This window comes from Leptothrix ochracea (assembly GCF_041083635.1).
In the GTDB taxonomy this organism is placed as follows: domain Bacteria; phylum Pseudomonadota; class Gammaproteobacteria; order Burkholderiales; family Burkholderiaceae_C; genus Sphaerotilus; species Sphaerotilus ochraceus.
In genome coordinates this window covers 1-55790 of sequence record NZ_JBFPHB010000016.1, presented here as the reverse complement: position 1 = coordinate 55790, position 55790 = coordinate 1, and the positions used below count along the sequence as shown (strand labels likewise).

Below are 55790 nucleotides of genomic sequence, written 5' to 3'. Positions count from 1 at the left end.
GGTTTGGGGGCCAAAGACCACATCGACGTAGGGCGCACGGTCAATGATGGCCGCGCCTTCTTGGCTGGCCACGCAGCCGCCCACACCGATCATCACGCCCTTGGCTTTGAGGTGCTTGATGCGCCCAAGGTCTGAGAAGACCTTCTCTTGCGCCTTCTCGCGCACCGAGCAGGTGTTGAAGAGGATCAGATCGGCCTCTTCAGGGTTGTCGGTCGGGGTGTAGCCCTCGGTGGCGGCCATGACATCGGACATCTTGTCCGAGTCGTATTCGTTCATCTGGCAGCCAAACGTGCGGATGAACACCTTCTTCGTCGAGGGGGTGGTCGTTGTCATCAAAAAACTCAGGGTTTGAGCCAGACTTGGGCAACAGGATCAAAGACCAGCGCAGCCGCTTCGGCCGGCGTGGTGGGCCACGGGCGCTGGGCTTCGTCGGGGCGCAGCAGCCAGACTTCGCTGAGCTGGGCCAAAGCATCCACGCTGTAGTTCACGATGAACTTTGGCCCCACCAGCGCGCCGCTCATGACCAGCATGTTTTGGAGCCCATGGATACGGGCACCGGGCGAGAGTCGGGCGGGGTTGCCGTTGATCAAAACATCGGGCGGCTGCACGACTTGCAACTCACCGCGCAGCGACTGCGCCGGGAAGCTGCGCTGCACCAAATCTTGGGCATGCACAGGGGCTTGAAGGAGGGCCAGGAAGAGCAGGGTCCAACCGGCAAGATGGGCAACACAGCGGGGCATGGTTTCAATCCAGGGGCTGCGAGAGTGCTTGTCAAAGCAAACGGCCCGAGAGGTTGAGTCTCGGGCCGATCTATTTTGGTGGCGCTTCAGGGATTCGAACCCCGGACCTGCGGATTATGATTCCGTCGCTCTAACCGGCTGAGCTAAAGCGCCAAGAGACCGACATTATAGCCACAATTTCTTTCTTGTCATCCATTATTTTCAAAGCTACTGTGGCGTTCCTGTCACGTTGACTGAAAGCTACCCGCCTCATGGAATTCACCACCCTTCAGCATTTCATCAGCGACACGCTGATCAATCTGCTCATCAAAATCGCCGCCGCTTTGGCGTTCTGGGTCATCGGCCGCTGGCTGATCGCGCGGGTGAGTGACTTGGTGCACGCCGGCATGAGCCGCAACCACGTCGATCCCACCCTGACCAAGTACCTAGGCTCGATCGTCACCGTGGCGCTGAACATCGCCTTGGTGCTGGGCATTCTGGGCTACTTCGGCATCCAGACCACCTCGTTCGCCGCCTTGATCGCCGGTGCCGGTGTGGCCATCGGGGCCGCTTGGAGCGGTTTGCTGGGCAACTTTGCCGCTGGCGCTTTCATGCTGGTGCTGCGCCCCTTCAAGGTGGGCGATTTCGTCTCGATTGGCGGCATCACCGGCACGGTGAAAGAGCTGGGCTTGTTCGGCACCACCATCGTCACCCCCGACAACGTGCTGACTCTGGTCGGCAACAACAAGATCTTTGGCGACACGATCCAGAACTTCAACGCCCTGCCCTATCGCCGCGTCGATCGTCTGGCCCAACTGGCCGGTGGTGTCGATCCGCTGGATGCGATGGCGCGCCTGAAAGCCGCCGTGGCCAAGATCCCGAACATCGCGCGTGAAGCCGATGTGGTGCTGATCGACCTGAAGGCCGAAGGTCCGCTGATCGCTGTGCGGCCCTACACCGCCAACGAGCACTACTGGCAAGTTTGGTGCGACACCAACTTGGCCATCGTCAAAGTCTGCGCCGAGGCCGGCTGGCCGACCCCGGGGCTGTTGCAGTACGAAAAGCAACTCTGAGCGATCCACGCTCAGCGCCGCTGTGTCATCAACACATCAGCGGCGGATGTCGAGCAACTCGACCTCGAAATCAAGCGTCGCGTTGGGCGGGATCACCCCGCCCGCGCCCGCCGCACCGTAAGCGATGTTGGGCGGGCAGGTCAGCTTGGCCTTGCCGCCCACCTTCATGCGCTGCACCCCTTCGGTCCAGCACTTGATGACGCGGTTGAGCGGGAACTCAGCCGGTTGACCCCGCTTGTACGAGCTGTCGAACTCACGCCCGTCTTGGAACGTGCCCCGGTAATGCACCTTGACCACATCGGTGGCCGCCGGGCTGACGCCCGTGCCGTCCTTCAACGATTGAAAGATCAAACCGCTGGGCGTGGTGACCTTGTTGACAGCGGCTGAAGCGGCCACGGCAGGGGCCGAAGCGGTCGCAGCCGCTGCCATCACAGAAGCACTGGCCGGCACCGCATCGGCGGCCATGGCGGCGCCATTCAAAACAAACGCAGCAACGAGAAACAACGGGGCTTTCAATTTCACGGGAGAACTCCTCAAGGGGTTGGACGGTTTCAAGTTGAAATCGGCCGGCATCATCCCCCGTGAAGGCCCTTGACGTCAAACCAAGCGGGCCAGACCTTCAATGATGCGTTGCCCAAAAGCACGGGCGGTGGCCAAGTCCCCGGCGGGGATTTCCTCGACGCCGGCATCCGAGGGCGAAACCGTCATCAGGCCACTGAAAGAGCCCACAAAGTTGAGGTCATCGCGCACCGCCGCCTTGCTGTTGCTCGGCATCATGCCGGTGCCGATCCAGAGCATGCTGTGCTGCTGGCTGAGCGTGAAGAGGTAATGCAGGGTCGAGAGCTTGTCGCCGTTCATCGTGGCCGAGTTGGTGAAACCGGCGGCGAGCTTGTTCTTCCAGACTTGGGTGAACCACGGCTTGGACGAGGCATCGGCAAACTTCTTGAACTGCCACGAAGGGCCGCCCATGTAGGTGGGTGAGCCGAAAACGATGGCATCCGCCTCGGCGAGCTGCTCCCAGCCGCCTTCAGGCAAGTTGCCTTCAGCGTTGATAGCCAAGAGCACCCCGCCACTGCCTTCAGCCACAGCTTGAGCGATACGGGCGGTGTGGCCGTAGCCACTGTGGAAAACGATGACGATCTTCTTGCTCACGACAGGACTCCAGAAAGGGAGGAACGATATCGTGAACTCTAAAGACACTTAGCCCATCGACCGTGGCACAGCCTTGATGGCAAGGTTCAAGAAGATTCAACCTGCGGTGGGGGTGGAGGCCGCGTAACGGGCGCTCAACGCATCCAAACTCACCGGACCGGGCGTCTGAGCGTCGCCTTGATCCAGATCGTCCATCACGGCCCAAGCGCCGCTGAAATCGCTGTTGGCAAAGTAGATGCTGCGCGTGATGAGTGCCGGCACCCCCGCCGCGCGGGCCGCCTTCAGGCCCGGCGCCGAGTCTTCCATCGCCAAGGCTTCGTAAGGCTCAACGCCCACATCGGCCAAAGCACGCAGATAGACCTCGGGATCGGGCTTTTTGTGCTCGACATCTTCACCGCAGACCACCCCCGCAAAGTAGCGCTGCCAATCCTCGCCCAACATGCCGCGCAGCAGCGCGTTGACATTGCTGCGGCTGGTGGTGGTGGCGATGGCTTGGCGCAGGCCTTGCTGATGGGCTTGTTCGATCAGGCGCTTGACGCCTGGGCGGGCCTGGATCCCGCCTTGACGCACCAATTGCGCGTAGAGCTCGTTCTTGCGCCGATGCAGCGCCAGCGCCAGACGCTCGCGCTCGACGGGCTCCCGAGGGGCCTCGGGGCGAGTCTCGAAATCGTGCAGCATGCGCTCGCGCCCGCCAGTGATATGGAGCAGCTGGCCGTAGGCTTCGACATCCCAACGCCACGACAGGCTGAACTCCTTGAACGCCATGTTGAACGCTGCGCGGTGACCGTCACGCTCGGTTTCAGCGAGTGTGCCGTCCACATCCCAAAGCAGTGCGCGCAGCGTCATGAGGCGTCCTTATCTCTTAGCGGTTCTCAGCAGGACTCAGCGGTACTTCTTGACCATGTCGTCCAGCGCGATCGGCTTGAGCTTGGCGGCTTGACCTTCGCAACCGAAGGCCTTGAAGCGCGCTTCGACGATGCCGCGTGCTGCCTTGGTGGCGGCTTGCAGCGCCTTGCGCGGATCGAACTCGCTGGGCTGTTGGGCGAAGGCTTGACGCATGGCACCGGTCATGGCCAAACGGATGTCGGTGTCGATGTTGACCTTGCGCACGCCGTTCTTGATGCCGCGCACGATTTCTTCCACCGGCACGCCGTAGGTTTCCTTCAGGTCACCGCCGTACTGGCGAATGATCGCCAGCCACTCTTGCGGCACGCTGCTGGAGCCGTGCATCACCAAGTGGGTGTTGGGCACCGCAGCGTGGATCTCGGCGATACGGTCGATGGCCAAGATGTCGCCGGTGGGCTGACGGGTGAACTTGTAAGCGCCGTGGCTGGTGCCGATGGCGATGGCCAAGGCATCAACGCCGGTCTTGGCGACGAAATCCTTGGCTTCTTCCGGGTTGGTCAGCATCTGGTCGTGGCTGAGCTTGCCTTCAGCGCCGACGCCGTCTTCTTCGCCCGCTTCGCCGGTTTCGAGCGAACCCAGGCAGCCAAGTTCGCCTTCGACCGACACGCCCACAGCGTGAGCGATACGGCAGACGTCAGCGGTCACGGCCACGTTGTATTCGTAGCTGGCCGGGGTCTTGGCGTCTTCCATCAGCGAGCCGTCCATCATCACGCTGGAGAAACCCGAGCGGATGGCTTGCACGCACACCGGAGCCGAAGCGCCGTGATCTTGGTGCAGCACCACGGGGATGTCCGGGTGGCTTTCGATGGCGGCCAGCACCATGTGACGCAGGTAGGCTTCGCCAGCGTACTTGCGAGCACCCGCTGAGGCTTGCAGGATCACCGGGCTCATGGTCGCCTGGGCGGCTTGCATGATGGCGTGGATCTGTTCGAGGTTGTTGACGTTGAACGCCGGCACGCCGTAGTCGTTTTCAGCGGCGTGGTCGAGCAATTGACGCAGGGAAATCAGGGCCATGGGTTTGTCTCCTCGTATGGATGTAAATCGTGAAAAACGTGATCAACCAGCAGCGCGCTTGGTCAGGATCTCAAAGGCGGGCAAGGTCTTGCCTTCGAGCACTTCCAAGAAAGCGCCGCCGCCGGTCGAGATGTAGCCAACGTCTTTGTCGATGCCGTACTTGGCAATCGCGGCCAAGGTGTCACCCCCGCCAGCGATGCTGAAGGCCGAGCTTTCGGCGACCGCACGAGCGACAGTTTCCGTGCCATTGGCAAAGGCGTCGAACTCGAACACGCCCACCGGGCCGTTCCAGACGATGGTGCCGGCAGCCTTGAGCTTGGCCGCCAAGATGGCAGCGGTCTTGGGCCCGATGTCCAGAATCAGATCGTCGTCAGCCACGTCGGTGGCCGCCTTGACGGTCGCTTCCGCGTCCGGGGCAAAACGCTTGGCGCAAACCACATCGACGGGAATCGGCACTTCGGCGCCCCGGGCGGCCATCGCTTCGATCACGGCCTTGGCTTCGCCCACCAAATCAGCTTCAGCCAGCGACTTACCGATCTTCAGACCGGCTGCCAGCATGAAGGTGTTGGCGATGCCACCCCCGACGATCAGGCCGTCCACATTGGCCGACAAGGCCTTGAGGATGGTCAGCTTGGTCGAGACCTTGGAGCCCGCCACGATGGCGACCAGCGGACGCTTCGGGTTGGCCAAAGCCTTGGAGATCGCGTCGATTTCAGCGGCCAAGAGGGGGCCGGCGCAAGCGATGGGGGCGAACTGGGCGATGCCGTAGGTCGAAGCTTCCGCGCGGTGCGAGGTGCCGAAGGCGTCGTGGACAAAGATGTCGCACAAAGCGGCCATCTTCTTCGCCAGTGCTTCGTTGTTCTTCTTCTCGCCCTTGTTCAGACGGCAGTTTTCCAGCATCACCAGCTGACCGGCAGCGACGTCAACGCCGTCGGTCCAGTTGGCGACCACCGGGATCTCGCGACCCATCAGTTCGCCCATGCGCTTGGCCACGGGCGCCAGCGAATCAGCGGGCTTGAATTCACCTTCGGTCGGACGACCCAAGTGCGAAGTCACCATCACCGCCGCACCCGCCTTGAGGGCCAATTCGATGCAGGGGATGGAGGCGCGAATACGGGTGTCTTCGGTGATGTTGCCCGCGTCGTCTTGGGGCACGTTCAGGTCGGCGCGGATGAACACACGCTTGCCGGCCACTTGGCCTTGTTCGACCAATTCCTGGAGACGAAGAATTTTCATGATCGGATACCGAAAAATTCGAAAGAAAAAGAGGGACTCAGGAACAAAAGCCGGGCCGCTCAGGCCGCCAGAACCACGTCCGCCACCTCGTCGAGGCGCTCAAACATGCGATCTGGGTTGCAAAGCGCCACGGGCTCACCCGCGTTGTAGCCGTAGGGCACGGTCCACGCCAAGACACCAGCGTTGCGCGCCGCGTCCACATCGGTGCGTGAATCACCCACGTGGATCATGCGTTCGACCGGCACACCCAAGGTGTCGGAGGCGTAGCGCAGCACCGAGGCGTGCGGCTTCTTGTGCGCCAAGGTGTCACCGGCGATCAAGAGATCAAACCAAGCGTCAATACCCGCCGCTTGCAGCACGCGCTCGGCGTAGCGCCCTTCTTTGTTGGTGACGCAAGCGAGCTTGACGCCCGCCGCACGCAACCGAGTCAGCGCATCGACACAGCCGGGATACGGCTGGCCGGTGGTGCCGACGGTCTGGGCGTAATGGGCGTCCAGACGCGCCAGCACGTCTTCGACGCGCAAGCTTGCTTCAAGTTCGGGGCGTTCGCTGATCAAGCGCAAACGCAGCTTGATCATCAACTCGTGCAAACCGTTGCCGATCAGCGCGGTGATCTCTTCCAGCGAGCGAACCGGCAACCCCAAATCCATCAGGGTGCGGTTCACCGCCTCGGCGATTTCCCCATTGGTCTCGACCAGCGTGCCGTCGAGATCGAAAGTGAGCGCGTCGAAGCTTCGCATGACTTAGGCCGCTGCCGGCAGTTGCGCCACGACCATCTTGGCCAGGTTCTCAGCCGTGAAGCCGAAGTGCTCGAACACCAGCGGAGCCGGTGCCGACTCGCCGTAGGTGTCGATGCCCAGCGACGCCGAGCAACCGTACTGGCCCCAGAAGCGGCTGACGCCAGCTTCCACCGAGACGCGCGGCAAGCTGCCCCCCAAAACGCTGTTGCGATAGGCCGCGTCTTGACGGTCAAAGACCGAGGTCGAGGGGATCGAAACCACCCGCACCGGCACGCCTTGGCCGTCGAGGACCTTCTGCGCTGCCATCGCCAGACCCACTTCGGAGCCCGTGGCCAGAATCACGGCGCGGGCGCCTTCGCGGTCCGACAACACGTAGCCGCCTTGGCGGATCTGGGCCACTTGGGCGTCGCTGCGCGTTTGCGGCGGCAGGTTTTGGCGCGAGAGCAGCAAGGCGCTGGGGCGATTGCGCTGTTCGATCGAGTGCACCCAAGCGATGGCGGTTTCAGCCGCATCGCCCGGACGCCAAACGTCCAGACCCGGGATCAGACGCAGCGTGGCAGCGTGTTCCACCGGCTGGTGGGTCGGGCCGTCTTCGCCCAGACCGATGGAGTCGTGGGTGAAGACATGGATGACGCGTTGCTTCATCAGCGCCGACATGCGGATGGCGTTACGGCTGTAGTCCGAGAAGGTCAGGAAGGTACCGCCGTAGGGGATGAAACCACCGTGCAGGGCCACACCGTTCATGATCGCGGCCATGCCGAATTCACGCACACCGTAGTGGATGTGACGGCCACCGGCTTGGTCGTTGAGCATCGTGCTGGCGACGATGGCACCGCAGTTCGGGAAGTCAGTCAGGTTCGAGCCGGTCAAGTCCGCCGAGCCGCCGAGCATTTCAGGAATGCGTGGCGCCAAGGTGGCGAGGGCCTTTTGCGAGGCCTTGCGGCTGGCGATGTTTTCGGTCGAGTGACCGAATTCAGCCATGGCAGCGGCCAAGGTTTCGGCGTAGTTGGTCGGCAGATCACCCTTGATGCGGCGCTCGAATTCAGCGGCCAGCTCGGGGTACTCGGCGCGATAAGCCTCGAAACGGGTTTGCCATTCAGCGCTGGCCGCCGCACCCTTGGCGCGGCAATCCCACAAAGCAGCCACGTCGGCCGGGATTTCGAACGGACCATAAGGCCAGCCGATGGCTTCGCGGGTCAGGGCGATTTCAGCGTTGCCGAGCGGCTCGCCGTGCGCCTTGGAGGTGTTGGCGCGGTTGGGCGAACCCTTACCGATGTGCGTGCGGCAGCAAATCAGCGTGGGCTTCAAGCTGCTGCGCGCCAAGGCGATGGCCGCCGAGACGGCAGCCGCGTTGTGGCCGTCCACCGCCGGGATCACGTTCCAGCCGTAGGCGCGGAAACGCGCCGGGGTGTCATCGGCAAACCAGCCTTCCACCGGACCGTCGATGGAGATGCCGTTGTCGTCGTACAGAGCGATGAGCTTGTTCAAGCCCCACACACCCGCCAGCGAAGCGACTTCGTGGCTGATGCCTTCCATCATGCAACCGTCACCCAAGAAGGTGTAGGTGTAGTGGTCCACGATGTCATGGCCGGGACGATTGAATTCGCGCGCCAGCAGCTCTTCGGCCAAGGCAAAGCCCACGGCGTTGGAGATGCCTTGACCCAGCGGGCCGGTGGTGGTTTCCACGCCCGGGGTCAAACCCACTTCCGGGTGACCGGCAGTGCGGCTGCCCATTTGGCGGAAGTTCTTCAAGTCGTCGATCGTCAGGTCGTAGCCCGTCAGATGCAACAACGCGTAGATCAACATCGAGCCGTGGCCGTTCGACAACACGAAGCGGTCGCGGTCGGCCCAGTGCGGATGGCTCGGGTCGTGCTTGAGGTGCTGCGACCACAGCGCCACCGCCATTTCAGCCATGCCCATCGGGGCGCCCGGGTGACCGGAATTGGCCTTTTGCACGCCGTCCATGGCCAGCGCACGGATGGCATTGGCCATCAACTTGGAATTCTTCATCAAAAAATACTCCTGCAAATTCAGACAACTCGAACTCGGAAATCAATCGATCAGCAGCCGAAAACGGCGCCTCAGGATCTCAAGACGTCAAGATATCAGGACATCTGAGCACGACGGATGTCCATCATGCGTTGGATCATGGGCGTCAGGATCAGCTGCATAGCGATGTCCATCTTGCCGCCCGGCACCACGATGGTGTTGGCGCGGCTCATGAACGAGTCGTGAATCATCGACAGCAGGTACGGGAAGTCAATCCCCTTGGGGTTCTTGAAGCGAATCACCGTCATGCTTTCGCCAGCGGTGGGGATGTCACGGGCGATGAAGGGGTTCGAGGTATCGACCACCGGCACGCGCTGGAAGTTGATGTCGGTTTCGCCGAACTGCGGGCAGATGTAGTGCACGTAGTCGTGCATGCGGCGCAAGATGGTGTCCGACACAGCTTCGGTCGAGTAGCCACGCTCTTTGGTGTCGCGGTGCAGCTTCTGGATCCATTCCAAGTTGATGATCGGCACCACGCCAATCTTCAAGTCGGCGTGACGCACCAAGTCCACGTCAGCCGTCTTGACGCAGCCATGCAGGCCTTCATAGAACAGCAGATCGGTATCGGGCTTGGTATCGACCCACGGCGTGAAGGTGCCGGGTTCTTGGTTGTAAGGCTTGGCTTCTTGATCGTTGTGCAGATAAAAGCGGGTCTTGCAGCGGCCGGTCGAGCCGTAGGAGCGGAACTGATCTTCCAAGATGGCCCATTCGTTGCTTTCCGGACCGAAGTGACTCAGCGACTTGCCGGTCTTTTCAGCTTCAGCCACTTGGACCTTCATGTCCTTGCGTCCATAGCGATGGAACGCATCCCCTTCGATGACCGCCGGGGTCACACCGTCACGACGGAAGATGTTGTCGAAGACGCGCTTGACCGTGGATGTACCAGCGCCGCTGGAACCAGTGACCGCGATGATCGGATGTTTCTTGGACATGGGGACCTCAGGAATTGCTTGGAAAAGGAAACAAAGGGGAGACGCGCCCGGCCACGCAGTGCGCAGCACACCCGAGCCGTCACAAAGCTCGGGCTCGGGTCAAGGCAAAGCCAGTTCAGGGATGCGGCTGGACGAACAGCGAACGATGGCGGAACAGCTGATGCGAGACGTTTTCGCTCGGATCCGTGTAGTAACCGACAATTCGTTCCACTTCATCGCTGGAGCCAATGATCACCGGCACACGTTGGTGCAAGGTATCGGGCACCACGTCGAGCAAATCCATGGTGCCAGTCACCGCCTTGGCACCGGCTTGCTCCATCAGATAGGCCATGGGCGACGCTTCGTACATCAGGCGCAGACGGCCCGGCTTGCGCGGCTCTTTGGTGTCACGCGGATAGAGGAACACCCCGCCACGGGTCATGATGCGATGCACTTCAGCCACCATGCTGGCCACCCAGCGCATGTTGAAGTTGCGCGCACGCGGACCGGTGTCGCCAGCCACGCACTCCGAGACATAACGCTGGATGGGCTTTTCCCAGAAGCGTTGGTTCGAGGTGTTGATGGCGAATTCGCTGGTCGTGGTGCGGATCTGCACGCCTGAGCGGGTATGCAGCCAGTTGCTGGAGACCGGATCAAGGGTGAAGAACTCAATACCGTTACCGGTACTCAGCACCAGCACCGTGGCTGGGCCGTAAAGCGCGTAGCCCGCAGCAACTTGACGACGACCCGGCTGCATGAAAGCGGCTTCGGTCGGCTCAGCACCGGCAAACATGTGCGGCAGCACCGAGAAAATCGTGCCCACCGAGATGTTGGCGTCGATGTTGGACGACCCGTCGAGCGGATCGAACACCGCCAAGTAGCGCCCTGTCGTGGCGTGGTTGGGCGACACCGTGGGGTGCTCCAACTCTTCGCTGGCCCAGCCGGCCACCGCCGAACACTGTGCCAAGGCTTCCGCCATGCATTCGTCCGAGTAGACGTCCAGCTTTTGCTGGTTTTCACCCTGAACATTGACCTCGCCGACCGCACCGTGGGTGCTTTGACCGCCTTCGCCAGCAATGGCCCCGCGCGAACAAGCGCGCGAGATCTTGACGCAGGCTTGGGCCAAGTGGCGCAGCACGTCGGCAACAGCCGGTTGCTGAGCCGCCAGCCACGCTTCCAGATCGGTGTGGTTCATGTTGTCTGTCTCCTCGTTCTCTTCAAAAATTCGATTCAGCCCAAGACGCGGGCACCCATGTCAGCGCGCCAATTCAGCACGCATGGCGTCGATCACAACCTTGTAGTCCTTCTGACCGTAGATCGCGCTGCCTGCCACAAAGGTGTCAGCACCGGCGTCAGCCACGCGGCGGATGTTGTCCACCTTCACACCGCCGTCCACTTCCAAGCGGATGTCACGGCCCGACGCGTCGATGATTTTGCGAGCGGCTTCGGTCTTGCGCAGGGCGCTGTCGATGAAGCTCTGACCGCCAAAACCGGGGTTGACGCTCATGATCAACACGACATCGACCTTGTCGATCACCCATTCCAGCACATCCAGCGGCGTGGCCGGGTTGAACACCAGCCCGGCCTTGCAGCCGCCAGCGCGAATGATTTGCAGCGTGCGATCCACGTGGGCCGAGGCCTCCGGGTGGAAGGTGATCACGTCAGCGCCAGCTTCGATGAAGCCTTGGGCCAGGGCATCGACCGGCGCCACCATCAGATGCACGTCCAGCGTGGCCGGCGTGCCATCGGGCTTGACGCAATGCGGCTTGATCGCCTTGGCCACGCCCGGGCCGATGGTCAGGTTCGGCACGTAATGGTTGTCCATCACGTCAAAGTGAATCCAGTCCGCCCCCGCCGCCAGCACCGTACGAACTTCTTCACCCAGACGGGCAAAGTCAGCAGAAAGAATGCTCGGGGCAATGCGGTACATAGGGTCAACCTTAGATTCAGCCAAGATGGGATGTCGAACTGTAGAACCAGTGTCATTTAAGGTAAATTCACGAATAGTTGGCTTTCGATTCAAATTCACTGAAGCATTACTCCTATGGCGTCGTTGATGAAGAACGTGACTTTTCGGCAACTGCGCACCTTTGTTGAAGTGGCGCGACACCTCAGCTTCGCCCGCGCTGCCGAAGCTTTGCACCTTACGCCGCCGGCAGTGACGATGCAAATCAAGGAACTGGAAACGGCCATTGATCTGCCGGTGTTTGATCGTCAGGGCCGCAAGATCACCTTGACCACAGCGGGCGAGTATTTTCTCGTCCACGCCAAGCGCATGCTGGCCATGCTCAAGGACGCCGACAACGCCATGGCCCGGTTTCGGCGCCTCGAAACCGGCCTGCTGACCATCGGCATGGTCAGCACCGCCAAATACTTTGTGCCACGGCTGTTGGCGCGCTTTCGCGTCGAGCATCCAGGGGTGGATGTGCAAATGCAAGTCGGCAACCGCGAGCAACTCGTGGCCCTGCTGCACAACGGCGAGGTCGATCTGGCCATCATGGGCCGCCCGCCCAAGGAACTGGCCACCCGCACCGAGCCCTTTGCCGCGCACCCGCTGGTCTTCATCGCCCCCCCCGATCACCCGGTCATGCAGATCGGCCATCCACCCTTGGCAGCCTTGGAGCCCTATCCCTTCATCGTGCGCGAACCCGCTTCAGGCACCCGGGCCGCGCTGGAACGCTTCTATCAGGAGCAGCGCCGCGACCTGCGCATCGGTATGGAGATGCCCAGCAACGAAACCATCAAGCAAGCGGTGATGGCCGGCATGGGCCTGAGTTTTCTGTCGCTGCACACCTTGGGACTGGAGCTGCAAAGCGGTTTGATTTCGCTGGTGCATGTCGAGGGCAGCCCGATCATGCGCACGTGGAATGTGGTGCATTTGCAATCGAAGAATCTTTCTCCGGCCGCCGAAGCCCTGCGCTACTTCATACTGGAAGAAGGCGAAGGCTATCTGGCCGAACATGATCGGCGCTGGTTATTGCCGCTGAGTTGAGTCCTCGCCTTTCGGCGCTTCGGAGAGACATGTCCATGCTTGTTTTGTTGACCCCTGGGCCACGCATGCGGCAAACCCTGAGCGTGCTCGGCCTCATCAGCGCCTTGGGGCTGCTGAGCGGCCTGACCGGCTGCGTGAATCTTCAGGCCATCAGCGACTACTCGGCTTCGGCCGGGGCCGTCCTTGAGAACAAAGCCCCGCTGGTGCGCTGGCATGAGTCGGAAACCCGGCTGCTAGCACAACGGCTTGAGGGTGATCCGTGCAGCATCGGCCGCAGCAGTCGTCCACCGCAAGCCGAATACGACGCCGCCTTCAAGCAAGCCGCCGCCGTCCATGACACCTTGGGCCAATACTTCGGCGCTTTGGGTGAACTGGCTTCGAACCACAGCCCCAAACCGGCGCAAACGCTCGATCGTTCGCTCGACAACGTCAAGCACCTGGGCGTGAATGTCAGCCCGGCCGAGGAAGCCGCCCTGCACAGCATGGGAGCCTTGCTCGGTCGAGCCTTGGAAGGCTATCGCCAAGAAAAAATCCGGGATTTGATGGCGCAAACCCACGCCGATGTGGATCGGCTCATCGGGCTGCTGCAAAAACTCGGCGCGCTGTATCGCGATGAAGTCAACGGCGAGCGCATTCAAGCGGTGCAGTTCTTGCGTTGCGCCATGGCCCCAGGAGGTGATCTGAGCGACAAATTCTGGGGTCGGCGAGAAATCCTGCGGGTGCAGCGCAGTTACCAATCCGAGCTGGCCAGCCTAGACACCTACGCGGCGAGCTTGGTCAAGATTCGTCAAGACCACGAAGCCATCCGGCAGGCCTTGGCCATGGATGACCCCCAGGCCCTGAAAGACACCCTGCACGCCTTGGCAGAAACCCGCAAGGAGCTGGACGCAGCCAGCAGCGCCCTGCACGCCCTGTGCCCCGCCACGCCGGCCATCGCGCCCATCACACCACTCACACCCCAGACACCGTCCCCACCATGAACCCAGATCCTGATGCCTTGAAACAACTCGCCCAGCACTGGGATGACTTGGCCGAACAAGTTCCGGTGGATGCCGCCCGTACCCCCCAAGAAGCACAGAGCCTGATGGCTCAGGTGCAAGCCTTGGGCAGCGCCGCCTCGAAGCTGCGCTTGGCGGCCATCGAAGAACTTTTGGGCGAATCCAGCGTGCCTTTGAGCGACATCATCGACGCCACCGCCAGCGCTCACGGCTTCATCAAGACGGTCCAAGACCTCGACAAAGCCATCATGGTGTTGGGTGATGTCGTCGCCTTGGCGCAGGCAGTGGCCAGTGGCAATGCCCCGCTCATTGGACCGGCCATGGCCCACCTGATGCAGGATGCCCGCACGGCATAGGCGGCACCCAAGACACCACCGCCCCCACGGAAGGATGGGGGTGACAGGCCTTGAGCAAGCCCTCAAACGCCGTCACGGACAACGGCGGGCTGACCAAAAAGCCCTGAAACTCGTCGCAACCTTGGGTACGCAGCCAGTCGAGCTGCTCGACGGTTTCCACCCCTTCCGCCACGACCCGCAAACCCAGCGCCCGGGATAGGGTCACGATCAGCCCGGTGATCGGTCGTGCTTGGCTGTGCTCATCGACAAAACTGCGGTCAATCTTGAGCACCGTGATCGGGTAGTGGCGCAAGTAGGCCAAGTTGGAATAGCCCGTGCCGAAGTCGTCGATCGAGATCCCAAAGCCCATGTCGCGCAAAGCGTTGAGCACCTGCACAGTGTGTTCATCGTGCCCAAGCAGCACCGATTCGGTGATCTCCAGCTCCATCTCCTGCGGATTGCAACCGGTCTCACGCACGATGGTTTGGATGCCTTGCAGCAAGGCGGGATCGGCAAACTGGCAGGGTGACAAATTCACCGACACGTTCAGCGCCCAGCCGCGCTGACGCCAATGCAGTTGCTGACGGGCGGCTTGCTCCAGCACCCAAGCCCCCAACTTGCTGATCTGCCCACTGTCTTCGCAGGCTGGAATGAACTCCCCCGGATCGACCAGCCCCCGTTCGGGGTGCCGCCAGCGCACCAAGGCTTCCGCACCCATCAGCCTGCCGGTGGCCACGTCGAGCCGGGGTTGATAGAACACCTCAAACTCTTGTTGCTGCAAGGCCTGACGCAACTCGTTTTCCAGCGCCAAACGGGTCTGGACCGCGGTATTCAAGGCCGGCATGAAAAAGGCCACCCGGTGGCGTCCTTGATCCTTGGCCAGATACATCGCCAAATCGGCATGACGCATCAGCGCGTCCATGTCTTCACCGTCACGCGGGAACAAGCACACCCCAATCGACGGCGTGACCCGCACCGTCGCTTCGTCAAGCTGAACCGTCCCGGAAAGGGCACTCAGCAGCCGCTCACTCAGGACTTCAGCCTCGGTCGCCATGTCCGGGGCCGAGACCAGCACCAAAAACTCATCCCCACCAAGGCGAGCCACCAGACCTTCGCTGCGCACCTCGACGCGCAGCCGCTCCGCCACCCGCATCAAAAGCGCATCCCCCGCAGCGTGACCCAAGGAGTCGTTGACATCCTTGAAGCGGTCCAGATCGATGAACATCAAGGCGGCTTGGTGGCCGCGTGCGCGCAACTCATCCAAACGCGCCTGGAAACCCTGCGCCACGAAATGCCGATTCGGCAAACCGGTGAGCGGATCATGCAGCGACTGGTAATGCGCTCTAGCCTCGGTCTGCTTGAGCTCACTGATATCCACTTCGCTGAACAGCACCGCCTCACCGCCGGTCACGGCGTCATGGCAAGCCCGGGCCGCAATCTCGTGCCAGCACTCACCTCGGCTGGTTTTAACGCGCGCGATACGCCGACCTTGGCCAACGCGCTGCACGTCGTCGAGCAGCGCTTGCAGATCTTGGGCCTCCGCAAAATGCGCTGGCAAGGCCTCGGTCGGATCGGAGACGGCATCACGCGCCGCCGGGTTGCGATACAGCACGTCGCCGTGGCGCTCAAAGAGCGAAATCATCACCGTGGTGTGCAACAAGGCTTCGGCACTGCGCAAGGTTTCCGGATCCCCCTGCTGCTCGCCCAAACCCTCGCAAAGCATCGCCATGCGGCCGTCCAGCATCTGCATGCCGCTGAACATCACCCGCAGGGTGCGCGGCAGCCCCTTGGGATAGAGCGTCCAGATCTCAGAAAACCGCGCGTCATGGCGGATGAAATCTTGCTGAAACTGCCGCAACCGATGCGCCACCGACTCCGACATATCGGTGGCCATATCGCGCGCGCTCAACACCGCCAGCGACTCGGCATGCCAAACCTCCAAAGCTCCCGCATTGGCCCAGACCACTTTGGAGCGATCGATATCAAACACCCACACCGGATGGTGGAGACGCCCCAAAACACTCAACACAGCATCGGTCGCAACAGGGGTGGCATAGCTCGGCTTCAACATGGCCGCAAGTGTCGCCGTTTCGGTCCCTCTGCGACCGGACACATCTCAGGAACTCGCACGATGTCACCAAAGATACACAGCAAGGACCCCCCCACACAGCACCCGCCCTTCGACAAGCTCAGGGCGAACGGGATGGTGGGGTGAGGGCCGCCTTCAACCTTCAGCGCGTCAGCGCCATGAACAGTTCGGGCAGTTTCTTGTCGGCCTTTTGCGCACCAAGGTCATGCGCAGCGTGGCGCATCGCAGCCCCCATGCGGGTGTCCGAGTAGCCCACACGGGTTTGCACCGCCAACGTCGCACCGCTGCGCGTACGGGCTTGGCTGACCGAGGCCACGGGTTGGTCACCCAGCCAGATCCATCCGTTCGGGTTGAGCCTATCGAAACCCACGCTCGGTGTCGGCCCTTCGACAAGCTCAGGGCGAACGGGATGGTGAGTTTTCAGCTCGTCGTCACTCCTACGTTGGTCGCACTCGCCATACGGCCTCGGTCGATGGGGGTGTTGCATTTCACTTGGCAACATTTGGACCAAGAATTTTCTTGAGGGATGTGTTGTACATCACATACTCAATATCACTGATAAGCCACCCACTTTTGGTTTGCTTCATCAAATAATTAATGGTTATCTTCTGATTGTTTGATGGGTATTTATAAGTAACTTCCACTTTTTTTAATCCAACTGGCTTTATAGTCAAATCAGACACCATAGGATCTTGCGATGAAAAAATTGGATTAAACTCTAACCTACAAAGTTCACCTACATTTTTTCTTACGCAATCACTCTCGCCCATAAGAAGCAACAACAAATCATCATCAAAATACTTTGACAGTTCATCTTTTGACTGGAGTACAAGGCGATTTCCAAGATGTTTTTTAACATCATTTGACGAATAGAATATGGCCTCCCAAGCGTAGTCTTTGTAAAGACGATACACAAGTGATGCTGGATCTTTATCCTGTGCAATAGCATCGCCAGCAAACGTCAAAAATACCATCAATAGGCAATTGATGACAACCATCTTCAATGATGGATGTTTATTAATTTGTATTACATTTTTCATGGTACTTATTCAAATTGATTAAAGCAACCACAACCAGTGTGCCGGTAGATTTTGTAATCCGAACTGGCGTACCCATAATCAGGCAAAAAATTGTTTTGGAAGAGGCCCGTTTCCTTGTCCGCCACCTGACCCGGAAAGCGTAGGTTGAAGGGATAGGTGCCTTGGTAAGTCGGGTTCTCAACCGGGGCCATGAAGCCGTAGGCGTCCCAACTGTCCCAGCGCCAGATGATGGTGTGGTCGCCGCTGCGGGCGATCACTCGCGGGGTGTTGAGGTGATCGGCGTAGATGTAGCCCACGTTCGTCCAAATCACCGGGGCAGCAACCGTGCCGGTTCGCTTTTGGGTGATCGATGCCACCGGCTGATCGCCCAGCCAGACCACCTCATAGATCGGCTGGCCGCTGGCGTCATATTCCCCCAGCACGTGACCTTCTTCGTCGTACACAAAGTAGGCCGCACCCGTGGGAACGAGAGGGTTGCACTTCAGAGTTGAATCCATCAGGTGTTGGGGTTCATTTTTGAATCCACCCTGTTGCACTTCAAACTTGACACCGCCCCGGCACCTCCAACTTCACCGCCTACGCAGGCGACCGGCCAACAGTCCAGAGCAAACAGCGATGACCAAACTTATCAGCCAACGCATTGAATACGTCTCTGTCAGTTGCGCCCGATCTATCAACTCTTGCCGCTGGGAATTCACTTCCGATATTGCCTTCAGTTGACGATCTCGCGCTGCGATATCTTCTTTACTCGGTGAGTATGGAACCCACCGGCCTTCCTCTGTCACGACATCAACAAGTTCACCGCCGCTAACAAACACAGCTTTCGCTAGCCGAACACTTAATTCCTGTCGCTCGGGCGGTGGGACTTTTTCTAGTTCTGCTGCCTTGGTAGCTGCTCTCGTAGTTATAGCCGGTGTTTGCAGCACATTCGCAAACTTCCACAATGCCTGTGCATTCCAATACAAAAGCGCAGCACCAACAAGAACGATGGCTAGCCCGGCAAGTGCAACTACGCGACTGCGAGCACGAGCCGGCGACTGCGACGCCAAGCCTTCATGCAGCAGCAGCAAGCCTACGATACCAACAGCAAATTCAAACGAATCAGTCATGACTTTGATCTCGCAGATTACTTGCACCCACAGACGTATCCAGCGCCCATTAGCCCAATACCTAGCTGAGGATTAGGACTTTTCCCTGTAATTCCAGATGGCACCAAAGTGGTTTTTGCCGCAGTGCCTCCTATGAGCCCGCCCTGGCGAATTGCCAACTGCGCAATCTCCGCTGGCGCATGACTTTGAATGTACCAATCGCTTGGGCGCATCTTAGATAGCGGTGTGTAGTTGGTTTCTCGGAGCCAATCAGCCCATTGCTGTTTTGTCCCCTCTAAACACGCTATTTCTTTGCCCGTATAGAAATCACGAATGAAGTCGTCGATGATCGGGATTTCATAAAGCCCATTCGGATCAATAAAGCTCACCGGATTCCCCCCCACATACCCATACGTATTGATCCCGCCCGCCAGCCCTATCGGGTCCGATTGCAGATACCGCCCCGTCGCCGGGTCGTAGTCTCGGTGGTGGTTTTGGAAGAGGCCCGTTTCCTTGTCCGCCACCTGACCCGGAAAGCGTAGGTTGAAGGGATAGGCGCCTTGGTTGCCCAGGCAGATCCATCCGTTCGGGTTGAGCCTGTCGAAACCCACGCTCGGTGTCGGCCCTTCGACAAGCTCAGGGCGAACGGGGTGGTGGGGTTTGGGTGCGGCGTCCAACAAGCGCATGGGGCGCAAAGCTATCACATCAACGGCACCACGCCCCTCGCCCGCACCGGCGCAAGAGGGGCCGGGGGTGAGGGCTCAGCGCGTCAGCGCCATGAACAACTCGGGCAGTTTCTCGGGCAGGCGGTCCACGCGGTCGATCACGGTGTATTGGTGGCCGAAGATGTCGCTGACGTAGGCGTCGGCTTGGGGGTCGAGGCTGATGCAGTAGGAAAAGATGCCGTCGGTGCCGAGTTCTTTGACGGCTTGGCGGGCGTCTTTGATCAGCATTTGCTCGTCGGGGCTGTCCACGTCGGCCGGTTGGCCGTCGGTGAGGATGAGCAGCAGTTTCTTGTCGGCCTTTTGCGCCCCGAGGTAATGCGCGGCGTGGCGCATCGCAGCGCCCATGCGGGTTGAGTAGCCCGCTTGCATCGCCGCCAAACGGGCTTTGACGTTGTCGTCCCAAGGCTCGGTCGCGCCCTTGATGTGCAAGTAGCGCACCTCGTGGCGGGTGTTGGAATGGAAGCCCGCAATCGCCAGCGGGTCGCCCAAGCGGTCCACCGCCCAAGCCAGCAGCGCCACCGCTTCTTGGCTCAGCGCCAACAGGGTTTGCTCGCCGCCCACGGCGGTTTGGTTGAGCGATTCGGACAAATCGAGCAACAGCAGCACCGCAATGTCGCGCCCGTCGGTGCGGTGGCTCATGTTGATGCGCGGGTCGGGCGTGCTGCCGCCCTTGAAGTCGATCAGCGAGCGCAGTGCCACGTCCAAGTCCAGCTCCGAGCCGTCTTCTTGGAAGCGGATGCGGCGCTTGTCTTGGGGCTTGAGCAGATCGAGCAGCTTTTTCAGCCGGCGCGCAAGCACGGCGTGCTTGTCGAGCAGGCGGTCGATGTCCGCCGCCGAGCCCTTGGGGTGCAGCACTTCAAAAACGCTGGCCCAGTCGGGGCGGTAGGTTTCAGTGAGGTAATCCCACTCGGGATAGAGCCGGGGCGGCAGGCCGGTGAGTTCTTGTTGCTGGGCGGTCGGCGGGGCGTCGAAACTGCTTTCTTCGTCGCCTTCTTCGATGAAGCGCCAGAGATGGCGGTTGTCGTCGCGGTAGTCGATGACGGTGTCGTCGAAGAAAACCTCGGCGAACTGATCGCTCGGGCGGCGGGTGCGTGCCACGTAGCTCAGCGCCAGCTCGGCCATCACGGTGCTTGAAGCTTCACCCCCATCCACACTTGGGGCCAACGCCGCCTGGAAGCGCTCGACAAAGCTCAGCAGGGTCGCGTCTTGGTAGCCGTGCTCGGCGTCCAGCAGCGCCCGCGACAGCATCGCCAAACGATGGCGCAGACAGGACTGCTGGGCCGGATCACACGCGCCTTCGACCGGCTTGGGGTGCAGCGCCAGAAAGAGCCGGCGCAGGCCGGGGTAGGTGCGGCACAGCAGCGTATCGATGCGGCTGTCTTCAAACATCTCGACCGCCATGCGCTGGAAGGGGCTCCAGTTGTCGGCGATCAGCGGCGTGGACCAGCGGCGGTGGCCCATCATGTGCGCCAAGGTGGCGCGGTAACGCTCGATCCCCGTCAGGCCGCGCTCGGCGTCGAGCACGTCGGGCAGCCGGAAACCCTGCGCGTCCCAATAGGGTTGCAACACCGCTTGGCCGGGGCGCGGTTCTTCCAGCCGCAAGGTCGAATAGGGAATCAACGGCTCGCTGTGCTCCCACAGCGCACGCAAGCCCAGATCAAGGCTGCGGTCCACATCGACCAGCAAGGTGCCGTGGCGCTCGCGTTGCAACACGGCGCGGCTGTCGGGCGATTGCAGGCGGAAGTACTCGACTTGGCGATCCGGGTGATGGCCGTGGTTGCGCACGCCGTAATCGACCCAGTTGCGCAAGCCCACCAGACTCAACCAACCCAGCAAGTTGGGTGCTTGGTGAAAAAACTCGGGCAACGCCGGGCTGGGCTGGGTCTGGTGGAAACCGTGGATCGAGCCGGTGGTGCGGCGCATCAAGTCGAGCGCCAAATCGAAATAGAGCTGCAACTGCGCAGCGGTGGGCAAGCGCCGAGCCACGGCCCCGAGGGTTTGGAGCAGCGGCGCGATGGCCCGGCCGTTGGGCGACTTCTGCAAGAGCTGCACCGTGGCCATCAGCGAGGGCAGCGCGCCCTCACCCACTTTGGTGGCCGCAGCAGGCCACTCTTCCAGAAAGACCAGCATCGGCTCGACACCGCGCCCGAGCTTGCCCAACAAACGAGCGGCGCTAAGGTACGCCTCTTGCCCCGCAGGGGTGAGGCGGTTCTGAGCTTCGAGCCACAAACCGGCAAACACCGGTTCGACGTCCTTGAAGCGGGTTTCGAGTCGGGCCAAGGCCTCAAGGCTGTCCATCGCGGTCACTCCCTCTTCTCAGCCAAGGATGGCGTCGATGGCGTGATCCAGCGTGGCGCGGATGTCCGCGTCGTCGGTGATCGGCCGCACCAAAGCCATGCGGCAAGCATCGGCCGCAGCCACGCCGCCTTGGATCAAGGTGGCGGCGTAGACCAGCAAGCGGGTCGAAATACCTTCATCCAGACCGTGGCCTTTGAGGTTGCGGGCGCTGTGACCGATGCGCACCAACTGGGCGGCGCGCCCTTCGTCAAGGCCGGTTTCCTGCATCAAGATGCTGGTTTCAAGCGCAGCGTCGGGGTAGTCGAAATCGAAGGCCACAAAGCGCTGCTTGGTGCTTTGCTTCAGATCCTTCATCAGCGACTGGTAGCCGGGGTTGTAGGAAATCACCAGCTGGAAGTCAGGGTGGGCCTCGACCAGCTCGCCCTTTTTGTCGAGCGGCAGCACACGGCGGTGGTCGGTCAGCGGGTGGATCACCACGGTGGTGTCTTGGCGCGCTTCGACCACTTCGTCGAGGTAGCAGATCGCACCGATGCGCGCCGCAGTGGTCAGCGGGCCGTCGAGCCAGCGCGTGCCGTTGGCGTCGAGCAGATAGCGCCCGACCAGATCCGAGGCCGTCATGTCCTCGTTGCAAGCGACGGTGATCAGCGGCCGATCCAGTTTCCAGGCCATGTGTTCGACGAAGCGCGACTTGCCGCAGCCGGTCGGGCCTTTGACCATCACCGGCAGGCGGGCGCGGTAGGCCGCCTCAAACAGGGCCACTTCGTTGCCCTTGGACTGGTAGAAGGGCTCACGGCGAACCCGGTAGGCATCACGGTCGATCATGGCGAACTCACTGCATCAATATCCGATGAAAAGACTCGGATTAAAACTGAAAAAAAGCCCCGCCGGAGCGGGGCCTTCACTGGGGCACGATTTACTTGTGCACGCCCAGCTTTTCACGCCAGCCCGGGAAGAGCTTGTCGGCATCCTTCGGGAACGATTCGAAGGCGCGGGCGAATTCCTTGTGCTCCTTGGCGAACTCGATCGGGTCGGCACCGGCCTTCCAGCACTCATACGACTGACGCAGCGAGATCGCGCCGGCTGCTGGGGAGTCGATGTGACCGTAAGCACCGCCACCAGCGGTGTTGATGACGTTGCCGTGACCGAGGTTCTTGAAGAAGCCCGGCAGACGCAGCGCGTTCATGCCGCCCGAGATGATCGGGGTGGTGGGCTTCATGCCGAACCACTTCTGGAAGTAGACCGGGCCTTGGGCTTCGTCACGCTCGATCATGTAAGCGATGTTGCGGTCATCGCCTTCGCCTTCCATCTTGCCGTAGCCCATGGTGCCCACGTGGATACCTGAAGCGCCTTGCAGACGGCTCATCTTGGCCAGCACGAAGGCGGTGTAGCCGCGCTTGGCACTGGGCGACGTCACGGCACCGTGACCGGCGCGGTGGTAATGCAGGTACTGGTTCGGGTAGTTGCGACGAGCCGTGGTGACCATGCCCGGGCCGCCGACGTAGCCGTCCACCAAGAAGGCCAGCTTGTCAGCGTCAGGACCGAACACTTCGAGGGCGTAGTCGGCGCGGGCCAGCATTTCGTAATGGTCGTCAGCCGTGATGTTCATCGAGAACAGCTTGGCTTGGCCGGTTTCGTCTTGAGCGCGCTTCATCGCGTCATAGACCAGCGGCAGCACCTTCTTGAGCGGGCAGAAGACTTGGTTGCCTTGCGGCTCGTCGTTCTTGATGAAGTCGCCACCCAGCCAGAACTGGTAAGCCGCCTTGGCGAAGGGCTCCGGACGCAGACCGAGCTTGGGCTTGATGATGGTGCCGGCGATGTAGCCACCGTCCTTGACCGGACGGCCGAGGATGCGCCACAGATCGGTGATGTCCTTGCTCGGGCCGTCGAACATCTGAATCACGCGGTCAGGCATGTAGAAGTCGATCATCTTGGCGTGTTCGATGTCGCCCATGCCTTGGTTGTTACCAATGGCCAGGGTGAGGAACGACACCAGCATGAAGCGGCCGTCGATGACGTTGCGGTCGAACAGATCGATCGGATACGCAATCCGCATGTCTTCGGTCGCTTCGTCGATGTGATAGACCAGCGCGTCCACACCTTTGGTGAAGTCGTCGGTGGTCGAAACTTCAACGTTGGTGCCCGTGGACGATTCAGCCGCGAAGTGCGCTGCCGCTTCCAGGTAGCCGTGGCCGGCCTTGGGCTTCATCTTGTAAGCCACCAGGATGTGGCGACCACCCTGCATGAGATCTTGTTCATTCAGGCTAAGGTCGGCATAACGGCTGGACTGGTCCATGGACGCTCCTAAATTGGTCTTGAGTAGGGACTTGAGAGAAGACCGTTTTCACCGGCCTTCAGGGAACGGGTCGAACTGTAGCGGCGCAATCACATAAGGTAAATTCACGAGTTCTAATACATGAGATAAGAATTTCTTTGCTTAGAACTCGGTGCCACTGCACGTTGATCAGAGCAGCTGGCCCAAGGCTTGCTCAAGGTTGGCGACGGTCCGTTCGATGTGCTGGAGCTTCTCCAGCCCGAACAGGCCAACGCGGAAGGTGCGGAAGTCCGCCGGCTCGTCACACTGCAACGGCACGCCAGCGGCGACCTGCAAACCCAGCGCCAAGAACTTCTTGGTGCTTTGGAACTCGGGATCGGTGGTGTAGCTCACCACCACGCCGGGCGCCTTGAAGCCTTCAGCGGCCACGCTCTTCAGGCCCTTGCGCTCGAACAGCGCCCGCACCGCATCACCCAGCTGCTGCTGGGCCGTCTTGATGCGATCGAAGCCGAGTTCGCGCGTCTCCATCATCACGTCGCGCAGGCGGGCCAAAGCGTCGGTCGGCATGGTCGAGTGGTAGGCGTGGCCGCCGCCCTCGTAGGTTTCCATGATCTGCAACCACTTCTTCAGATCGCAGGCAAAGCTGGTGCTGGTGCTGGCGTTGATGCGCTCACGGGCCCGATCGCTCAACATCACAAAAGCGCAGCAAGGCGAACTGCTCCAGCCCTTTTGCGGCGCGCTGATCAAGACATCCACCGAGCAAGCACGCATGTCTACCCAGATGCCGCCCGAGGCGATGCAGTCCAGCACAAAAAGGCCGCCGACCTCGCGGGTGGCATCGCCCACCGCCTTCAAGTAATCGTCCGGCAGGATCATCCCGGACGCGGTTTCAACGTGCGGCGCAAACACCACCGCCGGGCGTTCGGCACGGATGGTGGCCACCACCGCGTCGATCGGCGCCGGAATCCAAGCGGCCTGCGGTTCGTCCGCCACGCGACGGGCCTTGAGCACCGTGCAAGACGACGGGATGCCGCCCATCTCGAAGATCTGCGTCCAGCGAAAGCTGAACCAGCCGTTGCGCAGCACCAAACACTTTTGGCCGGTACCGAACTGACGCGCCACGGCTTCCATGCCGAAGGTGCCACTGCCCGGCACCAGCACGGCCGAGTGCGCGCCATAGACGTCCTTGAGCACCCCGGAGATGTCCGTCATCACGCCTTGAAAGCGCTTGGACATGTGGTTGAGGGCTCGGTCGGTGTAGACCACTGAATATTCCAGCAGACCGTCAGGGTCCACTTCAGGCAACAGGCCAGGCATCGTCTCGACTCCGCGAAAAAGGGTTCTTGTCCGGGCTCCTGTTTCGGACCCCGGAAGGCGAGGCAGCTTACCATCGGCCCTTTCAAAACCGCTTCATGCGCCCGGTCCCACCATGGCAAACAACACGCCCTGCGGGTCCAAGCCATGGGCAATCAGGTTGCCACCCGGCACGGGATGCGGGCCCATGATGATTCGACCGCCAGCGGCCCCGACACGCTCGATGGCGGCCGAGACGCTTGCGACGCTGATGTAATACAGCCACATCGGGTGCGGCATCTCGGGCAGCCGGCGCAGCATCGCCCCCAAGGCTGGGCCCTCACCCGTGCTGAAGAACTGATAGGCCCCGCGCGCGCCCATGTCCATCGCATCCAGCCCGCGCCAACCAAAGTGCCGGCCATGCCACGCCAAGGCCTCGGCCCCATGCAACTCGTGCCAGCTCACCGTGCCGGGTGTGCCGGGCGGCAGGGGTTGCGGTCGCATGGCGTTCATGTCGGGCTTGAACAGCACCAGCGGCGCCCCAGCTGGATCGGTGACCACGGCAAAGCGCCCGACCCCCGGCATGTCGGTGCCGGGAAAGCGCAGCATGCCGCCGTCGGCAGCGATCTCAGCCGCCTTGGCATCGACGTCGTCAACGCCCACATAGCCCACCCAACTCGGTACGGCCCCGGCCGCACAGGCTTGCGGGGGCATCGCCATCAGCCCCGCCACCGGCGCCCGACCGACGCTCAGGATCGTGTAGTCGGTGCCCGGCCCGGCCGAGCTGGCCTGCCAGCCGAAGACCCGGGTATAGAAGGCGGCGGCCGCTTCGGCATCCTCCGCCATCAGCTCGTACCAGACAAAACAACTTGCAGCCGTGCTCATGATTCACACCTCGTTTTCAAGCCCACTTGATCAAACCAAGCACATCGTCTTCGGCCATTTCACCGGGGATGTGTTCGCGCAAGATACCTTGGCGGTCGATGACACACGTGAGCGGGATGATGCTACGGGCACTCAAGGCGGCGCGCAACGGGCCATCGTCGAGGGTGACGTCAAAGTGATAGCCGCCTTCGCGCATGTAGCGCCGCACATCGGCGGCATCGCGGTCTTGGGCGGCACCGATCACGCGCAGTGTCTTGTGCTGAGCGCGTTGGAACAAAGCCTCGATACGTGGGTTGTGGCGACGACAAAAGCCACAGCGGGTCGAGAAAAAGACCACCACCGTGGCCGCTTCGGCCCACTGAGCCGGGCCCAAGGTGGGGCCATCGAGCAAGGTAACCGTCGGCCAGTGGACTTTTTCACCCACGCTAGGGGGTGCTGCGTGAGCCGCCAAAGTCGCCAAACTCGACAAGAGGAACGTGCGGCGCGGGATGACGCGCTTCATGGGCTTCACGGCTTCTTGCCTTCTTGCTCCATGAGCAAATAGGTGTTGTAGGCATTCATGCGGTTGGCCACCGCGAAGAGCGGCATCTTGGCAAACCGCGACCAATCGACGCGGGCGTAGGCTTCCTCGAAAGGCTCCATGTTGGCGGCAGCCTCGCCCATGGTCTGGCGCAGATACGCCAAGTAATCGCGGGTCTGGCGCAAATCGGTGCCGACGTCGGTCGAGATCGCACCGTGGCCCGGCACGACGATGCGAGCGTCAAACGCCAAAAGCTTGTCGAGCGCATCGATCCAGCGCCGGCTGTTGGCTTGACCGACAAAAGGCACCCGCCCACGAAAGACCAAATCCCCGGCAAACAGCACCCCCGCCGCAGGCATGTAAACCACCACGTCTTCCGGCGTATGGGCTGGGCCGACATGCTTGATCACCAACTCGGTCGAGCCGACCTTGAGGTGCCACGGCGGGTCCGCCAGCCATTGATCCGGGTCTTGGAGCTGGGTGCTTTCGTCGATCCAAGGAAAGAGCTCCTGCCGACTGGCCTCCATGCGCAAGCGGGCGGTGTCGGACTGAAGGTACTCACGCGCGGCGCTGTGCGCCACGATCTTGGCCCCCAGCGCGCGGAAAGCCTGCAAACCGTAGACATGGTCGGCGTGATAGTGCGTCACGATCACCCAGCGAATCGGCAGCGGTGTGATCTTGGCGATCTCGTCGATCAGGCGCTGCGCCAAGGGCGGTGAGCCCAAGGCGTCGATCACCACCACCCCGTCGTCCGTGACGATGACACCCGCGTTGGAGATGAAGTTTTGATTGGCCGCCGAGCCCATGGCCGACTCGCCCTGCACAAAGTAGATGGCCGGTGCGACTTGCACGAGTTGCAGCGGCACGGTGGCGGGTTCAACCCGCTGCGCCTGCGCAACACCCGCCCCCATCAAGGCGACCCACAGCAATCCACAAGCGATCCGCAATGACATAGGGATAACGACACATTCGTACACAGTGATATTTGGCACTATACGCGCTCATTGATCCTCATCCGTCAGGGAAGACCGCATGAAAACCCTCCTTCTGCACAGGTGGCCGGTATGGCTTCTCGGGCTCAGCAGCTTGGTCGCGTATGGGCCCGTCCAAGCGGAGGCCTCTGCCGAGCAACAACGCCTGCGCTTACGCTCCTTGGCCTCAAGTTGTGCCCATTGCCATGGCACGGACGGTCACGCGGTGGAGGGCGAGGCCTTGGTACGACTCGCGGGGATGGACCGCGATCAGCTGCTGAACCGGCTGCTTGAGTTCCGCTCGGGAAGTCGGCCGGCGACGATCATGCATCAGATCACCAAGGGCTATTCGCAAGAGCAGCTTGAAGCCGTGGCCGGTTATTTCTCGGCGCAAAAGTGAGTCTCCCATGAGCAAAAACAGCAACAAAGACCTGACACCCAGCACAGCACGGCGCGAACTGCTCCAGGGCTTGGCGGCGATCGGCGGCCTGGGGGCCCTCGGACTGATGTCCGGCTGCGCGACCCACCGCAACAGTGGCACCCCCTCCAAGGCCAAGGTGCTGGTGGTCGGCGGCGGTTATGCCGGGGCCACAGCGGCCAAATATGTGCGCTTGCTTTCAGACCACAGCATCGACGTCGTCATGGTGGAGCCCAACCCCAGTTTCGTCTCCTGTCCGATGTCGAACTTGGTCATCGGTGGTCAGCGCGAGATGGGCTACATCACCCATAGCTACGACAGCCTGCACAGCAAACACGGCGTCACCGTGGTGCAAGACCGCGTCACTTCGGTGGATGTCGAGCAACGCAGCGTCAAGCTGAGCGGCGGCGGCACGATCAGCTACGACAAGCTGATCGTGGCGCCCGGGGTGGACATGATGTGGGACAGCGTCGAAGGCCTCAAGGCCGCCAACGAAGCCGGTCAGATCCTGCAAGCGTGGAAAGCAGGCCCCGAAACCATCGGGCTGCGTCGCCAACTTGAAGCGATGTCCGACGGCGGTGTCTTTGCCATCGCCATCCCCGAAGCACCCTATCGCTGCCCGCCTGGGCCGTATGAGCGCGCCAGTGTGGTCGCGGCCTACTTCAAGAAGCACAAGCCCAAGTCCAAGGTGCTGATCCTCGACGCCAATCAGCACATCACCTCCAAAGGTCCGCTGTTCCAAAAAGCCTGGCATGAGCTTTATGGCGACATGATCGAATATCGCCCCGAGCACAAAGCCGTGGCCGTGGATGCCAAGGCCGGCGTGATCAAGTTCGACGTGCAAGAGGACGTTCAAGCGGATGTGCTCAATGTGCTGCCGATGATGAGCGCAGGCTCCTTGGCCGTGCAGACCGGCTTGGCCAACGCCAACGGTCGCTGGTGCAACGTGAATTTCCTCAATTTCGAAGCCACTGCGGCCAAACATGTCCATGTGCTGGGCGACTCGATTCAAGTCGCTTACCTGATGCCCAAATCAGGCCATATGGCCAACTCGCATGCCAAGGTCGCTGCCGCCGCCATCGTGGCGGAACTCAAGGACATGGAGATCAATCCGCACCCCATGCTGACCAATGTCTGCATGAGCTTTGTCGCCGACGACGAAGTGATCCATGTCGCCAGCGTGCATGAGTACGTTGCCAGCAAGAAGAGCTTTTTCACCATCGGTGGTTCGGGGGGCGTGTCGGATGTGCGCAGCGATCTTGAAGCCCGTTTCGCACAAGCTTGGGCGATGAACATCTGGGCCGATGTGTTGCATTGATCACAGCGTCCTTCTTCAGTGCTGATTCATATCAATCCCGCCGCGTGAGATTGACATGATCATCAGCACTTGCAGATTGACGGATATTGCCCATGCCTTTCGAATTCCTCATGAGCCAGCTGGGTGAAACCGGCACCAGCGCCTTGATCGGCGGATTGATTGGCGTGTTGTTTGGCTTCTTTGCCCAGCGCTCGCGTTTTTGTCTGCGCTCAGCCGTGATCGAGTTTGCGCGTCACACCCATGACGGCAAGCTCACGGTCTGGCTGTTCACCTTCTCCACGGCCGTCTTGCTGACCCAAGCTTTCATCATGCTGGGTTGGATGGATGTGCGTGATGCGCGCCAGCTTTCAGCCCGTGGCAGTCTCTCGGGCGCGCTGATCGGGGGCGCCCTCTTTGGCACCGGCATGATCATGGCGCGCGGTTGCTCCAGCCGTCTGCTGGTCTTGGCCGCTCAAGGCAATCTGCGCGCCTTGCTCTCCGGGCTGGTTTTTGCCGTCACCGCCCAATCCGCGCTGCATGGACTGCTGTCACCGTTACGCACAGCGATCGCTGGCTGGTGGACGGTGGAAGGCGGTAGCGCCCGCGACCTGCTGGTGATCACCGGCTTTGGCCATGCAGGCGGGGCTTTGTTTGGCGCCTTGTGGCTGGGGGCCGCCTTGATCTGGGTCCGCCGTCAATACGTCAACACGTGGGGTTGGGCCGGAGCGATCGGCGTGGGCGTGATGGTGGCTGTCGCTTGGCTGGCCACCTTCTGGATGTCGCGCAGTGCCTTTGACAGCATGCTGCCCATCCAGAGTCTGTCCTTCACCGGACCGGCCGCTGACACCCTGATGTTGGTGCTTTCGCCCCCGGGTCAGACGCTCAAATTCGATCTGGGGTTGGTGCCGGGCGTTTTTCTGGGCTCCTTCATCTCAGCGGCTCTGTGGCGCGAGCTGAAGCTCGAAGGCTTCCAAGGCGGGCAGTCGATGCGCCGCTACATCGCCGGCGCCCTGCTGATGGGCTTTGGCGGCATGCTGGCTGGAGGCTGCGCTGTCGGTGCAGGTGTCTCGGGGGCGGCCGTCTTCACCCTCACGGCTTGGGTCACGCTCAGCAGCATGTGGGTCGCAGCCACGCTCACCGATCGCATCATGGACCGCGAGACCGAGGCCGCCATGCTGCCGCTGGTGCCGATGCCCGCACCGACCCGCACCTACGGCGTTCAACCGAAACCGGCCTTCGACCCCGAACTCAGCGCCACCTACGCAAGGCCCTGAAGCATCGCCATCCCGCGCTCATCCGCTACGATGCCCGGCCGGCGATGGGCCGGGCCGTTGCCGATCCATGAACCATGAGCGAATTCAGCGATAGCTACCATCTTCGAACCGACGACACCGCCAAGGGCCGGGCCCTGCTACGACGGGCGGGGCTGGAAGGCTACATCCATCCAGCAGCCCAAGGCTGGGTCAGCATCTGCCCCGAAGGGATGCCGTTCGAGCCCAACACCCAGCTCATCGACGCCAACACTGGCGTGCTGGTGCACTACGTTTTTGGGGAGCATCACGCTTGGGGCTGTGAGATTTACCAAGGCCCCGAGCTGATCACCCGGCATGAGGTCAGTTGGGATCCGGAGCTGGCCGTGCTTCACACCTTGTCACCCTCGGCGTTCGACGCCGTGGCCCAAACGACGCTGGCGCAGTTGCCCGCAGCGGATCTGCAACGCCTTCTGCACCCGACCACGCTCGAAGACATCCACACGTTCAAACCCGCATCGGTCTTTGCCCAGGCCATCGGTCTGCCCCACTACGCATGGCGCGCCTTTGATTACCTCTGGCGAGACCAGGAACTGGGCCAGCCGCTGCCCGACGGCGCGCAGCTGGTCTCCAAGCTGATCAAGATTCATGCTGCGTTGGCATGATGCACATCACCATGACCTTCACCACCCGCCTTCAAGCCGCCCTTTTGCTCACTTGTGCCCTGGGCATCAGCAGCTCAGCCAAAGCGCAAGAACCTGCGGCTTCGGCCGTGGCTGAAGAAACCGCCGCTTCAGCCGCCGAGAGCAATCATCATTTGAGCGCCGAACATATCCGCAAACATCGGCTCATGCATCTGGAAGCACGGCTTCACACCGACCCCCAAGTGCTGCATGAAAGCTGTCGCTACGAATCAGAAATCAACACCGCGCCCCCCGCGCGCAAGGTTGCGCTAACTTTTGATGACGGCCCGATGCCGGGTGAGACCGACATCATCTTGGACACCTTGAAGCGCTACGGCATCCATGCCACGTTCTTCATGATCGGCCAACAAGCCCGCAAACACCCAGAGCTGGTGGAGCGGGTCCGAGCCGAAGGCCACCACGTGGTCGCCAACCACTCGTGGGATCACCCGAATTTCCACACCATCGATGCCACCGCCCAAGCCCTCGAAGTCGAAAAGGCCGAGCAAGCCATGGCGCAAGATATGGAACCCAAGTTGTTCCGCTATCCCTACGGCAATGCGTCTTGTGAAACCAATACCTTGCTGCGCAGCCGGGGCTACAAAATCGTCGGCTGGCATGTCGATTCGTGCGACTGGGCTTTTGATCACACTGGCTCGGTCGATCCCAAAGAGGCCACCATCTGCGGCGTCCTGCCCCAGTTTCATCACGACTATGCAGGCCATGTTCTGGCCACCATCCGCGCCCATCACGGTGGCATCGTCTTGATGCACGAGATCCACCCGAACACCATCCGATCGCTGGATGCCATCATTCAGTCGGTGCTGAACGATGGCTTCACCTTTGGCTCGGTGATTGATCCGGACTTCGCCACCTCACTGCGGTAAGGGCTCCATCCGGATCCAGCCCATCAGCCCGCCATGCCCGGATTGCCGGCCACGCCGATGAGCTTCGGGGTATTGATGGTGCGCGGCTTGACACGACCACCCTGCGACTTCAACCAAGTTTCAACCAGATCCCAAACCGGCTTGTTGCCGGCCTTGGAGGCGTCTTCCGCCACGGGCGCCCAGCCAGCGACTTGGTAGGTTTTGTCGGCCTCGATGACCTTGCCCTTGAGGCGCATCTCGCTGATGCGGCTGCCGGCCTTTTCACCCGGGGTGCAGGTGTATTGCAAGCCGCCTACACGCACCATGTCGCCCCCTTGCTGGTAGTACGGATCGGGGTTGAAGAGGTTGTCGCAGACGTCTTCGAGCACCGTCTTGATCATCGAGCCCTTCATCTCGGTCAACGTGGCGTACGGATAGGTGATGGCGAGCTGATCCATCATCAGTTCGCGCGTGATCACGTCACCCGGCAGCAACGAGGTGCCCCAGCGGAAGCCCGGCGAAAAGGCCAGATCGGCACCTTGCACGTCGATCAGCGCGTCACAAATCAGCTGGTCCCACGAGCCGTTGAAGTTGCCCCGGCGATAGAGCAAACCTTCGCTCACGGCCAGCTTCTCGTTCAGCTTGGCCTCGAAAGGCTGGCGGATCTTGGTGATCAGCGCGTCCATCTCCGGGTCAGCCTTGAGCTGATTGGCAAAGATCGGCATCAGGCGATAGCGGAAGTCCACCACTTTGCCGCCCTTGACATCGAAATCCATCACGCCCAAGAACTTGCTGTTCGAGCCAGCGTTGGTCACCAGCGTGGTGCCGCCGGCGTTCTTCACCGGCACGGCCTGCGGCACGCCGTCGTGGGTGTGGCCGCCAAAGATGGCGTCGATGCCGCGCACACGGCTGGCCATCTTCAAGTCCACGTCCATGCCGTTGTGGCTGATGACGACGACGACTTGGGCGCCCTTGCCGCGCGCTTCGTCCACCATCCTTTGCATGTTCTCGTCTTGGATGCCAAAGGCCCAGTCGGCCACCATGTAGCGCGGGTTGGCGATCGGCGTGTACGGGAAGGCCTGACCGATGATGGCGCAAGGCACGCCGTTGATCTCGCGGATCACATAGGGCTTGAAAACCGGGTCGCCAAAGTCGTTGGTCTTGACGTTTTGCGCCACGAAATCGACCTTGCCGGCGAAGTCTTTCTCAATGATTTCCTTGACGCGCTCCATGCCGTAGGTGAATTCCCAGTGGCCGGTCATCACGTCCACACCCAGCAGCTTGCAGGCATCGACCATGTCTTGGGCGTTGGTCCACAGCGACGTGGCCGAACCTTGCCACGTGTCCCCACCGTCGAGCAGCAGCGCGCCGGGACGGCTGGCCTTGAGCTGCTTGACCAAGGTGGCCAGATGGGCAAAACCGCCCACCTTGCCGTAACGGCGCGAGGCCTTCTCGAAGTCGAGATAGGTAAAACCATGCGCCAGCGCCGTGCCGGGACGCACACCCAGCTTCTTGAGCAGGTTCTCACCCACCAAGTGCGGCAGCTGGCCTTTCTGGCCGCCCAAGCCCAGATTGAGGCTGGGCTCGCGGAAGTAGATCGGCTTCAACTGCGCGTGGCAGTCGGTCATGTGCAAGAAACTGACGTTGCCGAAAGTCGGCACGTCATAGAGGCCCTTTTGCGCCGTGGCCGCGTCGGCATCAGCGTGACGGCCCAGCGCCATGCCGGCCACCGAAGCAGCGCCCAGCACTTGCATGAATTCGCGTTTGGAAAGACTCATCAGAAAAACTCCGGGCCGGGTTTATTGGTTCACAGGTGACTTGGGATCCAGCAGCAGCGCCATCAGGTCGCGAATCTGGCCTTCGTCAAGGATGTGGTTGTGGCCGAAACGCGGCATGTTCGAGCAGGCGTTGGAAGCCCGGGCGTTCCACAGCTTGCCCCAGGTGTACTCGACCATCGCACGGGCATCAGCGCTGGCGGGGTCGGTCACGCCGCGCAACTTGCCGTAGTTGTAAAGGCTCGGCCCGATGGTGCCGAAAGAGATTTCAGCCTTGGTGATCTGGTGGCAGTTGTAGCAATTGCCGCCGTTGGCCTTGGTATCGGTGCTGTTGTCGGTCCACGTCATACCGCGACCGTTTTGGGCCAGCTCCTCGCCTTTTTTCCAGTCACCCAGAAACTTGCCATCCGAAGGCATGCGGATCGTGGCCAGGTTGGCTTGCTCGATCTTTTTCGCCTCCGCCTCAGGCAACGGGGCCCCCAGCGCCTTGGAGCAGACCTCGTTGCTGGCGTCTTGCTGCAAGCGGTCCACCTTGGCGATGCCTTCATCGCGGAAGTCGGCCTTCATCATGGCGGTGACTTGCTGATCCAGCGTCGGGCCGGTGGCGCAACCCAGCACACCGAGCACCAGCGCAGCCGCCACAGCCACCACCGTGCGTTGAACAAAGATCTTTTTCATGCGTGTTCTTCCTGAAAAGGGTCAGCTTGGGAATCAGCAGCGATCAACGCTTGATGGTCGGCACGGCCGAAACCGCACCCTTGGCGTTGACGCCCATGTAGACGCTGAGCGCCACGGTCACGTCCGAGCCAAAGCCGGGGTACGGGAAACGCTGCTGACGGAAACAGTCGTTCAAACGCAACTGCATGCCCCACATCTGCCCATTGCTGACGCGGTAGGCCGGCCAAGCGGCAAAACCCACGCCGTCGCCCGGGTTCTTGGTGAGGTTGGGCAGTTCCTGCAAGCGGATGCGCTTGCCCTCATCACCGTGGCAGGTGGCGCATGAGAAATCATGCGAACCACCCCGGTAGAAAAAGGCCCGCTGACCCATGGCGTACATCTGCTTTTCTTGGGCGTGTTCCTGCGGCAAGTTGAAACGCAGATCGCGCGATTCAGCCGCAATGAAGGTCGCCAGCGCGGTCAAATTAGCCTGTTCACCTTGGCCAAAAGGGGTTTTAGCGATCTCAGCGCCGTTAAACCCCTGCAAGGTTTCCATGCAGCTGACCAACCGGGTTTCCAGATCTTGGACCCGGCCGGTGTCCTTGAAATAGCGCGGCAGCTCAACAAAGGCCCCCTTGATCACGCCCGGGCCCTTGCCCAGATCGCACTGTTCAAGGGACGCATTTTTCGGCCCCCGCTTTTGCTTCCAGAGGTCTTCGCCCTTGGCTTCGAACAGCTCGGACGGGTTGCCGTCGGCGAGCATGGCGCGGTATTCAGCGATGCTGTCGCCGGCCGATTTCGTTTGAGCCTGCACAGCGCCCGTCACAAGCAGACCGGCCATGCTGGCCAGCCCAGCGGCTTGAAGGAGTCGTTTCATGGTCATCCCAGAAGATGCAAAAAAGAACGGCGACGGACGCTTTCGCTTCCGCCGCCGTGGAGCCGGAGCTGGCGACGACGATCAGCTGACCGTCGCTTCGTCGCTGCGCTTCTCGCCCTTGTTGTCGGTCCAGTTCACGCCAACCTTGTCGCCGGCCTTGGCGCCCTTGATCGTGAATTGCAGGAACGGATTCTTCGACACCGAGGGGCCCCATTGCGCCGTCATGACGACCTTGCCGTTAAGCGTTGCCGTCACGTCTTGGATGTGCCAAGCGGGGATCAGCTTGCCGGCTGGGTCCTTGCGCAAGCCGCTTTCCATTTCATGACTCATCAGAACACGCACGGTGGTTTTGTCACCAGCGGCCTGGGCGCGAATGCGCATCGGATCTGCCATCTTGATTCTCCTAAAGCTTGAAAACTGTGCTGAACGGTACGGAAGATGCAAAAAGGTGGATCAACCGCCGCAACCGCCGAGGGTGACCTTGACTTCCTTTTGGGCGTACAGCACACGACCGTCAGCCATCATGGCCACGGCGAAGACGTTGGACGACTGGCCCATCTTGACGCGGGTGTTGAAGCTCGCCTCAATCGCATCGGTCACGTCGAAAATGGCCGAGAGAGCGCTGGGATTTTTCTCAACCAGCACCAACATGCGCTTGCAGCCCGGCAAGGTGGTCGAGCAACCGACGGGCACCACGGCACCGTTTTCGGCGATGTCCGGACCTTGCAAGGTCACGTCACCACTCAGCACCGGGGCGGCACCGCCCAAGGCCTTGAGCACATCGGCCAAGGATTTGGCCTCGAAAGCAGCCGCAGCGTAGGCGGCTTGAGCGGCTTGGGGCAACAGGCCAAGACCGGCCAACAAGCCGGCGACGGTGGCGCTGTGCGCAAGCATGGTGCGACGAGTCTGCATTGAATGAACTCCTTCAGTCCTGAATGATGTGATTGATCTTCGATCCAACCGGGAGGGGCACACGATAGGTCAGTTACCCCGATGGTTCATCTACCCGAACAGGGATGGCACCGCCCCAGCGGGATAGCCCGACTGGGTAGCCACCTCAAAGCACGGTTTTATTTACGAGCGCCGTCCAGCAACCATTGGGCAATATCACGGGCCTCCGCATCCGGCAAGGTCTGGGGCGGCATTTCCACCGCACCCCACACCCCGGCACTACCCGCCTTCATCTTACCCACCAGATAAGCCAACCCGTCTGCGCGAGCGGCATACTTCTTGGCCACATCGCGATAGGCAGGACCGACCACTTTGCTGTCCACAGCATGGCAAGCCACGCAGCCGTTTTTCTGAATCAACTGGATCGCAGCAGCATCGGCTGGACGGGTGACTGCCCCGACCACCGCCCCACCCACTGCCGGTTTGGTACCAGAGGGCTTGGTGGTATCAGCGCCGTGTTGCGCACCGACCATGCGGTTTTGCTCGGCCAGATTACCGTGATTGTTGCGAGCAAACTCCGGCAGGAACGAGCCAACCTTGGGTTCAGCGACGCAATCCTTCATGCAAGCCACGGCCTGTACATCGGGTTTACCCGCTGTCTTCATGCTCTTGCCTGGCCACATACCGTGATCCAACGTCATGCCGTTGCGGTTGGGCATGCGCGCTTGGGCTTCGGCCATGGTCTTGTCTGACAACACGAAGTTGTCAGGCACGATCCCGCCCATGTTGAGCAGATACGCCAAAACCGCATACACCTCGTCGGGCGAGAGCGACTTGGGGGCGGTCCAAGGCATGGCACGCTGGATGTAATCGAACAACGTCGAGACGGTCGAAACCTTCATCAAGGTGGTGCGCCCCGGGAACGACGGGTCCATCAACTTGGCAACATGGCCTGTCTTGATGTCTTCGGCCGTGGTGCCACCCACCAAGGGGCTGAAGACCTCGTTCGACTCGCCAAAGATGCCGTGGCATTGGGCGCACTTGCCTTCCCAAACGTCTTGGCCGCGCGACACGCTGCCCGACCCCTTCGGCAAGCCCTTGAAGTCAGGGCGGACGTCGATGTCCCACGCGGCGATTTCTTTGGGTGTCGCCGGACGACCCACGCCCGGATAAGACCCCGCCGGGGTTGGAGCTTGAGCACCCGCCGCGCTGGCCACCAGAGCCAGGGTCAACAGCGCCGAACGGCGCAGAGCCTTAGGAAAGCTGAACATTCTTCACCTCGCCGCTCTCCTGGACCAGCCAAGATTGAATCGCGTTGTTGTGGTAAATCGAGCGCGTGCCGCGCACGGCACGCAACTGCTTGTAGTTGGGCTGCACATAGCCGGTTTCGTCGGTCGCACGACTCTGGATGATCGCGGCCTTGCCGTCCCACACCCAGTCGATGTTGAAGCGCGTCAACGCCTTGCTGTGCGCCGGACCTTCGATGCGAGCGGTGCGCCAGTTGCGCCCCCCATCGGTCGAAACATCGACCTTGGTGACCTTGCCACGCCCCGACCAAGCCAAACCGGAGATGTTGTAGAAGCCCTTGTCCAGCAGCACTTGGCCGCCTGACGGCGTGGTGACCACGCTCTTGCACTCTTGGAGATTGGTGTACTGGCGATGCTGACCATTGGGCTGCAAGTCCATGTAGTGGACCGCTTCGTCTTTGGCCCCGTAAGGCGCGTCACCCACTTCGATGCGGCGCAGGTACTTGACCCAGCTGACCCCTTGAATGCCCGGCACCACCAGACGCAACGGGTAGCCCTGCTCGGGACGCAGCATTTCGCCGTTTTGGCCGTAGGCCACGAAGACTTCGCCCGACTCGACCAATTCCATCGGGATCGTGCGGGTCATCGACGAGCCATCGGCCCCCTCACCCAAGACGTAGCGCGCTTTTTTGTAATCGACACCACACATGTCGAACAAGATCTTCAGCGGCACGCCGGTGAACTCACTGCAACTGACCATGCCGTGGGTGTATTGCACCGTCGGCACCGCCACATTGCCCCACTCGACGGCGGTATTGGCGCCGCACTCGATGAAGTGGAAACGCGACACGGCCGGCAAACGCATGATCTCGTCCATCGTGAAGACCTTGGGGGACTTCATGAGTGCCGGATCCGAGCCGTTCAGCATCAAGCGATGCTTGCTGGGATCGATGTCCCACCAGCCTTGGTGATGCCGCTCAAAGTGCAGCCCACTGGGCGTCACCATGCCAAACAACGATTGCAACGGCGCAAACGACACCGAAGCTTGGGCCGTTTGCGTCAAGCCTGGGCTTTGGCGGCGCTGCACGTTGGCTTCAAACTGCGAGGGTTTGCCGTAGCCTTCCATGGCCACCGGACGGCCCAAATTGGTGCTGTGCTCAGGCAGTGTCAGGATGTTGGGATCCCCACCTTCCACGGGCACGGGGTTGGACTGCGCCAAGGCACTGCCCCCCGCGACGGCACCCGCTCCGGCAGCCGCCGTGGCAAAAGCGTGACGGATGAAATCCCGTCGGCCCTGCTTGGCTTCGGCCAAGACAGTGCGAACACCATCCTGATCGAGAAAGTTCTCCGGGGCCTTGATCAGCCGCCCCGATGGTTTTCCGTCAACGTGCACAAAGGTCTCCTCAGATGACGTCGTAGTCATGATTCATGGTGGGTTGCTGAGTTCGTCCTGAACGGCTTGACAAAGCAACAACACGCGGTCACTGGCAACGCGGTAATAAACTTGGGAACCCGCCCGACGGCGCGCCAAGACACCGGCCCGGTACAAGGTGGCGAGATGCTGCGAGAGGTTCGGCGGGTTCACCGCCAGCGTGTCAAGCAACTGACGAACACTCATCTCGGCATCGCCCAAGACACACACGATCCGTAAGCGTATGGGTGCAGACAGCAAACCGAACAAGTCGGCAGCCACCCTAAAAACGCGCTCGGACTCCTGCTCGCCTTGTCTGCTCATAACTATTATTATATAAGAACGTACAAATATTACCGGAAATAGGCTTCTTATGCTGAGTGAATACACGGAGGCCATGGACCTCACGAATGTGCTATGTGACGGGGCCGCTCCAGAGCGGAGGCCCCGCCCGCAACGCCAAGGGCTGAATCAATGGCCCAAAGCTGCGCGGATTTCCGAGAACGTGGATGCGATCTCGGCCGCACCGATCGAATGGCCCAACTGACGCTCAATCTGCGTTTGGGAAACCACCCCGCGAATGCGAGCGGCTGATTGCGGCGTGGCTTTCTGAACCACCAACAGGTGATGACGCCCCAAGTGCTTAAGCGTCGCGATCACCTTGCTGACTTTGCTATGGCTCAGGTCGTCGTAATCAATGACGTCGAGCTCCGAGAGGGGCGACATCACATCGGAGACGACCAACTCATCGAACAGAACCTCCCGACGACCCGCCGCACGCATGGGACGATCACCTTCCAAATCGGTGGACGTGATGAGACCTTCAACACAAGGCATGTTTTCGACCACGAAGAGCAGTCGCACCCCTTGGTAGATCATCATCTGTTTGGCCTGAACCAGCGACGTACCCGGCTGGATCGTCGCGGCTTTCACCTTGGTCAAATCGGTCATCACCTCTGTACCCGGCGAATCCAACGTCACCACGGCACTCAGCAGCGGCTGGGCTTGGGCAATGCAAGTGCCATCAGGAAACTTGAAAGTGGCAAAGGTCGAGTGGTTCATGAATCAGTCTCCGCTTGAGTCAAGGCATCAGCGTCCGCACAACGCTGCGTCAGACTAGCTTACAACTGGATGACACGCTCGGCTATCCGAGTTTCAACGTGCAAGAGCTGTGAAAAGCTTGGCTTAAGTCAACTGCGCACGACGCCATCGAGCCACCTCTGGACCAATCGCGTCCAGTCGGTTCAAGAGCAACACACCTTCGCCCACCCGGCGCTGCACCGACATTGCGGCCGTCGTGCCGGCCCAAATTTCAACGTTGGGAGGCAAGGCTGCGCGCAAGTCGTTCAAGGCTTCAACCCATTGATGGGGACTGACCGCAGCGCTAAAACTCAGGGCAACGATATCGGCACGATGGGCCTTGGCGGCCAAGGTCATGTCGCTCAGCGGTGTTTGCGTCCCCAGATTCATGCACAAGCATCCCTCCACGCTGAACAAGGCTTCAGCCATCAACAACGCCAGACCGTGCGCTTCGAAGGGGAAGGTCACCAAAAGCACCCTGGGCCGAGGCTCGTCTTTCAACTCCGGATGCATCGCCAGGGAGGAACGCAGCACGGTTTCAAGCGCTTGGCTGCAAACATGCTCTTCAAAAACCGCCACTTGACCGCGCGACCACGCTTCACCCACATCCACCAGCAAGGGCACAGCGATGTCCTTGATAAAAGCCCCCACACCGCGTCGCAGCAACGCTTGCCCCAAGGTTCGCCGCAAAGCTTGCACATCGTGACTGAGCAGCAACGCCAGCAGATGCTCCAACTCTTGGCGACGCCGTAGCCCCTCTTCGGTCCGAGGTAGCGAGTCAGGCGTGGCCACGATGTCCATCGCCAACAACTCAGCCAAGCCCATGCCCACGATGCGCCCGGGGCGGTACCCCATGTCCATAAGCCGCTTGATGTGCCGCAATCGCTCGACCTGCTCGGCCGGATAGAGACGCTCGCCGTTGGTATCCCGCAACGGCTGCGGGAAGCCATAACGTCGCTCCCAGACACGCAAGGTGTCCTTGCTGATGCGGGTATCGCGCTCAACAGCGGCGATGGTGAGCACCGGACGAGCAACAACGGTGGGCTCAGAGGAGAGATCGGCAGCACTCATTGCATAGCCCTTAACTGGTTGTGTTGATTGTATGTCTTGGACAAAACGCCTTAAACTTGGGGCAAACACCTTTTTGTCCCAGACACATGATGATCAAACGTATCGCCGTGATTGGCTCTGGTATCGCTGGTTTATCCGCAGCATGGCACCTGAGCCAAGCCGGTCAAGACGGCTTGGTGACCCTTTTTGAAGCGGAAAGCCACTTCGGCGGCCATGCCCACACGGTCGATGTCACCTTACCGGACGATCAAGGTACACCGGTTCGACAAGGGGTAGACACCGGCTTTCTGGTTTTCAACCACCGCACCTACCCGCTGCTACGCCAGTTGTTCGTCGATCTGGAGGTGGCCACCGCGCCTGCCGAGATGTCGTTCTCGGTGCAAAGTCGCAGCCCCCATCGCCCGGCGCTGGAGTGGAGCGGCAACAACCTCGACAGCGTCTTTGCCCAGCGCCGCAATCTGCTGCGCCCAAAGTTCTGGGGCATGCTGGCCGACATCCTGCGCTTCAACCGCCTCACCACCCGCTTGGCGCAACAGGCCGAACAGGCACAACAGGGTGAGGCGCTCGACTTGGATGTGTCGGTGGGCGCGTTCCTCGACCAACACCGTTTCTCAACCGCCTTCAGAAACGACTACCTGCTGCCGATGGTCGCTTGCATCTGGTCTTGCCCGACCGAACAGATGCTGGCGTTTCCCATCGCCACCTTGATTCGCTTTTGCCACAACCATGGCCTGCTGCAAGTCACCCACCGCCCCCAGTGGTACACGGTGCGCGGCGGCTCGCGGCAATACGTGCAGCGCATGCTGAAAGGCATCCATCAAACCCGGGCCAACACGCCCATCCGCCAGATCGTTCGCCACGGCACCGGCTCAGGTATCACCGTGATCACCGCCGCAGGGCACAGCGAACACTTTGACGCCGTGGTGTTGGCCTGTCACAGCGATCAGGCCTTGCAGATGCTGGGCGATCAAGCCAGTGCGCAAGAACGCGCGGTGCTGGGTGCGGTGCGTTACCAACGCAACCACGCCGTGCTGCACACCGACACCGCCTTGCTGCCCGAGCGCCGCAACGTCTGGGCGGCGTGGAACTACGAGCACAGCCCGACCCCGGGGAGCAGCGCCGCGCCTCAGGTTTGCCTGCACTACCTCATCAACCGCCTGCAACCCCTGCCCTTCGCCCAGCCGGTGATCGTCTCGCTCAACCCGGTGCGCGAGCCAGCAGCATCGACGGTGCTGGCCCGTTTCGACTACGCCCACCCGGTGTTTGATCGCGCCGCCATCCATGCCCAAGCGCAAGTGGCCCACCTGCAAGGCCAACACGCCACTTGGTTTTGCGGGGCTTGGACGGGCTACGGTTTCCATGAAGACGGCTTGCGCTCAGGGCGCGACGCCGCCGAGCATCTTTTGCGTCCGGCTCAGGCCACGCAGGGCTGAACCGCCATGGCGCACCCTCTCCCCACCACCGGCACCGCGCCAGCGCCAGCCCATCACGCCCATCACGCTCTGATCGGCGTGGGCCAGATCCGCCACACCCGGCTGCGGCCCGCCAAGCACGCCTTTGCCTATGCGGGCTGGTTCCTGCTCTTGCCCATGCGCAGCCTCAGCTTGGCGCAGCGGGCCGCGCTGCCCTTCAAAGAGCGCGATCACGGCGTGGGGGGCCCCGATGCGCTGGCGTGGGTCGAGCACTTGCTGGCTCAAGAAGGCGTGGCAGACGCTGACGGCGAGATCTGGCTGCAAACCTTTCCGCACCTGTTCGGCTACGCCTTCAAGCCGGTGAGTTTTTGGTTTGCCCATCGCCAAGACGGCTCGCTGGCGGCCATCGTCGCCGAGGTCAACAACACCTTTGGCGAGCGGCACTGCTACGTGCTGCACCCACCCGACCCGCGCAACTTGCGCTGGGGCCAAACTTTGAGCGCCGACAAGGTGTTTGCGGTCTCGCCCTTTTGCCGCACCGCCGGCCAGTACCGCTTTCGCTTTTTGCGCACCCCGAGCCACATGGTGGCGCGCATCGACCTCATGGATGAAGACGGTGCGCTGCTGCAAACCAGCCTCAGCGGCGCGCTCGAACCCCTGACGCGCCGCAGCCTGCGCGCCCGCTTTTGGCGACAACCCGGCTTTGCCTTGGGCGTGACGCTGCGCATTCACTGGCAGGCCTTGCGGCTCTGGCTGAAACGCGTACCGCTGCATCTCGCCCGCTCGTCGTCAACCTCACCCCCCTTACCGCCCACCTTACCGCCCCACCGGAGCCCTTGACCATGCACGACACCGCCTCAAGCACCCTGTCGCCCATGCCCAGCACCACACCTTTGAGCCTGACGCTACCGCCCAGCGCCCGGGCCGTGCTCGGCCTGCTGGAGCGGCTGGCCCACGGCTCACTGGAACTGCGCTTGCCGGATGGCAGCTTGCGCCGCTATGGCCCAGGCGGCCGCAGCGATGCGCCACACGCCGTGATGCACTGGCCCAACTGGAACGTCTGCGCGGCCGTACTGCGCTCGGGCGACATCGGTCTGGCTGAGAGCTACATCGCTGGGGATTGGCACAGCCCCGACGTTTCAGCCTTGCTGCGCTTGTTGATCGCCAACCGAGATGCCTTGGAGAAGACGGTCTACGGCTCGTGGTGGGGCGCGCTGGCCTACCGCCTGCGCCACGCCTTCAACCGCAACAGCCGCAGCGGCAGCCGGCGCAACATCCACGCCCACTACGACTTGGGCAATGCCTTTTACCGGCTCTGGCTCGACGAAGGCATGAGCTACTCCAGCGCGTGGTTCGACGGCCGCCCTGAGCAGTCGCTGGCGGACGCCCAGCACGCCAAGATGAACCGCGCGCTGCGCGAAGTGCGCCTCAAAACCGGCGACCGCTTGCTCGAAATCGGCTGCGGCTGGGGTGGGCTGGCCCAGACCGCCGCTTGGGGCTTCGGCGCCCACGTCACCGGCGTGACGCTCTCGACCGAACAACTCGCTTGGGCGCAAGAACGCATCCAAGGCAGTGGTCTGCGTGAACGGGTCGATCTGCGCTTGCAGGATTACCGCGATCTGGATGAACCCCCTTTTGACGCCGTGGTGTCGATCGAAATGTTCGAGGCCGTGGGCCGGCGCTACTGGCCCGACTACTTCGCTGCGGTCGCGCGGCTGCTCAAGCCCGGCGGACGGGCCTGCATCCAGAGCATCACCATCCGTGACGATCTCTTCGAGCGCTACGCCCGCTCGACCGATTTCATCCAGCAATACATCTTCCCCGGCGGCATGCTGCCCAGCGTGAGCGAGTTCCACCGCGCCGCCAGCCAAGCCGGCTTGGTGGTGAAAAATCAGCTCAGCTTCGGCCCCGACTACGCCGAAACCTTGCGGCGCTGGCGCGAACGCTTCCACGCCGAAGCGCCAAGGATGCCGGCGCTGGGCTTTGACAGCCGCTTCATGCGCACGTGGAGCTTTTACCTGCACTACTGCGAAGCCGCCTTCGACACCGGCAACACCGACGTCGTGCAGTTCACCCTGGAAAAGCCATGAAAGCCCTGCGCCCCACCCTCCTTGCTGGGCTTACGGCCCTTGCGGCGTTGGGCAGCACCGTGCTGAGCGGCTGCGCCGGCTCGCAGGTGCAGGACTACACCGCCGAGCGTCCGCTGCTTGATCTGCGCCAGTACTTCAACGGCGACTTGGTGGCGCACGGCATGTTCACCGACCGCTTCGGCACCATCCGGCGGCGCTTTACGGTGCAGATGAAGGCGCACTGGCAAGGCGATAGCGGTGTGCTGGAAGAAGACTTTCTCTATAGCGACGGCGAAAAAGAGCGGCGCGTCTGGACCTTGCAACGCAAGGCGGATGGCGGCTACGTGGGCCGAGCCGCCGATGTGGTGGGCGAGGCCGAAGGCCGCGCGGCGGGCCCGGTGCTGCGCTGGCAATACACCCTGAGCCTGCCCGTGGGCGGCAGTCACTACCAAGTCGCTTTCGATGACTGGATGGTGTTGATGGATGAGCACACCTTGCTCAACCGCGCCACCATGAGCAAGTGGGGCGTGCGCTTGGGCGAGGTCACCCTCGCTTTCCACAAACCCTGAGCCCCCTTGACCCCATGAGCGACAACCCCCCACTGCGCGATTGGCACGGACGCGTGGTCTGGATCATCGGTGCTTCCAGCGGCATCGGTCGGGCCACCGCCTTGGCTTTGGCCCAAGCGGGGGCGCAGGTGGTGATCTCGGCGCGCCGACCGGCAGCCCTCCAAGCGGTGGCAGCGGAAGCCTCGGCCCGGCAGCACCCCGATGCGATCACGGCCTTGCCCTTGGACGTCAGCGAACCCGCCACGATTGACGCTGCCCTCCAGCGCCTGCGCGCCCTGCACCCACAGCTTGATCTGGTGCTCTACTGCGCCGGCCACTACCGGCCGGTGCCCGCCACGGCCTTCGATCTGGCGCAGATGCTCCAGCACCAAACCATCAACTACGTGGGCGCGTTGCATGTGCTGGACGGCGTGCTGCCGCTGCTGCGCGCTCAGGGCCACGGCCACATCAGTCTGGTGTCGAGCGTGGCGGGCTGGCGGGGCCTGCCCAAAGCGCTGGCCTATGGTCCGACCAAAGCGGCCTTGAGCCATATGGCCCAGATCCTGCACTTGGAGCTGGCACCGCTTGGCTTGGGCGTGTCGGTGATCCATCCCGGCTTTGTGGCCACGCCGCTGACGGCGCACAACGACTTCCCCATGCCGGCGCTGCGCTCGCCCGAGCAAGCGGCTCAAGCAATCCTCCAAGGCTGGGCCAAGGGCCGCTTCGACATCCACTTTCCGCGCCGCTTTACCTGGGTGCTCAAAACGGTGACGATCTTGGGGCTGCTGCATCACCGCCTTTGCCAAGCGCTGCTGCGCCGCATCACCCGCGAAAGCTCGCCATGATCTCGACCCCGCTGCAAACCCTGATCGAGCACTTCGAGCAACTCGGCCCCGAGCGCTTGGATGCGCTGGCGGCGCTCTACAGCCAAGACTGCTCTTTCCGCGACCCCTTCAACCACCTGCACGGTCGCGCGAGTGTGCGTGCGGTCTTTGCCGACATGTACGCCACGCTCGACGTGCCGCGCTTTGTCGTGCTCGACGCCTTCGAGACCATGGAGCCCGAGCATCGCGCCTTCCTGAGCTGGGACTGCCACTTCCGCCACCCGCGCTTGGGCGAACACAGCATCCACGGCAGCACCTTGCTGCACTTCGACGCCCACGGCTTGGTGAGCCGCCACCGCGACTACTGGGACGCCGCCGAGTCGATCTACGAACACATCCCCTTGCTCGGGGGCGTGCTGCGCTGGATCAAGCGCCGGATCGCGACACATCAGCCCTGAAAAACCGGAGCGCTGACCCTATCATTCGCGGCCTATGAAGCCGCGCCCGCTCCGCCCGTCCTCACCCCCCTTTGCTGCCGCCCTGCGTCCATGGCTGCGCGTGGGGGGCTCGCTCACGGCGCATTTGGGGGCGGCGTATGGGCCGGTGACGGTGCGCCGCCGCCATCAAGGTCACGGCTGGGCGGCGGCGGCAGAAGCCGTGGATCTGGGCTTGCATCGCCCAGCGTCGCGAGCGGTTCATGTGCGCGAAGTGCTGCTTTTTGCCGGGGACCAAGCGCGGGTGTTTGCACGCACCGTGTTGAGTCCCGGGGCGTCACGCACGGTGTGGCGCGCCATTCGGGGGCTGGGGAGCCGGCCCTTGGCGGATTTGCTTTTCCAGCAACCGCACCGGGTGCGGCGCTCCACCTTGAGTGCCGTCTATCACGGCCCTGCCGAGCCCTTCACCCGCCATGTCGCACGCGAATGGCGCGCCGCCAGCGGCACGACCCTGCCCGGCCGAGGCCTGTGGGCGCGGGCCTCGGTGTTTGAGCGGCGCGGCTACCGGCTGCGGGTGATGGAATGCTTCCCGGCCCGATCAAGCGTGGGGCAAGTTGGCCGAAGGTTCCGATGACGCGTGCGGCGAAGCCAGCGGGTTGAAGTGTTCGACCGCTGGTGGCTGAGCGAAGAACGGGCCAACGATGGCGCGCCAATCGGCAAAAGCCGGGGACTGGCGGAAATCCACGGTGTGGTTTTCCAGCGTGGTCCACCAGATCAGCAACACGTAGCGGTTTGCGCTTTCGATACCGCGCTGCAACTGGTAATGACGGTAGCCCTTGGCGTGGGCAATCACCGTCTGGACGCCGTGATGCACGGCCGATTCAAAGGCCGCGTGCTGGTCGGCTTTGATGTGGATATCAACAACTTCGAGGATCACAACCGCTCCTTATAGGCATGAAGAACGTCGTAGGATGCCACGCATGAACACCTCTTCTTCAACCCATCGGCGAAACCATCGGCCTCTGGGGCGTCATCTCCCACGTTATGCGCTGCCCTGGGTCTTGATGCTGGGCCTTGGCGGCTGCGCGCAGTTCATCGGCCATCCTGATCAAGCCGTCCCCATCCGCAGCAGCCCAGAAAACGCCACCGTGGTGATCCGCGATGGTCAAGGCCAGCGGGTTTTCAAAGGCACCACGCCCACCATCGTCAGCTTGCCCAAGAGCAATGGCAGCTACTTTGGCGGCCAGAGCTATGACGTTGAGATCAGCCTGCCCGGCTACATCAGCCGCCGTGTCAGGCTCCGAGCCGACGTGTCCTTGGGGGCCATCTTTGGCAATGTGTTCCTGGCACCGATCGGGTTGGTCGGGCTGTTGCTGGTCGATCCGTGGAACGGCAACATGTACAACCTCAACCCCAGCGCGGTCAGTGTGAATCTGCCCGTCCCGCCACAACCCGACCCCGCCGACGCGGACGACGAGCCCATCTTGGTCAAGCCCTAAGCCGAAGCAGCGACAATCGCCGGTTTTGCACCGCCGCCTTGCGTGAGTTGCTGCCATGTCCGACCTGTCCACTGAAATTCGCCGTCGTCGCACCTTTGCGATCATTTCCCACCCCGATGCGGGCAAGACCACGCTGACGGAAAAACTGCTGCTGTTCTCGGGCGCGATTCAGATCGCCGGCTCGGTCAAAGCACGCAAAGCCACGCGCCATGCGACCTCCGACTGGATGGAGATCGAAAAGCAGCGCGGCATCTCGGTGGCATCGAGCGTGATGCAGATGGAATATGGCGACTGCGTCATCAACCTGCTCGACACCCCCGGCCACCAAGACTTCTCCGAAGACACCTACCGCGTGCTCACCGCCGTGGACGCCGCCTTGATGGTGGTCGATGCCGCCAACGGGGTCGAAGAGCAAACACTGCGCCTGCTCAAGGTTTGCCGAGCGCGCAACACCCCCATCCTGACCTTCGTCAACAAGATGGACCGCGAGGTCAAAGCGCCGTTGGAGTTGCTTGACGAGATCGAGCAAACCTTGGGCATGAGCTTGGTGCCGCTGACGTGGCCGGTGGGCATGGGCAAGACATTTCGGGGCGTGATGGACATCCAGCACGACCGCATGCGCGTCTTCAAGGCCGGGGCCGACAAGATGGAAAACGCGGGCGACGAGGTGGTCGATGGACTCGACAACCCGGTGCTGGCCGAGCGCTACGGCCTCGACTTCCAAAACGCCGCCGATGAGCTCGAACTGCTGCGCGAAGCCACCCCAGCGCTGGACCGCGAAGCCTTCTTGGCCGGCGAGCAGTCGCCGCTGTTCTTCGGCTCGGCAGTGAACAACTTTGGCGTGCAAGAAATCCTCGACGCCTTGGTCGCCCTGGCCCCGCCGCCCAGCGAGCGCGAAGCCCAAGAACGCGTGGTCGAGCCGACCGAAGAGAAGTTCTCTGGCGTGGTCTTCAAGGTCCAAGCCAACATGGACCCGGCGCACCGCGACCGCATCGCCTTTGTGCGGGTCTACTCGGGCCGTTTCCAGCGCGGCATGCGCCTCAAAGTGACGCGCAACAACAAGGAAATCCGCCCGCAAACGGTGGTGAGCTTCCTCTCACAACGCCGCGAGCTGGTCGATGAAGCGGTGGCCGGCGACATCATCGGTATCCCGAACCACGGCACCTTGCAGCTCGGCGACACCCTGACCGAAGGCGAGATGCTGCATTACACCGGGCTGCCCTTCTTCGCGCCGGAAAGCTTCCGCACCGTTGAAATCAAAGACCCGCTGCGCTCCAAGCAATTGCGCCAAGGTCTGCAACAGCTCGGCGAAGAAGGCGCGATCCAAGTCTTCAACCCCGTGGCCGGCGGCTCACTGATGCTGGGGGCCATCGGTCAGCTGCAATTTGAAGTGGTGCTGCACCGCCTGAAAGGCGAATACGGCGTCGATGCCCGCCTCGACCCCTGCCGCTTCACCATCGCCCGCTGGATCACCTGCCCCGACGAAGCCAAGCTCAAACGCTTCATCGACAGCGAGCCCATGCGCATCGCCTACGACGTGGTCGGCGCCCCCGCCTTCTTGGTCCAATACAGCTCCGACCTGCGCGTCACCCAAGAACGCGTGCCCGACATCCAGTTCCACTCCATGCGCGAACACTCCGGCCGCGTCTTCAACGCCGCACCGTCGCTGTAAAGCCCTACCCACCACCCGCCGACTTTCACCGTTCGCCCTGAGCTTGTCGAAGCGCCTCACCGAAGGCCCACGCCATTCGATCTGAACCGTTGCCCGTTCGGGCTGAGCTTGTCGAAGCCCCGCCCGCTTGGGCACCACAGCCCTTCGACAAGCTCAGGGCGAATGGACAAAAAAGACCCGGCTGGCGGCCTCTTTTTCCCCTTTGAAAAAGGGGGCCGGGGGGATTCAAAGACGTGCGAATGGCGTCCTGCTGAGCGGTTCGAATCTGGGCCCGCGCCGAAGAAAGGTGCAACAAGGCCGTTTATCGATGTGCAGTCTGTTCTCTGTGCCGGTGTTGAACACCATCGCACCGATTTGATCGATGATTGAATTCGTCTTGAGGGTTGAACTCAAGTTGACTTATGGGGAAGTCCTTGTAGAAGGGTTAGCCATCACTGCGCGCGCTCTCAAGAGGTGTACTACTTTATTGACCACACTGTGTCGTACGCGTACTCGGCTAACTCTTGCGTGCGCCTCTCAACTTCTTGGGCCGTCCATGTAGCGGCAGCAGTCACAAACGAGTCAAGCGCATAGCCGCCATCAGTCAAGAGTGTCTTCTTTTCCACGAATGATTTGGAGCCTAATTTCTCGCTGTTGAACTTGACTGGTACCAAGAGTAGATTGCCAATGTAATGCGTCCAGTCATTATGATTTGCCTGCGGTGAAAGATGCTCGATCGAATTTGAATTCTTATCGATGTCGACCGCAGGGTTGCGTGAGCGGTCAATCTTCCACAGAGTATATCTAATGACGTTTCGCTGTCGAGCATTTAGATAGCTTAACTTCTTAAACTTGCTGACGAATACATCTCTAGCAGGAACCTTGTCCTTGACCTTTTTCTTGAAGTCCGTGATGCATATCCCGAGGGCGTTTGAGTCGGCTGCGTTTGCGAACTCACGGGCGTGTGCTGCGTACATGCGACTTACGCCACCTGACGAGGGGAATGCACAGATGGTTGTGTAGGTGTAGTGGTATTTCTCAACGAGACTAAATATTTCGCGTACTTGTCCATCTTTCAGCTTGTGGGCGTGATAGAGGCGCAACACCGACAAGAGAAGCGGATTTGCAATCTCAATATTTAATGTATTTGAAATGCAAAACAGCGAATATTGGATGTCCGCCGTTGATTTATTCCATATATTCAGCACATCTGGTTCAGAAATTCCTCGATATAGCTTGCTGTCAGTGCGAAGTTCGTCAAAAATGTCTTTGACGTTCTGCGCGTTGACACTATCGCGAATGGCACGAAAGAGTTGCTTCTCTGTCGTGAAGGGGTATTTCGACAGCCAATAGTGGTGCAGGAACGTTCTAAGCTGAATCGGCCGCTGAGCCTCTTCCAATTCAGTCTGCATTTCGAGCCAATGATCCATTGGTCTATCAATGGCCTTCCCCTTTGCGGGAAGTAGACGCAGGAAGTGATTCTTTGCCAGATCAGCGGCTGTCAAATCTTTGCCGCGGGTGTTCAGCGTTTCGAAGATCGTATATGCATCATCCTGATTATCGAGCGTAATTGAGATGACTTTCAGTGCGAGAATCTTGTTGCGAATTTGATCTAACCACTTTTTTGTCTCATTCTTTGCCTTTGTCGCGTGAAGTTTTGCAATGCTAGTCACACCCTCCTTGATGAAGGCCGATATGGTTTGGTACGCAATTCTTATCGCACGTTCTTCATCGCCTGCATCAATATCCTCGTCTTCCTTCTGAAAACTTTGAATTTTTGCCTGAAGATACGGATAGGAGGTCTCAGCGCGAAGAACGAACTGAGCTTGGTCATTCAAGTCTCTTGTTTCGATGAGTCGATGAACTCCCTTTGCTGCCGCAATGTGCCCAAGTTCGAAATACTTGTCTCGAATAGCGCATAGGGTAATTGTGATGGTCGTTAGCCGCTGCTGGCCGTCTACTATTCCGTACGAGGAGCTTGAAATGTTGTACGTTACAAAGGCCCCGATAAAGTAGTCCTTCTTGACGTCAGAGGTGCTGTCGTTCCAAAACTCCTCGACGTTTTCGCTACCCCAGGAGAATGGGCGTTGGAATCGCGGGATGACGTACGTGCCGGATTCAAGGATTTGTCGGACGTCGCGGTCAATGCATTGGATCTTCATGGGTAGATTCGGGTGGAGATATTTTTAATGGCTAACGTTGCGATTAAGCCGGTTGCTGAAGGCAATCCGGCTTGAATATAAAGTTAGGCTTTTGACTTATACCCTATATGCTGTTTTTATGTCTGAACAGGTCTGGGGCTGAATATTATTCCAGATGTTTATTGCGGCATTGTTATTTGCAACCCATTGAGAACAATCTACGAACCCGAGGTCATATTTTTTAAAAATCTTCTCCCATAGACCAGCGCCTTCGTAACCAGGGCAAATTTTCTCAATTTCATATTTGAGCAACATAGCTCCAGACGGCTTGCCTTCAAGTCGGCCGCAGTCATTGGCGGAAACATTTTTGATGATCATAAGATCCTTTCAGTTTAGTTGACGCGGGGAGAAGACTAACTACATTTCAACATCATCCGCCGACCCGCAGGATGCGGTCTATCGCGCTAGTGATGCTCCCTGAGGTGGCATCGTAAGAGATTAAAAGACCGCTGAAAAGCCCCACGGGGGCCAACTTTTTTGGGGCTGGTGTTGGCGCGATAGGTGGCCTAAATTTTTAGGTATGGATACCGCCGTTTGCTTGACCGAATGCGGCAGGACATTCGGCGTTTTTGAGTCAGCTGGGGTTGGGCGCACGGTGGGGGATTCGACAAGCTCAGCGCGAACGGGGGTGGCGCATGCGCGGGCGCGGCACCGCTCGCCCGCTGCGTGCGGGAGAGTGGCTAGGAGTGAGGGCCTCACGTGCCCATTGCCTGTTTTTAGGGCAATCAGCTATACTCGCGGGCTTTTCGGCTCATGTGGCCGGGTTTGGTCATGGGCTCATGCTCAAGGCGCTTCAAAAGCGTTCCGACCAAGCTGGCCAAGCCGGCCGAAATCAACGTAACTTCAAACGGGAACAAGTTACCCATGCCGACCATCAATCAACTCGTGCGCCAAGGCCGTAAGGCTGAAGTCACGAAGTCCAAATCGCCTGCTATGCAGGACTGCCCGCAACGCCGTGGCGTTTGCACCCGCGTGTACACCACGACCCCGAAGAAGCCGAACTCGGCGCTTCGTAAGGTGGCCAAGGTGCGCTTGACCAACGGTTTCGAGGTCATCTCGTACATCGGCGGTGAAGGCCACAACCTGCAAGAACACAGCGTCGTGCTCGTGCGCGGCGGCCGGGTCAAGGATTTGCCGGGTGTGCGTTACCACATCGTGCGTGGCTCGCTCGACTTGCAAGGCGTCAAGGATCGCAAGCAATCGCGTTCCAAGTACGGCGCTAAGCGTCCGAAGAAGGCCTGATAGGTCAAAAGCGGTGCTCGCTAAAAAAGCGAGTGACCGAGTAAGTGGGTGGCCCCTAAGGTGGCGCCTGCGGTTAGTCAGATCCAGTCCCAGTAAGTGCAAGACGCTGACTGCCAACTGAAGCAATCAAAGGAATCGAAATGCCTCGTCGTCGCGAAGTACCCAAACGCGAAATCCTCCCGGATCCCAAGTTCGGATCGGTGGACCTGTCCAAGTTCATGAACGTGGTGATGGAGTCCGGCAAGAAGGCCGTGGCTGAACGCATCCTCTACGGCGCGCTCGAACAAGTCGAAAAGAAGTCGGGCAAAGACCCGATGGAAATCTTCTTGACCGCCCTGAACAACGTCAAGCCGATGGTCGAAGTGAAGTCCCGCCGCGTCGGTGGCGCGAACTACCAAGTTCCCGTGGAAGTTCGCCCCATTCGCCGGATGGCTCTGGCCATGCGTTGGCTGAAGGAATCGGCCCGTAAGCGCAGCGAAAAGTCGATGGCCATGCGTTTGGCCAACGAACTGCTCGAAGCTTCCGAAGGTCGCGGCGGCGCGATGAAGAAGCGTGACGAAGTTCACCGTATGGCTGAAGCCAACAAGGCGTTCTCGCACTTCCGCTTCTAAGCCTTCTCAGCGATTCTCTCTTTCGGCTGCCTCCTTTCCGTTCCACACGAACGATCGGGGCAGCCTTCCTATTTGGAGTAACCCATGGCACGCAAGACCCCCATCGAGCGCTACCGCAATATCGGTATCTCAGCGCACATCGACGCCGGCAAGACCACCACGACCGAACGGATCCTGTTCTATACCGGCGTGAACCACAAAATCGGTGAAGTGCACGATGGTGCTGCCACCATGGACTGGATGGAACAGGAACAAGAGCGCGGCATCACGATCACGTCGGCCGCGACGACCTGCTTCTGGAAGGGCATGGACCGCTCGCTGCCGGAACACCGCATCAACATCATCGACACCCCGGGCCACGTGGACTTCACCATCGAAGTCGAACGCTCGATGCGCGTTCTTGACGGTGCTTGCATGGTCTATTGCGCCGTGGGTGGTGTGCAGCCGCAGTCGGAAACCGTTTGGCGCCAAGCCAACAAGTACAAGGTGCCGCGTCTGGCCTTTGTGAACAAGATGGACCGTACCGGCGCGAACTTCTTCAAGGTCTACGACCAGATGAAGACTCGCCTGAAGGCCAACCCCGTGCCCATCGTCATCCCCATCGGCGCCGAAGACACGTTCACCGGTGTGATCGACTTGCTGAAGATGAAGGCGATCCTTTGGGACGAAGCCTCGCAAGGCATGAAGTTCAACTACGAAGACATCCCGGCAAACCTGCTGGCTGATGCCAAGAAGTGGCGTGAAAACATGGTCGAAGCGGCCGCCGAGTCCGGCGAAGAGCTGATGAACAAGTATCTCGAAAGCGGTGAACTCACCGAAGAAGAGATCAAGCTCGGCATCCGCACCCGCACCATCGCCGCTGAAATTCAACCCATGTTCTGCGGCACCGCCTTCAAGAACAAGGGCGTGCAGCGCATGCTCGACGGCATCATCGATTTCATGCCCTCGCCGGCTGACATCCCGCCCGTCCCGGGCACCGACGATGATGACAACGCCACCGTGCGTCATCGCACCGACGAAGAAAAGTTCTCGGCGCTGGCTTTCAAGCTGATGACCGACCCGTATGTGGGTCAGCTGACCTTCGTGCGCGTCTATTCGGGCGTGCTGAAGTCGGGCGACTCGGTCTACAACCCGATCCGTGGCAAGAAAGAACGTATCGGCCGGATTTTGCAGATGCACGCCAATCAGCGTGAAGAAATCTCCGAAATTCTGGCAGGCGACATCGCTGCTTGCGTGGGCTTGAAGGACGTGACCACCGGCGAAACCCTGTGTGATCCGGACTCGATCGTCACCTTGGAAAAGATGGTGTTCCCGGAGCCGGTGATTTCGCAGGCCGTGGAGCCGAAGACCAAGGCCGACCAGGAAAAGATGGGTATCGCTCTGGGCCGTTTGGCCAAGGAAGACCCGTCCTTCCGTCTGCGTACCGACGAAGAATCGGGCCAGACCATCATCTCGGGCATGGGCGAGTTGCACCTGGAAATCATCGTCGATCGCATGAAGCGCGAATTCGGCGTGGAAGCCAACGTCGGCAAGCCGCAAGTGGCCTACCGCGAAACCATCCGTGCCAAGGTGGAAAACGTCGAAGGCAAGTTCGTGCGTCAGTCAGGCGGTAAGGGCCAATACGGTCACGTCGTGCTGACAGTCGAACCGCAAGAACCCGGCAAGGGCTTCGAGTTCGTTGACGCCATCAAGGGTGGTGTGGTGCCGCGTGAATTCATCCCTGCGGTGGAAAAGGGCCTGATCGACACGCTGCCGAACGGCGTGCTGGCCGGCTTCCCGATCGTGGACGTGAAGGTCACGCTGACTTTCGGTTCGTACCACGACGTGGACTCGAACGAAAACGCCTTCAAGATGGCCGCTTCGATGGGCTTCAAGGACGGTTGCCGCAAGGCCCAGCCGGTCATCCTTGAGCCGATGATGGCCGTGGAAGTCGAAACCCCGGAAGACTACGCCGGCAACGTGATGGGCGATTTGTCCTCACGCCGTGGCATGGTCCAAGGCATGGACGACATGCCTGGCGGCGGCAAGGCCATCAAGGCCGAAGTCCCGCTGTCGGAAATGTTCGGCTACTCGACCACCCTGCGTTCGATGTCGCAAGGCCGTGCCACCTACACGATGGAGTTCAAGCACTACAGCGAAGCTCCGCGTAACGTGGCCGAAGCGATCATCACCGCGCGTTCGAAGTAAAATGCGCGACTGCCGCTGCCCGACCCGGGCAGCGGTCGCTTTTTTCAAGACAGTCTTCGCTCGGTCTGCCGTGTGCTGCTCGTGGCCCACGGAACACCAGCCCTGCGGAGACGTAAAACCATCCACGAGCAATGTTCTTTGATCCGGAGAATTGAAATGGCAAAAGAGAAATTTGTACGTACCAAGCCGCACGTCAACGTGGGCACCATTGGTCACGTGGACCATGGCAAGACAACGCTGACAGCAGCGATCACCACCGTCTTGTCGGCCAAGTTTGGCGGTG

Annotated in this window: 60 protein-coding genes and 1 tRNA gene (1 of these 61 running past the window's edge); 22 read left to right on the top strand and 39 right to left on the bottom strand. The window is 61.0% G+C overall.

Translation table 11 applies throughout. The features are described 5' to 3' along the window. The 3 genes from miaB to AB3X39_RS07700 all read right to left on the bottom strand — a co-directional run. A protein-coding gene (miaB, locus tag AB3X39_RS07710; RefSeq protein WP_369416774.1) for a tRNA (N6-isopentenyl adenosine(37)-C2)-methylthiotransferase MiaB crosses the window boundary here: on the bottom strand, positions 1-333 show its 5' portion. The gene continues 1020 nt to the left of window position 1, outside the view; 333 of the gene's 1353 nt are visible here — the first part of the coding sequence; its start codon is at positions 331-333; the stop codon falls past the left edge of the window. An 8-nt stretch (positions 334-341) separates the two neighbouring features. After that, entirely contained in the window at positions 342-740 is a 399-nt protein-coding gene (locus AB3X39_RS07705; RefSeq protein WP_369416773.1) for a hypothetical protein, read from the bottom strand. A 76-nt stretch (positions 741-816) separates the two neighbouring features. Beyond that, positions 817-893, bottom strand: a tRNA-Met gene (locus AB3X39_RS07700). 98 nt (positions 894-991) lie between these two features. Between AB3X39_RS07700 and AB3X39_RS07695 the strand changes: the two genes are divergently transcribed. Continuing rightward, the gene (locus AB3X39_RS07695) at positions 992-1792 is read left to right on the top strand and encodes a mechanosensitive ion channel family protein (RefSeq protein WP_369416772.1); all 801 of its coding nucleotides are present in this window, start codon (positions 992-994) and stop codon (positions 1790-1792) included. 36 nt (positions 1793-1828) lie between these two features. On the opposite strand, the gene AB3X39_RS07690 is transcribed toward AB3X39_RS07695, so the two are convergent. The 10 genes from AB3X39_RS07690 to rpe form a co-directional block, all read right to left on the bottom strand. Then, on the bottom strand, positions 1829-2257 hold the full coding sequence (locus AB3X39_RS07690) for an FKBP-type peptidyl-prolyl cis-trans isomerase (protein ID WP_407069289.1): 429 nt from the start codon (positions 2255-2257) through the stop codon (positions 1829-1831). Between the two features lie 132 nt (positions 2258-2389). After that, a complete protein-coding gene (locus AB3X39_RS07685; protein WP_369416771.1) occupies positions 2390-2944 on the bottom strand; it encodes a flavodoxin family protein in 555 nt (184 codons plus the stop codon). A 96-nt stretch (positions 2945-3040) separates the two neighbouring features. Next, entirely contained in the window at positions 3041-3790 is a 750-nt protein-coding gene (locus AB3X39_RS07680; RefSeq protein WP_369416770.1) for an HAD-IA family hydrolase, read from the bottom strand. 36 nt (positions 3791-3826) lie between these two features. Next, positions 3827-4864 (bottom strand): class II fructose-bisphosphate aldolase, encoded by a 1038-nt coding sequence (fba, locus tag AB3X39_RS07675; protein ID WP_369416769.1) that lies wholly within the window; start codon positions 4862-4864, stop codon positions 3827-3829. A 42-nt stretch (positions 4865-4906) separates the two neighbouring features. After that, a complete protein-coding gene (locus AB3X39_RS07670; protein ID WP_369416768.1) occupies positions 4907-6100 on the bottom strand; it encodes a phosphoglycerate kinase in 1194 nt (397 codons plus the stop codon). Positions 6101-6159: 59 nt separating this feature from the next. After that, positions 6160-6840, bottom strand: coding sequence for a phosphoglycolate phosphatase (gene gph, locus AB3X39_RS07665; RefSeq protein ID WP_369416767.1), 681 nt, complete (start codon positions 6838-6840; stop codon positions 6160-6162). 3 nt (positions 6841-6843) lie between these two features. Then, positions 6844-8850 (bottom strand): transketolase, encoded by a 2007-nt coding sequence (gene tkt / locus AB3X39_RS07660; protein ID WP_369416766.1) that lies wholly within the window; start codon positions 8848-8850, stop codon positions 6844-6846. A gap of 95 nt (positions 8851-8945) precedes the next feature. Then, complete coding sequence (locus tag AB3X39_RS07655) at positions 8946-9821, bottom strand: phosphoribulokinase (RefSeq protein ID WP_369416765.1); 876 nt, start codon at positions 9819-9821, stop codon at positions 8946-8948. Positions 9822-9936: 115 nt separating this feature from the next. Further along, entirely contained in the window at positions 9937-10995 is a 1059-nt protein-coding gene (locus AB3X39_RS07650) for a class 1 fructose-bisphosphatase (RefSeq protein WP_369416764.1), read from the bottom strand. 60 nt (positions 10996-11055) lie between these two features. Then, on the bottom strand, positions 11056-11730 hold the full coding sequence (gene rpe, locus AB3X39_RS07645; RefSeq protein ID WP_369416763.1) for a ribulose-phosphate 3-epimerase: 675 nt from the start codon (positions 11728-11730) through the stop codon (positions 11056-11058). Between the two features lie 126 nt (positions 11731-11856). Between rpe and AB3X39_RS07640 the strand changes: the two genes are divergently transcribed. The 3 genes from AB3X39_RS07640 to AB3X39_RS07630 are packed head-to-tail and all read left to right on the top strand — an operon-like array spanning position 11857 to position 14146. Beyond that, positions 11857-12792: a LysR family transcriptional regulator gene (locus AB3X39_RS07640; protein ID WP_369416809.1), complete on the top strand. Its 936-nt coding sequence runs from the start codon at positions 11857-11859 to the stop codon at positions 12790-12792. Positions 12793-12827: 35 nt separating this feature from the next. Then, positions 12828-13772 (top strand): hypothetical protein, encoded by a 945-nt coding sequence (locus AB3X39_RS07635; protein WP_369416762.1) that lies wholly within the window; start codon positions 12828-12830, stop codon positions 13770-13772. Next, positions 13769-14146, top strand: a complete 378-nt coding sequence (locus AB3X39_RS07630; protein ID WP_369416761.1) for a hypothetical protein — start codon at positions 13769-13771, stop codon at positions 14144-14146. The genes AB3X39_RS07635 and AB3X39_RS07630 overlap by 4 nt, the downstream gene beginning before the upstream one ends. Here AB3X39_RS07630 and AB3X39_RS07625 read toward each other — a convergent pair. From AB3X39_RS07625 to AB3X39_RS07565, 13 genes are all read right to left on the bottom strand, one after another. After that, entirely contained in the window at positions 14097-16196 is a 2100-nt protein-coding gene (locus tag AB3X39_RS07625) for a putative bifunctional diguanylate cyclase/phosphodiesterase (RefSeq protein WP_369416760.1), read from the bottom strand. The two genes, AB3X39_RS07630 and AB3X39_RS07625, sit on opposite strands and share 50 nt — an antisense overlap. Before the next feature lie 160 nt (positions 16197-16356). Further along, on the bottom strand, positions 16357-16584 hold the full coding sequence (locus tag AB3X39_RS07620; RefSeq protein WP_369416759.1) for a hypothetical protein: 228 nt from the start codon (positions 16582-16584) through the stop codon (positions 16357-16359). A gap of 118 nt (positions 16585-16702) precedes the next feature. Then, positions 16703-17254, bottom strand: a complete 552-nt coding sequence (locus AB3X39_RS07615; RefSeq protein ID WP_369416758.1) for a hypothetical protein — start codon at positions 17252-17254, stop codon at positions 16703-16705. A 5-nt stretch (positions 17255-17259) separates the two neighbouring features. Then, the gene (locus AB3X39_RS07610; protein WP_369416757.1) at positions 17260-17751 is read right to left on the bottom strand and encodes a hypothetical protein; all 492 of its coding nucleotides are present in this window, start codon (positions 17749-17751) and stop codon (positions 17260-17262) included. 72 nt (positions 17752-17823) lie between these two features. Continuing rightward, positions 17824-18363: a hypothetical protein gene (locus tag AB3X39_RS07605; protein WP_369416756.1), complete on the bottom strand. Its 540-nt coding sequence runs from the start codon at positions 18361-18363 to the stop codon at positions 17824-17826. A 17-nt stretch (positions 18364-18380) separates the two neighbouring features. Next, positions 18381-19028, bottom strand: coding sequence for an RHS repeat-associated core domain-containing protein (locus AB3X39_RS13565; RefSeq protein ID WP_473964893.1), 648 nt, complete (start codon positions 19026-19028; stop codon positions 18381-18383). Between the two features lie 75 nt (positions 19029-19103). Continuing rightward, positions 19104-21365, bottom strand: a complete 2262-nt coding sequence (locus AB3X39_RS07595) for a nitric oxide reductase activation protein NorD (protein ID WP_369416755.1) — start codon at positions 21363-21365, stop codon at positions 19104-19106. 18 nt (positions 21366-21383) lie between these two features. Further along, positions 21384-22187 carry a CbbQ/NirQ/NorQ/GpvN family protein gene (locus tag AB3X39_RS07590; RefSeq protein ID WP_369416754.1) on the bottom strand — a complete coding sequence of 268 codons (804 nt, stop codon included), beginning with the start codon at positions 22185-22187 and terminating at the stop codon, positions 21384-21386. A gap of 91 nt (positions 22188-22278) precedes the next feature. Then, complete coding sequence (locus AB3X39_RS07585; RefSeq protein ID WP_369416753.1) at positions 22279-23658, bottom strand: ribulose-bisphosphate carboxylase; 1380 nt, start codon at positions 23656-23658, stop codon at positions 22279-22281. A 168-nt stretch (positions 23659-23826) separates the two neighbouring features. After that, positions 23827-24954, bottom strand: coding sequence for a pyridoxal-phosphate-dependent aminotransferase family protein (locus tag AB3X39_RS07580; RefSeq protein WP_369416752.1), 1128 nt, complete (start codon positions 24952-24954; stop codon positions 23827-23829). 93 nt (positions 24955-25047) lie between these two features. Continuing rightward, positions 25048-25815 (bottom strand): VOC family protein, encoded by a 768-nt coding sequence (locus tag AB3X39_RS07575; protein WP_369416751.1) that lies wholly within the window; start codon positions 25813-25815, stop codon positions 25048-25050. Positions 25816-25831: 16 nt separating this feature from the next. Beyond that, on the bottom strand, positions 25832-26317 hold the full coding sequence (locus AB3X39_RS07570) for a TlpA disulfide reductase family protein (RefSeq protein ID WP_369416750.1): 486 nt from the start codon (positions 26315-26317) through the stop codon (positions 25832-25834). Between the two features lie 5 nt (positions 26318-26322). After that, the gene (locus AB3X39_RS07565; protein WP_407069273.1) at positions 26323-27288 is read right to left on the bottom strand and encodes an MBL fold metallo-hydrolase; all 966 of its coding nucleotides are present in this window, start codon (positions 27286-27288) and stop codon (positions 26323-26325) included. A 79-nt stretch (positions 27289-27367) separates the two neighbouring features. Between AB3X39_RS07565 and AB3X39_RS07560 the strand changes: the two genes are divergently transcribed. The 5 genes from AB3X39_RS07560 to AB3X39_RS07540 all read left to right on the top strand — a co-directional run bounded on the left by AB3X39_RS07560 (position 27368) and on the right by AB3X39_RS07540 (position 31841). After that, on the top strand, positions 27368-27706 hold the full coding sequence (locus AB3X39_RS07560) for a c-type cytochrome (protein WP_369416749.1): 339 nt from the start codon (positions 27368-27370) through the stop codon (positions 27704-27706). 7 nt (positions 27707-27713) lie between these two features. Next, positions 27714-29042, top strand: a complete 1329-nt coding sequence (locus tag AB3X39_RS07555) for an NAD(P)/FAD-dependent oxidoreductase (protein ID WP_369416748.1) — start codon at positions 27714-27716, stop codon at positions 29040-29042. 92 nt (positions 29043-29134) lie between these two features. Beyond that, positions 29135-30295: a YeeE/YedE family protein gene (locus AB3X39_RS07550; protein WP_369416747.1), complete on the top strand. Its 1161-nt coding sequence runs from the start codon at positions 29135-29137 to the stop codon at positions 30293-30295. 74 nt (positions 30296-30369) lie between these two features. Next, positions 30370-30936 (top strand): hypothetical protein, encoded by a 567-nt coding sequence (locus AB3X39_RS07545; protein ID WP_369416746.1) that lies wholly within the window; start codon positions 30370-30372, stop codon positions 30934-30936. Then, positions 30933-31841, top strand: coding sequence for a polysaccharide deacetylase family protein (locus AB3X39_RS07540; protein WP_369416745.1), 909 nt, complete (start codon positions 30933-30935; stop codon positions 31839-31841). Before AB3X39_RS07545 ends, AB3X39_RS07540 begins: the two co-directional genes overlap by 4 nt. Before the next feature lie 23 nt (positions 31842-31864). Here AB3X39_RS07540 and soxB read toward each other — a convergent pair whose 3' ends face one another. The 10 genes from soxB to AB3X39_RS07490 all read right to left on the bottom strand — a co-directional run bounded on the left by soxB (position 31865) and on the right by AB3X39_RS07490 (position 40829). Next, positions 31865-33598 carry a thiosulfohydrolase SoxB gene (gene soxB / locus AB3X39_RS07535; protein ID WP_369416744.1) on the bottom strand — a complete coding sequence of 578 codons (1734 nt, stop codon included), beginning with the start codon at positions 33596-33598 and terminating at the stop codon, positions 31865-31867. 21 nt (positions 33599-33619) lie between these two features. Then, positions 33620-34273, bottom strand: a complete 654-nt coding sequence (gene soxX / locus AB3X39_RS07530; protein WP_369416743.1) for a sulfur oxidation c-type cytochrome SoxX — start codon at positions 34271-34273, stop codon at positions 33620-33622. 43 nt (positions 34274-34316) lie between these two features. Further along, positions 34317-35129 carry a sulfur oxidation c-type cytochrome SoxA gene (gene soxA / locus AB3X39_RS07525; protein WP_369416742.1) on the bottom strand — a complete coding sequence of 271 codons (813 nt, stop codon included), beginning with the start codon at positions 35127-35129 and terminating at the stop codon, positions 34317-34319. An 81-nt stretch (positions 35130-35210) separates the two neighbouring features. After that, on the bottom strand, positions 35211-35522 hold the full coding sequence (gene soxZ, locus AB3X39_RS07520) for a thiosulfate oxidation carrier complex protein SoxZ (RefSeq protein WP_369416740.1): 312 nt from the start codon (positions 35520-35522) through the stop codon (positions 35211-35213). A gap of 60 nt (positions 35523-35582) precedes the next feature. Next, positions 35583-36041: a thiosulfate oxidation carrier protein SoxY gene (soxY, locus tag AB3X39_RS07515; RefSeq protein WP_369416739.1), complete on the bottom strand. Its 459-nt coding sequence runs from the start codon at positions 36039-36041 to the stop codon at positions 35583-35585. A gap of 158 nt (positions 36042-36199) precedes the next feature. Beyond that, entirely contained in the window at positions 36200-37291 is a 1092-nt protein-coding gene (locus AB3X39_RS07510) for a c-type cytochrome (RefSeq protein WP_369416738.1), read from the bottom strand. Next, the gene (gene soxC, locus AB3X39_RS07505; RefSeq protein WP_407069692.1) at positions 37275-38690 is read right to left on the bottom strand and encodes a sulfite dehydrogenase; all 1416 of its coding nucleotides are present in this window, start codon (positions 38688-38690) and stop codon (positions 37275-37277) included. The genes AB3X39_RS07510 and soxC overlap by 17 nt, the downstream gene beginning before the upstream one ends. 3 nt (positions 38691-38693) lie before the next feature. Beyond that, positions 38694-39002 carry an ArsR/SmtB family transcription factor gene (locus AB3X39_RS07500; RefSeq protein ID WP_369416736.1) on the bottom strand — a complete coding sequence of 103 codons (309 nt, stop codon included), beginning with the start codon at positions 39000-39002 and terminating at the stop codon, positions 38694-38696. A gap of 147 nt (positions 39003-39149) precedes the next feature. Beyond that, positions 39150-39740, bottom strand: coding sequence for a CBS domain-containing protein (locus AB3X39_RS07495; protein WP_369416735.1), 591 nt, complete (start codon positions 39738-39740; stop codon positions 39150-39152). 123 nt (positions 39741-39863) lie between these two features. Next, on the bottom strand, positions 39864-40829 hold the full coding sequence (locus tag AB3X39_RS07490; RefSeq protein ID WP_369416734.1) for a MerR family transcriptional regulator: 966 nt from the start codon (positions 40827-40829) through the stop codon (positions 39864-39866). A 92-nt stretch (positions 40830-40921) separates the two neighbouring features. Between AB3X39_RS07490 and AB3X39_RS07485 the strand changes: the two genes are divergently transcribed. From AB3X39_RS07485 to AB3X39_RS07455, 7 genes are read left to right on the top strand one after another with little or no spacing between them, the layout of a single operon-like run. Then, positions 40922-42262, top strand: coding sequence for an NAD(P)/FAD-dependent oxidoreductase (locus tag AB3X39_RS07485; RefSeq protein WP_369416807.1), 1341 nt, complete (start codon positions 40922-40924; stop codon positions 42260-42262). A 6-nt stretch (positions 42263-42268) separates the two neighbouring features. Then, the gene (locus tag AB3X39_RS07480; RefSeq protein ID WP_369416733.1) at positions 42269-43081 is read left to right on the top strand and encodes a DUF1365 domain-containing protein; all 813 of its coding nucleotides are present in this window, start codon (positions 42269-42271) and stop codon (positions 43079-43081) included. Positions 43082-43083: 2 nt separating this feature from the next. Beyond that, complete coding sequence (locus tag AB3X39_RS07475) at positions 43084-44331, top strand: class I SAM-dependent methyltransferase (protein WP_369416732.1); 1248 nt, start codon at positions 43084-43086, stop codon at positions 44329-44331. Beyond that, positions 44328-44879 carry a DUF3833 domain-containing protein gene (locus AB3X39_RS07470; protein WP_369416731.1) on the top strand — a complete coding sequence of 184 codons (552 nt, stop codon included), beginning with the start codon at positions 44328-44330 and terminating at the stop codon, positions 44877-44879. The genes AB3X39_RS07475 and AB3X39_RS07470 overlap by 4 nt, the downstream gene beginning before the upstream one ends. A gap of 14 nt (positions 44880-44893) precedes the next feature. Next, entirely contained in the window at positions 44894-45703 is an 810-nt protein-coding gene (locus AB3X39_RS07465) for an SDR family NAD(P)-dependent oxidoreductase (RefSeq protein ID WP_369416730.1), read from the top strand. Continuing rightward, positions 45700-46140 carry a nuclear transport factor 2 family protein gene (locus AB3X39_RS07460; protein WP_369416729.1) on the top strand — a complete coding sequence of 147 codons (441 nt, stop codon included), beginning with the start codon at positions 45700-45702 and terminating at the stop codon, positions 46138-46140. The genes AB3X39_RS07465 and AB3X39_RS07460 overlap by 4 nt, the downstream gene beginning before the upstream one ends. A 34-nt stretch (positions 46141-46174) precedes the next feature. Further along, on the top strand, positions 46175-46750 hold the full coding sequence (locus AB3X39_RS07455) for a chorismate--pyruvate lyase family protein (protein WP_369416728.1): 576 nt from the start codon (positions 46175-46177) through the stop codon (positions 46748-46750). Here AB3X39_RS07455 and AB3X39_RS07450 read toward each other — a convergent pair. Beyond that, entirely contained in the window at positions 46715-47053 is a 339-nt protein-coding gene (locus AB3X39_RS07450) for an antibiotic biosynthesis monooxygenase family protein (protein ID WP_369416727.1), read from the bottom strand. The genes AB3X39_RS07455 and AB3X39_RS07450 overlap by 36 nt on opposite strands. A gap of 43 nt (positions 47054-47096) precedes the next feature. Here AB3X39_RS07450 and AB3X39_RS07445 point away from each other — a divergent pair, with 43 nt between their 5' ends. Both AB3X39_RS07445 and AB3X39_RS07440 read left to right on the top strand, forming a co-directional pair. Continuing rightward, complete coding sequence (locus AB3X39_RS07445) at positions 47097-47615, top strand: peptidase associated/transthyretin-like domain-containing protein (protein WP_369416726.1); 519 nt, start codon at positions 47097-47099, stop codon at positions 47613-47615. 55 nt (positions 47616-47670) lie between these two features. Further along, positions 47671-49287 carry a peptide chain release factor 3 gene (locus AB3X39_RS07440; RefSeq protein WP_369416725.1) on the top strand — a complete coding sequence of 539 codons (1617 nt, stop codon included), beginning with the start codon at positions 47671-47673 and terminating at the stop codon, positions 49285-49287. A gap of 458 nt (positions 49288-49745) precedes the next feature. On the opposite strand, the gene AB3X39_RS07435 is transcribed toward AB3X39_RS07440, so the two are convergent. Further along, positions 49746-51428, bottom strand: coding sequence for a DUF262 domain-containing protein (locus AB3X39_RS07435; RefSeq protein ID WP_369416724.1), 1683 nt, complete (start codon positions 51426-51428; stop codon positions 49746-49748). Between the two features lie 96 nt (positions 51429-51524). After that, a complete protein-coding gene (locus tag AB3X39_RS07430) occupies positions 51525-51785 on the bottom strand; it encodes a hypothetical protein (RefSeq protein WP_369416723.1) in 261 nt (86 codons plus the stop codon). Positions 51786-52331: 546 nt separating this feature from the next. Between AB3X39_RS07430 and rpsL the strand changes: the two genes are divergently transcribed. The 4 genes from rpsL to AB3X39_RS07410 all read left to right on the top strand — a co-directional run. Further along, positions 52332-52709, top strand: a complete 378-nt coding sequence (gene rpsL / locus AB3X39_RS07425) for a 30S ribosomal protein S12 (protein ID WP_369416722.1) — start codon at positions 52332-52334, stop codon at positions 52707-52709. Between the two features lie 140 nt (positions 52710-52849). Next, a complete protein-coding gene (gene rpsG, locus AB3X39_RS07420; RefSeq protein WP_369416721.1) occupies positions 52850-53320 on the top strand; it encodes a 30S ribosomal protein S7 in 471 nt (156 codons plus the stop codon). Between the two features lie 84 nt (positions 53321-53404). Next, on the top strand, positions 53405-55507 hold the full coding sequence (fusA, locus tag AB3X39_RS07415; RefSeq protein WP_369416720.1) for an elongation factor G: 2103 nt from the start codon (positions 53405-53407) through the stop codon (positions 55505-55507). A 156-nt stretch (positions 55508-55663) separates the two neighbouring features. Next, the coding region (locus AB3X39_RS07410) for a GTP-binding protein (protein ID WP_369416806.1) at positions 55664-55790 on the top strand (127 nt) is incomplete at its 3' end.

Coding starts and splice junctions, on each gene's coding strand:
- AB3X39_RS07470 (WP_369416731.1), top strand. CDS start 44,328: ATGAAAGCCCTGCGCCCCACCCTCCTTGCTGGGCTTACGGCCCTTGCG.
- soxA (WP_369416742.1), bottom strand. CDS start 35,129: ATGAAACGACTCCTTCAAGCCGCTGGGCTGGCCAGCATGGCCGGTCTG.
- soxZ (WP_369416740.1), bottom strand. CDS start 35,522: ATGGCAGATCCGATGCGCATTCGCGCCCAGGCCGCTGGTGACAAAACC.
- AB3X39_RS07635 (WP_369416762.1), top strand. CDS start 12,828: ATGCTTGTTTTGTTGACCCCTGGGCCACGCATGCGGCAAACCCTGAGC.
- AB3X39_RS07690 (WP_407069289.1), bottom strand. CDS start 2,257: ATGGCCGCCGATGCGGTGCCGGCCAGTGCTTCTGTGATGGCAGCGGCT.
- AB3X39_RS07460 (WP_369416729.1), top strand. CDS start 45,700: ATGATCTCGACCCCGCTGCAAACCCTGATCGAGCACTTCGAGCAACTC.
- AB3X39_RS07475 (WP_369416732.1), top strand. CDS start 43,084: ATGCACGACACCGCCTCAAGCACCCTGTCGCCCATGCCCAGCACCACA.
- AB3X39_RS07570 (WP_369416750.1), bottom strand. CDS start 26,317: ATGAAGCGCGTCATCCCGCGCCGCACGTTCCTCTTGTCGAGTTTGGCG.
- AB3X39_RS13565 (WP_473964893.1), bottom strand. CDS start 19,028: ATGCGCTTGTTGGACGCCGCACCCAAACCCCACCACCCCGTTCGCCCT.
- AB3X39_RS07440 (WP_369416725.1), top strand. CDS start 47,671: ATGTCCGACCTGTCCACTGAAATTCGCCGTCGTCGCACCTTTGCGATC.
- AB3X39_RS07590 (WP_369416754.1), bottom strand. CDS start 22,187: ATGATCGACCGTGATGCCTACCGGGTTCGCCGTGAGCCCTTCTACCAG.
- AB3X39_RS07430 (WP_369416723.1), bottom strand. CDS start 51,785: ATGATCATCAAAAATGTTTCCGCCAATGACTGCGGCCGACTTGAAGGC.
- fusA (WP_369416720.1), top strand. CDS start 53,405: ATGGCACGCAAGACCCCCATCGAGCGCTACCGCAATATCGGTATCTCA.
- AB3X39_RS07650 (WP_369416764.1), bottom strand. CDS start 10,995: ATGAACCACACCGATCTGGAAGCGTGGCTGGCGGCTCAGCAACCGGCT.
- AB3X39_RS07490 (WP_369416734.1), bottom strand. CDS start 40,829: ATGAGTGCTGCCGATCTCTCCTCTGAGCCCACCGTTGTTGCTCGTCCG.
- tkt (WP_369416766.1), bottom strand. CDS start 8,850: ATGAAGAATTCCAAGTTGATGGCCAATGCCATCCGTGCGCTGGCCATG.
- AB3X39_RS07695 (WP_369416772.1), top strand. CDS start 992: ATGGAATTCACCACCCTTCAGCATTTCATCAGCGACACGCTGATCAAT.
- AB3X39_RS07540 (WP_369416745.1), top strand. CDS start 30,933: ATGATGCACATCACCATGACCTTCACCACCCGCCTTCAAGCCGCCCTT.
- AB3X39_RS07705 (WP_369416773.1), bottom strand. CDS start 740: ATGCCCCGCTGTGTTGCCCATCTTGCCGGTTGGACCCTGCTCTTCCTG.
- AB3X39_RS07465 (WP_369416730.1), top strand. CDS start 44,894: ATGAGCGACAACCCCCCACTGCGCGATTGGCACGGACGCGTGGTCTGG.
- soxC (WP_407069692.1), bottom strand. CDS start 38,690: ATGACTACGACGTCATCTGAGGAGACCTTTGTGCACGTTGACGGAAAA.
- AB3X39_RS07565 (WP_407069273.1), bottom strand. CDS start 27,288: ATGTCATTGCGGATCGCTTGTGGATTGCTGTGGGTCGCCTTGATGGGG.
- soxB (WP_369416744.1), bottom strand. CDS start 33,598: ATGAGTCTTTCCAAACGCGAATTCATGCAAGTGCTGGGCGCTGCTTCG.
- AB3X39_RS07435 (WP_369416724.1), bottom strand. CDS start 51,428: ATGAAGATCCAATGCATTGACCGCGACGTCCGACAAATCCTTGAATCC.
- AB3X39_RS07510 (WP_369416738.1), bottom strand. CDS start 37,291: ATGTTCAGCTTTCCTAAGGCTCTGCGCCGTTCGGCGCTGTTGACCCTG.
- AB3X39_RS07655 (WP_369416765.1), bottom strand. CDS start 9,821: ATGTCCAAGAAACATCCGATCATCGCGGTCACTGGTTCCAGCGGCGCT.
- AB3X39_RS07615 (WP_369416758.1), bottom strand. CDS start 17,254: ATGAAAAATGTAATACAAATTAATAAACATCCATCATTGAAGATGGTT.
- AB3X39_RS07500 (WP_369416736.1), bottom strand. CDS start 39,002: ATGAGCAGACAAGGCGAGCAGGAGTCCGAGCGCGTTTTTAGGGTGGCT.
- AB3X39_RS07455 (WP_369416728.1), top strand. CDS start 46,175: ATGAAGCCGCGCCCGCTCCGCCCGTCCTCACCCCCCTTTGCTGCCGCC.
- AB3X39_RS07640 (WP_369416809.1), top strand. CDS start 11,857: ATGAAGAACGTGACTTTTCGGCAACTGCGCACCTTTGTTGAAGTGGCG.
- rpe (WP_369416763.1), bottom strand. CDS start 11,730: ATGTACCGCATTGCCCCGAGCATTCTTTCTGCTGACTTTGCCCGTCTG.
- fba (WP_369416769.1), bottom strand. CDS start 4,864: ATGGCCCTGATTTCCCTGCGTCAATTGCTCGACCACGCCGCTGAAAAC.
- AB3X39_RS07545 (WP_369416746.1), top strand. CDS start 30,370: ATGAGCGAATTCAGCGATAGCTACCATCTTCGAACCGACGACACCGCC.
- rpsG (WP_369416721.1), top strand. CDS start 52,850: ATGCCTCGTCGTCGCGAAGTACCCAAACGCGAAATCCTCCCGGATCCC.
- AB3X39_RS07680 (WP_369416770.1), bottom strand. CDS start 3,790: ATGACGCTGCGCGCACTGCTTTGGGATGTGGACGGCACACTCGCTGAA.
- soxY (WP_369416739.1), bottom strand. CDS start 36,041: ATGCAGACTCGTCGCACCATGCTTGCGCACAGCGCCACCGTCGCCGGC.
- AB3X39_RS07625 (WP_369416760.1), bottom strand. CDS start 16,196: ATGTTGAAGCCGAGCTATGCCACCCCTGTTGCGACCGATGCTGTGTTG.
- AB3X39_RS07480 (WP_369416733.1), top strand. CDS start 42,269: ATGGCGCACCCTCTCCCCACCACCGGCACCGCGCCAGCGCCAGCCCAT.
- gph (WP_369416767.1), bottom strand. CDS start 6,840: ATGCGAAGCTTCGACGCGCTCACTTTCGATCTCGACGGCACGCTGGTC.
- AB3X39_RS07605 (WP_369416756.1), bottom strand. CDS start 18,363: ATGACTGATTCGTTTGAATTTGCTGTTGGTATCGTAGGCTTGCTGCTG.
- AB3X39_RS07560 (WP_369416749.1), top strand. CDS start 27,368: ATGAAAACCCTCCTTCTGCACAGGTGGCCGGTATGGCTTCTCGGGCTC.
- AB3X39_RS07445 (WP_369416726.1), top strand. CDS start 47,097: ATGAACACCTCTTCTTCAACCCATCGGCGAAACCATCGGCCTCTGGGG.
- AB3X39_RS07580 (WP_369416752.1), bottom strand. CDS start 24,954: ATGCCTGGCCTGTTGCCTGAAGTGGACCCTGACGGTCTGCTGGAATAT.
- AB3X39_RS07595 (WP_369416755.1), bottom strand. CDS start 21,365: ATGGACAGCCTTGAGGCCTTGGCCCGACTCGAAACCCGCTTCAAGGAC.
- AB3X39_RS07495 (WP_369416735.1), bottom strand. CDS start 39,740: ATGAACCACTCGACCTTTGCCACTTTCAAGTTTCCTGATGGCACTTGC.
- AB3X39_RS07610 (WP_369416757.1), bottom strand. CDS start 17,751: ATGGATTCAACTCTGAAGTGCAACCCTCTCGTTCCCACGGGTGCGGCC.
- AB3X39_RS07555 (WP_369416748.1), top strand. CDS start 27,714: ATGAGCAAAAACAGCAACAAAGACCTGACACCCAGCACAGCACGGCGC.
- AB3X39_RS07550 (WP_369416747.1), top strand. CDS start 29,135: ATGCCTTTCGAATTCCTCATGAGCCAGCTGGGTGAAACCGGCACCAGC.
- rpsL (WP_369416722.1), top strand. CDS start 52,332: ATGCCGACCATCAATCAACTCGTGCGCCAAGGCCGTAAGGCTGAAGTC.
- soxX (WP_369416743.1), bottom strand. CDS start 34,273: ATGAAAAAGATCTTTGTTCAACGCACGGTGGTGGCTGTGGCGGCTGCG.
- AB3X39_RS07670 (WP_369416768.1), bottom strand. CDS start 6,100: ATGAAAATTCTTCGTCTCCAGGAATTGGTCGAACAAGGCCAAGTGGCC.
- AB3X39_RS07630 (WP_369416761.1), top strand. CDS start 13,769: ATGAACCCAGATCCTGATGCCTTGAAACAACTCGCCCAGCACTGGGAT.
- AB3X39_RS07585 (WP_369416753.1), bottom strand. CDS start 23,658: ATGGACCAGTCCAGCCGTTATGCCGACCTTAGCCTGAATGAACAAGAT.
- AB3X39_RS07575 (WP_369416751.1), bottom strand. CDS start 25,815: ATGAGCACGGCTGCAAGTTGTTTTGTCTGGTACGAGCTGATGGCGGAG.